At 53.9% G+C, this 57,671-nt stretch carries 50 protein-coding genes and 1 riboswitch (2 of these 51 cut by a window edge); of the genes, 26 read left to right on the top strand and 24 right to left on the bottom strand.

Features of this window, described 5'->3' with window-relative positions:
• From pilW to J5067_RS13730, 9 genes are all read left to right on the top strand, one after another.
• Positions 1-198, top strand: the final stretch of a protein-coding gene (gene pilW / locus J5067_RS13690; protein WP_264651340.1) for a type IV pilus biogenesis/stability protein PilW. Its footprint begins 594 nt before the window's first position; the window shows 198 of its 792 coding nt (coding positions 595-792); the start codon falls outside the window, past its left edge; its stop codon occupies positions 196-198.
• Positions 188-1,168 (top strand): cytoskeleton protein RodZ, encoded by a 981-nt coding sequence (gene rodZ / locus J5067_RS13695; protein ID WP_264651341.1) that lies wholly within the window; start codon positions 188-190, stop codon positions 1,166-1,168. Before pilW ends, rodZ begins: the two co-directional genes overlap by 11 nt.
• A gap of 40 nt (positions 1,169-1,208) precedes the next feature.
• Positions 1,209-2,330 carry a flavodoxin-dependent (E)-4-hydroxy-3-methylbut-2-enyl-diphosphate synthase gene (gene ispG, locus J5067_RS13700; protein WP_264643626.1) on the top strand — a complete coding sequence of 374 codons (1,122 nt, stop codon included), beginning with the start codon at positions 1,209-1,211 and terminating at the stop codon, positions 2,328-2,330.
• Positions 2,331-2,448: 118 nt separating this feature from the next.
• Positions 2,449-3,723 (top strand): histidine--tRNA ligase, encoded by a 1,275-nt coding sequence (gene hisS, locus J5067_RS13705; RefSeq protein ID WP_264643625.1) that lies wholly within the window; start codon positions 2,449-2,451, stop codon positions 3,721-3,723.
• A gap of 13 nt (positions 3,724-3,736) precedes the next feature.
• Entirely contained in the window at positions 3,737-4,357 is a 621-nt protein-coding gene (locus J5067_RS13710) for a YfgM family protein (protein WP_264651342.1), read from the top strand.
• 10 nt (positions 4,358-4,367) lie between these two features.
• The gene (gene bamB / locus J5067_RS13715) at positions 4,368-5,549 is read left to right on the top strand and encodes an outer membrane protein assembly factor BamB (protein WP_264651343.1); all 1,182 of its coding nucleotides are present in this window, start codon (positions 4,368-4,370) and stop codon (positions 5,547-5,549) included.
• Between the two features lie 144 nt (positions 5,550-5,693).
• Complete coding sequence (gene der, locus J5067_RS13720) at positions 5,694-7,178, top strand: ribosome biogenesis GTPase Der (protein WP_264651344.1); 1,485 nt, start codon at positions 5,694-5,696, stop codon at positions 7,176-7,178.
• A 90-nt stretch (positions 7,179-7,268) separates the two neighbouring features.
• Positions 7,269-8,228 carry an AEC family transporter gene (locus J5067_RS13725; RefSeq protein WP_264651345.1) on the top strand — a complete coding sequence of 320 codons (960 nt, stop codon included), beginning with the start codon at positions 7,269-7,271 and terminating at the stop codon, positions 8,226-8,228.
• Between the two features lie 19 nt (positions 8,229-8,247).
• On the top strand, positions 8,248-8,478 hold the full coding sequence (locus J5067_RS13730) for a zinc ribbon domain-containing protein (RefSeq protein ID WP_264643620.1): 231 nt from the start codon (positions 8,248-8,250) through the stop codon (positions 8,476-8,478).
• Here J5067_RS13730 and xseA read toward each other — a convergent pair whose 3' ends face one another.
• The gene (gene xseA, locus J5067_RS13735) at positions 8,479-9,855 is read right to left on the bottom strand and encodes an exodeoxyribonuclease VII large subunit (RefSeq protein ID WP_264651346.1); all 1,377 of its coding nucleotides are present in this window, start codon (positions 9,853-9,855) and stop codon (positions 8,479-8,481) included.
• A gap of 181 nt (positions 9,856-10,036) precedes the next feature.
• Between xseA and guaB the strand changes: the two genes are divergently transcribed.
• The 3 genes from guaB (at position 10,037) to J5067_RS13750 (ending at position 14,350) form a co-directional block, all read left to right on the top strand.
• Positions 10,037-11,500 (top strand): IMP dehydrogenase, encoded by a 1,464-nt coding sequence (gene guaB, locus J5067_RS13740; RefSeq protein ID WP_264643618.1) that lies wholly within the window; start codon positions 10,037-10,039, stop codon positions 11,498-11,500.
• A gap of 111 nt (positions 11,501-11,611) precedes the next feature.
• Entirely contained in the window at positions 11,612-13,189 is a 1,578-nt protein-coding gene (gene guaA / locus J5067_RS13745) for a glutamine-hydrolyzing GMP synthase (protein ID WP_264651347.1), read from the top strand.
• Positions 13,190-13,360: 171 nt separating this feature from the next.
• On the top strand, positions 13,361-14,350 hold the full coding sequence (locus J5067_RS13750) for a hypothetical protein (RefSeq protein ID WP_264627656.1): 990 nt from the start codon (positions 13,361-13,363) through the stop codon (positions 14,348-14,350).
• Between the two features lie 28 nt (positions 14,351-14,378).
• On the opposite strand, the gene J5067_RS13755 is transcribed toward J5067_RS13750, so the two are convergent.
• The 7 genes from J5067_RS13755 to J5067_RS13785 form a co-directional block, all read right to left on the bottom strand.
• Positions 14,379-15,521 (bottom strand): response regulator, encoded by a 1,143-nt coding sequence (locus J5067_RS13755; protein WP_264627660.1) that lies wholly within the window; start codon positions 15,519-15,521, stop codon positions 14,379-14,381.
• Positions 15,514-16,611: a response regulator gene (locus J5067_RS13760; RefSeq protein ID WP_264627657.1), complete on the bottom strand. Its 1,098-nt coding sequence runs from the start codon at positions 16,609-16,611 to the stop codon at positions 15,514-15,516. Before J5067_RS13760 ends, J5067_RS13755 begins: the two co-directional genes overlap by 8 nt.
• The gene (locus J5067_RS13765) at positions 16,602-17,678 is read right to left on the bottom strand and encodes a sensor histidine kinase (RefSeq protein WP_264651348.1); all 1,077 of its coding nucleotides are present in this window, start codon (positions 17,676-17,678) and stop codon (positions 16,602-16,604) included. Before J5067_RS13765 ends, J5067_RS13760 begins: the two co-directional genes overlap by 10 nt.
• A 43-nt stretch (positions 17,679-17,721) precedes the next feature.
• Positions 17,722-18,831 (bottom strand): FIST N-terminal domain-containing protein, encoded by a 1,110-nt coding sequence (locus J5067_RS13770; protein ID WP_264643612.1) that lies wholly within the window; start codon positions 18,829-18,831, stop codon positions 17,722-17,724.
• 527 nt (positions 18,832-19,358) lie between these two features.
• The gene (locus J5067_RS13775; protein ID WP_264643611.1) at positions 19,359-19,994 is read right to left on the bottom strand and encodes a glycoside hydrolase family 25 protein; all 636 of its coding nucleotides are present in this window, start codon (positions 19,992-19,994) and stop codon (positions 19,359-19,361) included.
• A gap of 196 nt (positions 19,995-20,190) precedes the next feature.
• On the bottom strand, positions 20,191-20,598 hold the full coding sequence (locus tag J5067_RS13780; RefSeq protein WP_264628323.1) for a DUF2000 domain-containing protein: 408 nt from the start codon (positions 20,596-20,598) through the stop codon (positions 20,191-20,193).
• Between the two features lie 36 nt (positions 20,599-20,634).
• The gene (locus J5067_RS13785; RefSeq protein WP_264651349.1) at positions 20,635-21,510 is read right to left on the bottom strand and encodes an AraC family transcriptional regulator; all 876 of its coding nucleotides are present in this window, start codon (positions 21,508-21,510) and stop codon (positions 20,635-20,637) included.
• Between the two features lie 99 nt (positions 21,511-21,609).
• On the opposite strand from J5067_RS13785, the gene J5067_RS13790 reads away from it, so the two are divergent.
• Positions 21,610-22,380: a YdcF family protein gene (locus tag J5067_RS13790; RefSeq protein WP_264651350.1), complete on the top strand. Its 771-nt coding sequence runs from the start codon at positions 21,610-21,612 to the stop codon at positions 22,378-22,380.
• A gap of 48 nt (positions 22,381-22,428) precedes the next feature.
• On the opposite strand, the gene J5067_RS13795 is transcribed toward J5067_RS13790, so the two are convergent.
• The 3 genes from J5067_RS13795 to J5067_RS13805 all read right to left on the bottom strand — a co-directional run bounded on the left by J5067_RS13795 (position 22,429) and on the right by J5067_RS13805 (position 24,753).
• Positions 22,429-23,739, bottom strand: coding sequence for a glycoside hydrolase family 28 protein (locus tag J5067_RS13795; protein ID WP_264651351.1), 1,311 nt, complete (start codon positions 23,737-23,739; stop codon positions 22,429-22,431).
• A gap of 198 nt (positions 23,740-23,937) precedes the next feature.
• Positions 23,938-24,327 carry an SHOCT domain-containing protein gene (locus tag J5067_RS13800; protein ID WP_264643607.1) on the bottom strand — a complete coding sequence of 130 codons (390 nt, stop codon included), beginning with the start codon at positions 24,325-24,327 and terminating at the stop codon, positions 23,938-23,940.
• Positions 24,328-24,498: 171 nt separating this feature from the next.
• On the bottom strand, positions 24,499-24,753 hold the full coding sequence (locus tag J5067_RS13805; protein ID WP_264629206.1) for a helix-turn-helix domain-containing protein: 255 nt from the start codon (positions 24,751-24,753) through the stop codon (positions 24,499-24,501).
• A 106-nt stretch (positions 24,754-24,859) separates the two neighbouring features.
• Between J5067_RS13805 and J5067_RS13810 the strand changes: the two genes are divergently transcribed.
• Entirely contained in the window at positions 24,860-25,078 is a 219-nt protein-coding gene (locus tag J5067_RS13810; RefSeq protein ID WP_264643606.1) for a helix-turn-helix transcriptional regulator, read from the top strand.
• A gap of 184 nt (positions 25,079-25,262) precedes the next feature.
• Positions 25,263-26,039, top strand: coding sequence for a DUF3750 domain-containing protein (locus tag J5067_RS13815; RefSeq protein ID WP_264651352.1), 777 nt, complete (start codon positions 25,263-25,265; stop codon positions 26,037-26,039).
• Positions 26,040-26,089: 50 nt separating this feature from the next.
• On the opposite strand, the gene J5067_RS13820 is transcribed toward J5067_RS13815, so the two are convergent.
• Positions 26,090-26,647, bottom strand: a complete 558-nt coding sequence (locus J5067_RS13820; RefSeq protein WP_264643604.1) for a helix-turn-helix domain-containing protein — start codon at positions 26,645-26,647, stop codon at positions 26,090-26,092.
• Positions 26,648-26,767: 120 nt separating this feature from the next.
• On the opposite strand from J5067_RS13820, the gene J5067_RS13825 reads away from it, so the two are divergent.
• Positions 26,768-27,682, top strand: a complete 915-nt coding sequence (locus J5067_RS13825) for a DMT family transporter (RefSeq protein WP_264651353.1) — start codon at positions 26,768-26,770, stop codon at positions 27,680-27,682.
• Positions 27,683-27,857: 175 nt separating this feature from the next.
• On the top strand, positions 27,858-28,256 hold the full coding sequence (locus tag J5067_RS13830; RefSeq protein ID WP_264643602.1) for a VOC family protein: 399 nt from the start codon (positions 27,858-27,860) through the stop codon (positions 28,254-28,256).
• 256 nt (positions 28,257-28,512) lie between these two features.
• On the opposite strand, the gene J5067_RS13835 is transcribed toward J5067_RS13830, so the two are convergent.
• Positions 28,513-28,911: an H-NS family nucleoid-associated regulatory protein gene (locus tag J5067_RS13835; RefSeq protein ID WP_264643601.1), complete on the bottom strand. Its 399-nt coding sequence runs from the start codon at positions 28,909-28,911 to the stop codon at positions 28,513-28,515.
• A 568-nt stretch (positions 28,912-29,479) separates the two neighbouring features.
• A riboswitch (TPP riboswitch) is annotated at positions 29,480-29,576 on the top strand.
• A gap of 37 nt (positions 29,577-29,613) precedes the next feature.
• Between J5067_RS13835 and thiM the strand changes: the two genes are divergently transcribed.
• A complete protein-coding gene (gene thiM / locus J5067_RS13840; RefSeq protein WP_264651354.1) occupies positions 29,614-30,417 on the top strand; it encodes a hydroxyethylthiazole kinase in 804 nt (267 codons plus the stop codon).
• Entirely contained in the window at positions 30,405-31,229 is an 825-nt protein-coding gene (thiD, locus tag J5067_RS13845; RefSeq protein WP_264651355.1) for a bifunctional hydroxymethylpyrimidine kinase/phosphomethylpyrimidine kinase, read from the top strand. Before thiM ends, thiD begins: the two co-directional genes overlap by 13 nt.
• A 57-nt stretch (positions 31,230-31,286) precedes the next feature.
• On the opposite strand, the gene J5067_RS13850 is transcribed toward thiD, so the two are convergent.
• The gene (locus J5067_RS13850; RefSeq protein ID WP_264651356.1) at positions 31,287-32,255 is read right to left on the bottom strand and encodes an acyltransferase family protein; all 969 of its coding nucleotides are present in this window, start codon (positions 32,253-32,255) and stop codon (positions 31,287-31,289) included.
• A 420-nt stretch (positions 32,256-32,675) separates the two neighbouring features.
• On the opposite strand from J5067_RS13850, the gene J5067_RS13855 reads away from it, so the two are divergent.
• The 5 genes from J5067_RS13855 to psiE all read left to right on the top strand — a co-directional run bounded on the left by J5067_RS13855 (position 32,676) and on the right by psiE (position 40,506).
• Complete coding sequence (locus J5067_RS13855) at positions 32,676-34,187, top strand: amino acid permease (RefSeq protein ID WP_264643598.1); 1,512 nt, start codon at positions 32,676-32,678, stop codon at positions 34,185-34,187.
• Between the two features lie 15 nt (positions 34,188-34,202).
• On the top strand, positions 34,203-35,477 hold the full coding sequence (gene arcA, locus J5067_RS13860; protein WP_264643597.1) for an arginine deiminase: 1,275 nt from the start codon (positions 34,203-34,205) through the stop codon (positions 35,475-35,477).
• A 174-nt stretch (positions 35,478-35,651) separates the two neighbouring features.
• Positions 35,652-36,737, top strand: coding sequence for an efflux RND transporter periplasmic adaptor subunit (locus J5067_RS13865; RefSeq protein ID WP_264643596.1), 1,086 nt, complete (start codon positions 35,652-35,654; stop codon positions 36,735-36,737).
• Complete coding sequence (locus tag J5067_RS13870) at positions 36,737-39,811, top strand: efflux RND transporter permease subunit (protein WP_264643595.1); 3,075 nt, start codon at positions 36,737-36,739, stop codon at positions 39,809-39,811. The genes J5067_RS13865 and J5067_RS13870 overlap by 1 nt, the downstream gene beginning before the upstream one ends.
• A gap of 287 nt (positions 39,812-40,098) precedes the next feature.
• Positions 40,099-40,506 carry a phosphate-starvation-inducible protein PsiE gene (gene psiE, locus J5067_RS13875; protein ID WP_264643785.1) on the top strand — a complete coding sequence of 136 codons (408 nt, stop codon included), beginning with the start codon at positions 40,099-40,101 and terminating at the stop codon, positions 40,504-40,506.
• 7 nt (positions 40,507-40,513) lie between these two features.
• Here the strand turns inward: psiE and yegS are convergent, their stop codons facing one another.
• From yegS to J5067_RS13895, 4 genes are all read right to left on the bottom strand, one after another.
• Positions 40,514-41,413: a lipid kinase YegS gene (yegS, locus tag J5067_RS13880; protein WP_264643594.1), complete on the bottom strand. Its 900-nt coding sequence runs from the start codon at positions 41,411-41,413 to the stop codon at positions 40,514-40,516.
• Between the two features lie 390 nt (positions 41,414-41,803).
• Positions 41,804-43,168, bottom strand: coding sequence for a tRNA 5-hydroxyuridine modification protein YegQ (gene yegQ / locus J5067_RS13885; RefSeq protein WP_264643593.1), 1,365 nt, complete (start codon positions 43,166-43,168; stop codon positions 41,804-41,806).
• 150 nt (positions 43,169-43,318) lie between these two features.
• Positions 43,319-44,260 (bottom strand): glutathione S-transferase family protein, encoded by a 942-nt coding sequence (locus J5067_RS13890; RefSeq protein WP_264651357.1) that lies wholly within the window; start codon positions 44,258-44,260, stop codon positions 43,319-43,321.
• Positions 44,261-44,413: 153 nt separating this feature from the next.
• Entirely contained in the window at positions 44,414-45,346 is a 933-nt protein-coding gene (locus tag J5067_RS13895; RefSeq protein WP_264643591.1) for a LysR family transcriptional regulator, read from the bottom strand.
• Positions 45,347-45,506: 160 nt separating this feature from the next.
• On the opposite strand from J5067_RS13895, the gene J5067_RS13900 reads away from it, so the two are divergent.
• Both J5067_RS13900 and J5067_RS13905 read left to right on the top strand, forming a co-directional pair.
• Entirely contained in the window at positions 45,507-46,139 is a 633-nt protein-coding gene (locus tag J5067_RS13900; protein ID WP_264643590.1) for an NADPH-dependent F420 reductase, read from the top strand.
• Between the two features lie 36 nt (positions 46,140-46,175).
• Positions 46,176-47,003, top strand: coding sequence for an isochorismatase family protein (locus J5067_RS13905; RefSeq protein ID WP_264628171.1), 828 nt, complete (start codon positions 46,176-46,178; stop codon positions 47,001-47,003).
• A gap of 42 nt (positions 47,004-47,045) precedes the next feature.
• Here the strand turns inward: J5067_RS13905 and baeR are convergent, their stop codons facing one another.
• The 6 genes in view from baeR to J5067_RS13935 are tightly spaced (at most 51 nt apart) and all read right to left on the bottom strand, a layout consistent with a single transcriptional unit that may run on beyond the window.
• Positions 47,046-47,774 (bottom strand): two-component system response regulator BaeR, encoded by a 729-nt coding sequence (gene baeR / locus J5067_RS13910; RefSeq protein ID WP_264651358.1) that lies wholly within the window; start codon positions 47,772-47,774, stop codon positions 47,046-47,048.
• Between the two features lie 7 nt (positions 47,775-47,781).
• Positions 47,782-49,152 carry a two-component system sensor histidine kinase BaeS gene (baeS, locus tag J5067_RS13915; RefSeq protein WP_264651359.1) on the bottom strand — a complete coding sequence of 457 codons (1,371 nt, stop codon included), beginning with the start codon at positions 49,150-49,152 and terminating at the stop codon, positions 47,782-47,784.
• 7 nt (positions 49,153-49,159) lie between these two features.
• Positions 49,160-50,587, bottom strand: coding sequence for a multidrug transporter subunit MdtD (mdtD, locus tag J5067_RS13920; protein WP_264651360.1), 1,428 nt, complete (start codon positions 50,585-50,587; stop codon positions 49,160-49,162).
• Between the two features lie 51 nt (positions 50,588-50,638).
• Positions 50,639-53,722, bottom strand: a complete 3,084-nt coding sequence (mdtC, locus tag J5067_RS13925) for a multidrug efflux RND transporter permease subunit MdtC (protein WP_264651361.1) — start codon at positions 53,720-53,722, stop codon at positions 50,639-50,641.
• Positions 53,719-56,838: an MdtB/MuxB family multidrug efflux RND transporter permease subunit gene (locus J5067_RS13930; protein WP_264651362.1), complete on the bottom strand. Its 3,120-nt coding sequence runs from the start codon at positions 56,836-56,838 to the stop codon at positions 53,719-53,721. The genes mdtC and J5067_RS13930 overlap by 4 nt, the downstream gene beginning before the upstream one ends.
• Positions 56,838-57,671, bottom strand: the 3' portion of a protein-coding gene (locus J5067_RS13935; protein ID WP_264643784.1) for an MdtA/MuxA family multidrug efflux RND transporter periplasmic adaptor subunit. 420 nt of this gene lie beyond the right edge of the window; the window shows 834 of its 1,254 coding nt (coding positions 421-1,254); its start codon lies off the right edge, out of view; it ends in the stop codon at positions 56,838-56,840. The genes J5067_RS13930 and J5067_RS13935 overlap by 1 nt, the downstream gene beginning before the upstream one ends.

A 57,671-nucleotide genomic window follows, 5' to 3' on the forward strand; every position in this document is an offset into this window, starting at 1 on the left:
CAACAATTTAACGAAGCCAGGCATCTTTTGGATATTTATCACCATAGCCTTCCAGCCAGCGCTGAGAGTCTATGGTTAGAGATTCGTTTCGCCGCGTTGGCGGGCCGTGATGATGAGCGTAACTATCATGGCGACAGGCTGGCGCGAAGTTTTCCACACTCTAAACAGTACCAGCAGTTCTTAGCGAATGAATACTGAAGCCACTCTAGAAAATACCACCCCTGCCACTCCTGGCGAGCGTCTGCGTCAGGCGCGTGAGCATATGGGATTGACACAGCAAACTGTCGCTGAACGTTTATGCCTCAAAGTGACCACCGTGCGAGAGATCGAAGAGGGCAGCACCTCTCCCGATTTAGCACCTACCTTTTTGCGCGGTTATATCCGCTCTTACGCCAAGCTGGTGCATTTGCCGGAAAGCGAACTGCTGCCAGCATTGGATAAACACGTGGTGCCGAGAATCGCCAACGTGGCTTCAATGCAAGGCTTTGCCTTGGGAAAAAGCCGCAAAAAACGCGACGGCTGGTTGATGACCTTTACCTGGCTGGTCGTGCTTATCGTGCTCGGGTTAACCGGCGCGTGGTGGTGGCAGAATTATCAGGTGCAGCAGCAAGAGATCAGCTCTATGGTCGATCACGCTGCGGCTAATTCACCGGATGAGGCTGAGGGGCAAACGGCCGTTCCGCTTGCCACTACCGGTTCACAAACCATCGATCTGACGCAGATGGCGCCAGCTGCGCCGGAAGGGGCAAACACCGCCGCGAATTCGGCGTCGGTGAATACGCCTGCTGCAAATACAGCAACGACCACGGGTGTACCAGCGCAGGCCGGTAATGGGCATCAGTCTGTTGCTCCGGTTACCACGCCCTCGTCTACGGCTACCGAGCCCGTTGCTGCACCGAACGCAACGCCTGCCAGTGACAATGGCAACACCATTGCCATGACCTTTAGCGGCGACTGCTGGCTGGAAGTGATAGATGCGGCTGGCAAAAAACTCTACAGCGGCGTACAGCGCAGCGGCAGTGTGTTAAACCTGAGCGGTCAGGCGCCTTATCGCTTGAAGATCGGCGCACCGGCGGCAGTACATATCCAGTATCAAGGTAAACCGGTGGATTTGACCCGGTTTGTAAGAAGCAACCAGATTGCTCGTCTGACGCTGGCGGCGGAGTAATTTCCGGTGCCGGTGATGCTGTAAATGTGGAGAAGAAGTAATGCATAACCCAGCACCCATCGTCCGTCGCAAATCAACGCGCATTTACGTCGGCAAGGTGCCTGTTGGTGACGGCGCACCGATTGCTGTGCAGTCGATGACTAACACCCGAACCACCGATGTGGACGCCACGGTAAAACAGATCAAGTCCCTTGAACGCGTTGGCGTGGATATTGTTCGCGTCTCCGTGCCCACCATGGACGCGGCGGAAGCGTTTAAACTGATCAAACAGCAGGTTAACGTTCCGCTGGTGGCCGATATCCATTTTGACTACCGTATTGCGCTGAAAGTGGCGGAGTACGGCGTGGACTGTCTGCGTATCAACCCCGGCAATATCGGCAACGAAGAGCGTATTCGCGCTGTGGTCGATTGTGCGCGCGATAAAAACATTCCGATTCGCATCGGGGTAAACGGCGGTTCTCTGGAGAAAGACATTCAGGAGAAATACGGTGAGCCTACACCGGAAGCGCTGTTGGAATCCGCGATGCGTCATGTGGACATCCTCGATCGCCTTAACTTCGATCAGTTCAAGGTGAGTGTGAAAGCGTCGGATGTGTTTCTGGCAGTGCAATCTTACCGCTTGCTGGCGGCGCGTATCGATCAGCCGCTGCATCTGGGGATTACGGAAGCAGGCGGCGCACGCAGCGGCGCGGTCAAATCGGCCATCGGTCTGGGGCTGTTGCTGTCGGAAGGCATTGGCGACACCCTGCGCATTTCACTGGCGGCCGATCCGATTGAAGAAGTCAAAGTCGGTTTTGATATCCTCAAATCGCTGCGTATTCGCGCGCGTGGTATCAATTTCATCGCCTGTCCGACCTGCTCTCGTCAGGAATTCGATGTTATCGGCACGGTCAACGCGCTGGAACAGCGTCTGGAAGATATCATCACGCCGATGGACGTTTCCATTATCGGTTGCGTGGTCAACGGGCCGGGCGAAGCGCTGGTCTCAACGCTGGGCGTGACCGGGGGTAGCAAGAAAAGCGGCTTTTATGAAGATGGCGTGCGCCAGAGAGAGCGCTTTGACAACGACGACATGATTGACCAACTGGAAGCGAAAATTCGCGCCAAAGCGGCGATGTTGGATGAAAATAAACGCATCACGGTCAACGTGGTGGACAAGTAATCTGCTCTCGCATCGTCAGTGGCCGTCAAACCCGGCGCTGGCTTTAACATTGAACAGAGCACCTTGAACCCCCTATAATCGGGTTCCATGGAACATTTACAACGCATAGAGAACTGACGTGGCAAAAAATATCCAAGCCATACGCGGCATGAATGATTATCTGCCTGCCGAAACGGCCCTATGGCAGCGTATTGAAGATAGCCTGAAAAAAGTACTCCGCAGTTACGGTTACAGTGAAATTCGGCTGCCCATCGTTGAACAGACGCCGTTGTTTAAACGGGCGATTGGCGAAGTGACCGACGTGGTCGAAAAAGAGATGTACACCTTTGACGACCGTAACGGCGATAGCCTCTCACTGCGCCCGGAAGGGACCGCAGGCTGCGTGCGTGCCGGTATTGAGCACGGCATCCTCTATAATCAGGAACAGCGGTTATGGTACATGGGGCCGATGTTTCGTCACGAGCGTCCACAAAAAGGGCGCTACCGTCAATTCCATCAGTTAGGTTGCGAAGTGTTTGGTCTGCAAGGGCCGGATATTGATGCCGAGCTGATTCTGCTCAGCGCGCGCTGGTGGCGTGAGCTCGGCATTGCCGAACACGTTGCATTGGAACTGAACTCCATCGGTTCGCTGGAGGCGCGGGCGCGCTACCGTGATGCGTTGATCGCGTTTCTGGAGCAACACAAAGATCAGTTGGATGAAGATTGCTTGCGTCGCATGTACACCAACCCGCTGCGCGTACTGGATTCCAAAAATGCACAGGTGCAGGCGCTTCTCAATGATGCGCCGGTGCTGACGGATTATCTGGATGATGAATCTCGCCAACACTTTGAACAATTGGGTGAACTTTTAACGCAAGCGGGTATCCCATTTACGGTGAATCCGCGTTTGGTGCGCGGCCTGGATTATTACAATCGCACCGTGTTCGAGTGGGTTACCACCAGTCTGGGTTCGCAGGGCACCGTGTGTGCGGGCGGCCGCTATGACGGCATGGTGGAGCAACTCGGCGGACATGCCACGCCTGCTGTCGGTTTTGCCATGGGGCTTGAGCGTTTAGTGCTGTTGGTGCAGTCGGTTAATCCGGATTTCGCCGCACTGCCCGGCGTGGATGCGTATCTGATTTCCTCTGGCGTCGGCACGCAGTCAGCGGCCATGCAACTGGCTGAAACGCTGCGTGATGCGCTGCCTGAGCTGAAATTGATGACCAACTACGGCGGCGGTAATTTCAAGAAACAGTTTGCTCGCGCGGATAAATGGGGTGCTCGTATCGCGCTGGTGCTGGGCGAGAACGAAGTGGCTTCCGGTCAGGTGGTGGTGAAAAATCTGAGCAGCGGCGAGCAGGATACATTGGCGCAGGCGGACGTTGCCGCGCGTCTGGCAACGTTACTGGATTGAGGAGAGAGACACCGTGGAAGTCTATACCACTGAGAATGAGCAAGTTGATGCGTTGCGCCGCTTTTTAATTGAAAACGGTAAAGCGCTGGTGGTGGGGATTGTGCTGGGTATCGGTGCCCTGGTCGGGTGGCGTTACTGGCAGAATCATCAGTCTGAAGGTGCCATGTCTTCTTCGTTGGCTTACCAGCAGGCCAGTGAGGCGTTGGCGAAAGGTGATGCACCGGGCGTTTCGGCGGCGGAAAAATTCGCGGTTGAGAATAAAAATAGCTACGGCGTGTTGTCTTCCTTGCAACTGGCACGCTATCACGCCGACAAAGGGGAGTTCGCTCAGGCGGAAACCCAATTGCGCACGGCGTTGACGCAAACCAAAGATGTCGATCTGCAAGCATTGACCGCGCTGCGTTTGGCGCGCGTTCAGGTGCAGCAGGGTAAGGCCGATGACGCATTGAAAACGCTGGATACCATCACACTGGCGGGATGGGCTGCCATGGTGGCAGACGTGCGCGGCGATGCGTTGGTGAGCAAAGGCGATAACGCGGCTGCGCGTGCGGCTTACGATAAAGGGGTGGCGGCGAATCCGCCACAGGCATTGCAGGCGTTGCTGCGTATGAAATTAAATAATCTGCCGGGCTAAGAGGAACGTCATGCAATTGCGTAAAACACTTGTGGTTGGGATGCTTTCTCTGGCTTTTTTGAGCGGATGTTCGCTGTTCAGCGGCGAAGAAGACGTGGTGACCATGTCGCCGCTGCCCAAGGTTGAGAATCAGTTTACGCCAACCAAAGTTTGGAGCAGTTCTGTGGGGAGCGGCCTGGAAGGGCACTACTCCAATTTGCGTCCAGCCTGGCAGGGCGATCGCGTTTTTGCCGCCGATCGCAAAGGTCTGGTGAAGGCGATGGATTTGGCAAACGGCAAAGAGCTGTGGCGCGCCGATCTGTCGACCAAACGTGGGCTGCTCTCGTCGCGTGAATCCGCGCTGCTTTCCGGCGGCGTGACGGTCTCTGGCGATCGTGTGTATGTCGGCAGCGAGCGTGCAGAGGTGTTTGCACTTAATGCGGCAGACGGTACCCTCGCATGGCAAGCCACGGCAGCGGGTGAAGTGTTATCACGCCCGGTGGTGAGTGATGGCGTAGTGCTGGTGCACACCAGCAACGGTATGCTGCAAGCGCTGAATGAAAGCGACGGTGCCATCAAGTGGACCGTAAACCTGGATATCCCGACGCTTTCTCTGCGCGGTGAATCCGCGCCTGTAACGGCGTTTGGTGCTGCCATTGTCGGCGGTGACAACGGTCGTGTGAACGCCGTGCTGATCAACCAAGGGCAACTGATTTGGCAGCAGCGTATTTCTCAACCGAGCGGCGCGACCGAAATCGATCGCCTGAACGATGTGGATACGACGCCGGTTGTGGCCGGTGAACTGGTGTATGCACTCGGCTATAACGGCAACATGACGGCGCTCGATCTGCGCTCCGGCCAGATCGTGTGGAAACGCGAGCTGGGCAGCGTGCAGGATTTTGTCATTGATGGCGATCGCATCTACGTCGTGGATCAAAACGATCGCGTGGTAGCACTCAGCACCAACGGCGGCGTGAATCTGTGGCGACAAAGCGATCTGCTGCACCGTAACCTGACCGGTCCTGCGTTGTATAATGGCTATCTGGTAGTGGGTGACTCCGAAGGTTATCTGCACTGGATCAATACTGCGGATGGCCGTTTCGTGGCGCAGCATAAAGTGGACAGCGCCGGTTTTCTGAGCGACCCGGTGGTGGCCAGCGATAAGCTGTTGATTCAGGCCAAGAACGGCGACGTATACGCGTTTACCCGCTAGAAAACAGAATGTATCTGGGCTGCACCGCGCAGGCGGTGTGAGCCTTGAAACGGCTCCTGAACGCATCAGGGGCCGTTTCGTCTTTTAAATGTCAGCGAGTCGATTTGCTGTAACATATTGAAATATAATTAATGAGGTTGTGAAATGATACCTGTCGTCGCGCTCGTTGGGCGCCCGAATGTGGGAAAATCTACCCTGTTTAACCGCCTGACGCGTACCCGTGACGCCCTGGTGGCGGATTTTCCTGGGCTGACGCGTGACCGTAAATACGGCCGTGCTGAAGTGGAAGGGCAGGAGTTCATTATCATTGATACCGGCGGTATCGACGGTTCGGAAGAAGGCGTGGAAACCCGGATGGCGGGGCAGTCGCTGCTCGCCATCGAAGAAGCGGATATCGTGCTGTTTATGGTGGATGCGCGCGCCGGGCTGATGCCTGCCGATCTGGGCATCGCACAGCATTTGCGCAGCCGCGAGAAATCCACTTTCCTGGTCGCCAACAAGATTGATGGTGTGGATGCGGATATCGCGATGGCGGATTTCTATTCGCTGGGGCTGGGTGAAGTCTATCCCATGGCGGCTTCCCACGGGCGCGGCGTCACCTCGTTGCTGGAAAACGTGTTGTTGCCTTACGCCAAGCAGGAAGATGAACCGGTTGAACTGACCGAAGAAGAGGCTAACGCCGCCTATTGGGCGGAGCAGCTCGGCGAAAATACCGATGAGCCAGAGGATGCCGAAGATAACTTCGATCCGGAAAGTATGCCCATCAAACTGGCTATTGTCGGTCGCCCCAATGTGGGCAAATCCACCCTGACCAACCGTATTCTGGGTGAAGATCGTGTGGTGGTGTATGACATGCCGGGCACCACCCGTGACAGCATTTACATTCCGATGGAGCGCGATGGCCGCGAGTACGTGCTGATCGATACCGCGGGCGTGCGTAAACGTGGCAAAGTCACGGAAACCGTCGAAAAATTCTCGGTGATCAAAACGCTGCAAGCGATTGAAGATGCCAACGTGGTACTGCTGGTTATCGATGCGCGCGACGGCATTTCCGATCAGGATCTCTCGCTGCTGGGCTTTATTCTTAATGCCGGGCGTTCGCTGGTTATCGCAGTGAACAAATGGGATGGGCTGTCGCAAGAGATCAAAGATCAGGTGAAAGACATGCTCGACTTGCGCCTCGGGTTTATCGATTTCGCGCGCGTGCATTTTATTTCTGCGCTGCATGGCAGCGGCGTCGGTAACTTGTTCGAGTCGGTGCATGAAGCCTATACCTGTGCGACCAAGCGTGTGAACACCTCGCTGTTGACGCGCATCATGCAGATGGCCGTTGACGATCACCAGCCGCCGCTGGTTCAGGGCCGTCGCGTGAAGCTGAAATACGCTCACGCCGGGGGCTACAACCCGCCGATTGTGGTGATCCACGGCAATCAGGTCAAAGACCTGCCGGATTCCTACAAACGCTACCTGATGAACTACTACCGCCGTTCGCTGAACGTGATGGGTACGCCGATTCGCATTCAGTTTAAAGAAGGGGAAAACCCCTTTGCCGAGAAGCGCAATACCCTCACGCCCAATCAGTTGCGTAAGCGTAAGCGCTTGATGCAGCACATCAAGAAAGGCAAGTAACCAGAATGGGGCGGAATCGATGATTCGCCCCATTTTTATTATGGCCTGTGAATCAGCAATGACCGTCAACCCTGTGTGAAAGCGTACGCTATGTCTTGGGAAACCTGGAGTTTTGCCTTTAATGTCACCATGCCCAACCTGTTAATCCTGTTGATTGGCATGGGGTTGCGCCGTTTGGGGCAGTTGGATGACACCTTTTGCGATTCGGCAATGAAGCTGGTGTTTAATCTGGCGCTGCCCTTCCTGCTGTTTTTCAGCGTGGCGACCAGCCAACAGTCTATCGCCACGCATCTCCCGATGATCCTGTATGGTGCCGTGGGCACGGTAACCACGTTTTTATTGCTTGAGTATGCGGCTGTTTATCTGGTGAAAGAGCCCCGTGAGCGCGGTATTTTCGTGCAGGGCGGATTTCGATCTAACACCGGCATCATGGGGCTGGCGTTTGCGGTGCGCGCTTATGGCGAGCAGGGGATTGCGGTAGGCTCGCTCTACCTGACCGTCACCGTTATCTTGTTCAATGTGCTATCGGTTATCACCTTAACGCGCAGTTTACGGCGAGGGCAGGATGGCGGCAGCGTCAGTAAAAAAGCGCTGTTGACCAGCATCGCGACCAATCCGCTGATTATTGGGCTATTACTGGGGGTAGGCTACTCTCAGTCTGGCTTGGCGCTGCCCGACGTGGTGCGGCAAACGGGTCAGCAGATCTCTGGACTGGCACTGCCATTGGCGTTGCTGTGTGCCGGGGCGAGTCTGGATCTCAAAACCATGTTGCGCACCAGTAACGTCGCGGCGCTCTCCACCGTTGCCAAACTGGTGGTAGTGCCAGGCTTGCTGACGCTCGGCGGCTGGCTGGTAGGCTTTCGCGGCGTGCAGTTGGGGGTAATCTTTCTTTTTGCCTCAACCCCGACGGCGGCGGGCAGCTATGCCATGACGCGGGCCATGGGGGGGAACGCTACGCTGGCGGCCAATATTATCGCCATGACCACGGTAGGCTCGTTTTTTGCCACGGCGTTCGGGGTTTATCTGTTACGCGCCTGGGGCATCGCTTAAGCCTGAAAGGGAAGAGCTCATGGAGATTCTGTGCCCGCATTGCCAACACACCCTGCACTGGCTGAAGGCAAGCCAGTTTCAGTGTTCGCAATGCCATCAACATTTTCAGCAACACGCACATTGCCCGGAATGTCAACAGCCTCTGCAAACCTTATCTGCCTGTGGTTCGGTGAGTTATTTCTGTCAGCGCGGCCACGGTTTGATTTCACGCCAACGCGTGCTGTTCCGTTACCTTCCGGTGCAGGAATAGCTAAGGCGATTTCCTGCGTGCGCGTTTCTTGGCATCCGGCGTGACCTGCGTAACCTGGCTTTCAACCCAGCCGTCCTGTAACCGGGTTTTTAGCGTGTCGCCGGGTGCGGCCTGAGCCGTAGCGCGTAGAACCTGCCCGGAGGGCGTGGTGGTCACGTTATAGCCGCGCGCCAGCGTTTTTAACGGGCTGACCCCTTCCAGATGGGAACAGACCTCACCTAACCGCTGTTTATTCTCACTCAGTTGCCGGGTGATTAGCCGCTGTAATTGATACTGCATCTGTTGCAGGTGTTGCTGCGCACGGTGAATGCGTGACAGCGGCTGCTGCTGCGTCAGTCGCTGCTGCAACCGTTCACTGCGCAGGGTCGCGCGACGAAGTTGCTGTTGCATACTTTCATCGAGCCTGCGACGCAAGGTGATCAATTGGTTAAGCTGGCGCGCCAACCGTAACTGCGGATGCTGTTGCTGCAAACGGTGGTAGAGCCGGGAAAAATCACGCTGGCGCTGGGCCAGTGAATAGTCCATCGCCATCTCCAGCCGCTGACGCTGTGTGTGTAGCTGGCGCAGCAGTTCGTTGCGATCGCGACTCACCAACTCTGCCGCCGCCGACGGGGTGGGGGCGCGTAAGTCCGCCACGAAGTCGGCAATGGTGACGTCGGTTTCATGGCCGACCGCGCTCACGATAGGAATACGACTGGCGAAGATGGCTCTCGCCACCCGTTCATCGTTAAAGCTCCAGAGGTCTTCCAGCGAACCGCCGCCGCGCCCGACGATCAATACATCACACTCCTGCCGCTGGTTGGCAAGCTGAATGGCGCGAACAATCTGCACTGGGGCCTCTTCGCCCTGCACCTGACTCGGATAAATCACCACCGGCAGTGCCGGATCGCGCCGCTGTAGCACATGCAGAATATCGTGCAGCGCCGCGCCGCTGGGTGAAGTAATCACACCGACGCTGCTGGCGGGGCGGGGGAGCGCCTGCTTGAATGACTGATCGAACAACCCTTCTGTTGCTAACCGCTGCTTAAGCTGTTCGAATTGCTGTTGCAACAGGCCATCGCCTGCGGGTTGCATGCTCTCTGCCAGCAGTTGGTAATCACCGCGCGGCTCGTACAGGGTAATCGTGGCGCGCAGCAGCACCTGCTGTCCGTTTTGCGGGCGAAACGTCACGCGACGATTGCTGGTGCGAAACATAGCGCAGCGCACCTGGGCGCGCTCATCTTTCAGGGTAAAGTACCAGTGGCCTGACGCGGGCTGGGAGAAATTGGATATCTCGCCGCACAGCCAAATTTGCCCCATTTCCATTTCCAACAGTTGCCGGACGGTTTGATTGAGGCGGCTGACGGTAAAAATAGCGGATGAAGGCGCTTGGGACATGGCGTTGGCTAACCCGATTTAGTGAGCGAGATCAAATTTTAAAACAGAGGGTTAATTAACCGATACTACCTTGCCTGAAAGGTTAATCAAGTTTTTTTATAAAAAAAGCTGGAGGCAACCGATTACGCTCTGTATAATGCCACGGCAATATTTTATCGCATCCCCACATGAGATATTGCCCATGCTACGTATTGCCAAAGAAGCACTGACGTTTGATGACGTCCTCCTGATCCCAGCTCACTCGACCGTTCTGCCGAACACTGCCGATCTCACCACTCAGCTCACAAAAACGATTCGCCTGAATATTCCTATGCTCTCTGCTGCCATGGATACCGTGACGGAATCCGGTTTGGCTATCGCACTGGCGCAGGAAGGCGGCATCGGTTTCATCCATAAAAACATGTCGATTGAACGCCAGGCGGAAGAAGTCAGCCGTGTGAAGCGTCATGAAAGCGGCGTGGTTGTCGATCCGCAAACCGTGACGCCAACCACCACGCTGCGTGAGGTCAAAGCGCTGACCGAGCGTAACGGTTTTGCCGGTTACCCGGTAGTGACCGACGATAACGAACTGGTCGGCATTATCACCGGTCGTGACGTGCGTTTTGTGACCGATTTGGAACGCCCGGTGAGCGCCGTGATGACGCCGAAAGACCGGCTGGTAACGGTGCGTGAAGGTGAAGCGCGTGACGTGGTGCTGCAAAAAATGCACGAGAAACGCGTTGAGAAAGCGCTGGTGGTGGATGACAGCTTCCATCTGCTCGGCATGATCACCGTGAAAGACTTCCAGAAAGCAGAGCGTAAACCTAACGCCTGTAAAGACGAACACGGTCGCCTGCGCGTCGGCGCGGCGGTTGGCGCGGGTGCGGGCAATGAAGAGCGCGTCGATGCGCTGGTTGCTGCCGGTGTTGACGTGCTGCTGATCGACTCCTCGCACGGCCACTCTGAGGGCGTGTTACAGCGCATTCGTGAGACCCGTGCCAAATACCCCGATCTGCAAATCATCGGCGGTAACGTTGCCACTGGTGCCGGCGCCAAAGCGCTGGCTGACGCGGGCGTGAGCGCAGTGAAAGTCGGTATTGGCCCTGGCTCTATTTGTACCACCCGTATCGTTACCGGCGTGGGTGTACCGCAGATCACCGCGATTTCCGACGCGGTAGAAGCGCTTGAAGGCACAGGCATTCCGGTTATCGCCGATGGTGGCATCCGTTTCTCCGGTGATATCGCCAAAGCCATCGCTGCCGGTGCCGCCTGTGTGATGGTAGGTTCGATGCTGGCAGGGACAGAAGAATCGCCGGGCGAGATCGAGCTGTATCAAGGCCGTTCCTTTAAATCTTACCGTGGGATGGGCTCGCTGGGTGCCATGTCCAAAGGCTCTTCTGACCGTTATTTCCAGAGCGATAATGCAGCGGATAAACTGGTGCCGGAAGGGATCGAAGGGCGCGTAGCTTACAAAGGCCGCCTGAAAGAGATCGTGCATCAGCAGATGGGTGGCCTGCGTTCCTGCATGGGCTTGACCGGTTGCGGCACCATTGACGCATTGCGCACTCAGGCCGAATTTGTCCGCATCAGCGGTGCAGGCATTCAGGAAAGCCACGTGCACGATGTGACCATCACCAAGGAATCTCCGAACTATCGGATGGGTTGATTTGGCCCGCAGGCCAATCTGCCGATGTGATGGCTGATTTGACAGAAACCCGGTAAACTTCGCCGGGTTCTCTTATTTTTTGCTTCTTACGTATTTTGGAATACGCCTCTCATGACAGAAAATATTCATCAACACCGCATACTCATTCTGGATTTTGGTTCGCAGTACACGCAACTGGTCGCGCGCCGCGTGCGTGAACTGGGCGTTTATTGCGAGCTCTGGGCATGGGACGTTACCGAAGCACAGATTCGCGAATTTAACCCGAACGGCATCATCCTCTCCGGTGGCCCGGAAAGCACCACCGAGCACAACAGTCCGCGCGCGCCGGAATATGTGTTCCAGGCCGGTGTACCGGTATTGGGCGTGTGCTACGGCATGCAAACCATGGCAATGCAGCTGGGTGGACGTGTGGAAAGCTCCAGCGAGCGCGAGTTTGGTTATGCCCAGGTTGAAATCAAAGTGGAAAGCGCGTTGCTGCGTGATATTCAGGATACGCTGAGTGAAAGCGGTGCGCCGTTGCTCGACGTATGGATGAGTCACGGCGATAAAGTGACAGCCATTCCGTCTGATTTCGTTACCGTTGCCAGCACCGATACCTGCCCGTTTGCCATTATGGCGAACGAAGAGAAACGTTTTTACGGTGTACAGTTCCACCCGGAAGTGACGCATACCCGTCAGGGACAGCGCATGTTGGAACGCTTTGTGCGCGACATCTGCCACTGTGATGCGCTCTGGACACCGGCAAAAATCATTGATGATGCGATAGTGCGCCTGCGCGAACAGATTGGTAACGATCGCGTGATCCTGGGCCTTTCCGGTGGTGTCGATTCCTCCGTTACGGCGATGCTGCTGCACCGTGCGATTGGCGATCGTTTGACCTGTGTGTTCGTGGATAACGGCCTGCTGCGTTTGAACGAAGCGGATCAGGTGCTGGAAATGTTCGGCGATCACTTCGGTCTGAATATCGTACACGTGGCTGCAGAAGAGCGTTTCCTGTCTGAATTGGCCGGTGAAAACGATCCGGAAGCTAAACGCAAAATCATTGGTCGCGTGTTTGTCGAAGTGTTCGATGAAGAAGCGAGCAAGCAGTCCGAGGTGAAATGGCTGGCGCAGGGCACCATTTACCCTGACGTGATTGAATCTGCGGCGTCCAAGACCGGCAAAGCGCACGTCATCAAGTCTCACCATAACGTGGGTGGCTTGCCGAAAGAGATGAAGCTGGGTCTGGTTGAACCGCTGAAAGAACTGTTTAAAGACGAAGTGCGTAAAATTGGTCTCGAACTGGGCTTGCCGTACAACATGCTGTACCGTCACCCGTTCCCCGGTCCGGGCCTTGGTGTGCGCGTGCTGGGCGAAGTGAAGAAAGAGTACTGCGATCTGCTGCGCCGTGCCGATGCGATCTTCATCGAAGAACTGCACAATGCCGATCTGTACCATAAGGTAAGTCAGGCGTTTACCGTGTTCCTGCCGGTGCGTTCGGTCGGCGTGATGGGCGACGGTCGTAAATACGACTGGGTTGTCTCTCTGCGTGCCGTCGAAACCATCGACTTTATGACTGCACACTGGGCACACCTGCCTTATGACTTCCTGGGTCGCGTTTCCAACCGCATCATCAACGAAGTCGATGGCATTTCCCGCGTAGTGTATGACGTGTCGGGCAAGCCGCCTGCTACGATTGAGTGGGAATGATTTCGCGTCTGGCAACAGCCGGCACGTAAAAGCAGTAAAACATCGCTAAGCCCTCATCATTGAGGGCTTTTTTATTTTGATCATGGTTTGTCATCGCGTAATTATTAATAATCACATTAATGCAGAAATAAATTTATGGTGTAACACCGTTATGATATAGCCGGAGAAAATATGGATGATGGACTCGCGCATTTAATTTCGGATTTTCAAAAAAACGTTATGGCTGCGGTTCAATTAATGTATCGGTCAGGCATTCCTTTGCCATCCAGTTGTGATCACTGGATTAAAATGGATATTCCTGTTCGTGGAACGCTCGATGGCGGTGGGGAATATTATAAACACGGTGCTGGGTGCGCAGTGAGCTTTGAGCAGGGACGCATTGATTTCGATTTTGGTGAACACGGGGAAATTGGGGGATTCAATTTATGGTGGCTTTCCCAATTTGCCAGCAATGAACTCGCAACGTATGGCTTTATTAGTGAAACTGAGCTTGCCGAGAGTCTCAAGAACGCACTCTCTATGGGGGAGTTAGTTTGTGTAAGGTATGACCTGTGTTATCTGGCAAACAAGCCTCGTATGTTTGCTATTGATATTGATTCACGCCTTCCCGGTGATGAGCTTCCAAGTCGTAACCAAGATCCTGTCTTCACACTTTACGCTCATACTTTCCAGGCAGCAGATCTTATGCTTGAAAATTATATGTCGCTCAGTAAAAAGTGGGATAAAAACAATTACCTTAGTCAACGAGAAAAGGTCAACCACCGGATCTATCTTTCGACGTGGCTTGGTTTTTTAAGAGCCACTTGCGAGGGATTTGGGGATCTTAAAATGCGCCTTTTGCTTGGAGAAAATCGGCCTGCAACGTTCAAAGAGCTCATCCCAATGTCGGATAAGCTAGGAAGGATGATGAAGAAACATGCCGATCCTCTCCGAGAGTTGAGAAATGATGTTTTCCACCGCCGTGAAGATGCCTCAGCAGTACGTCAGTTCTTTGAACTTGGCATGGATCGCCTTACTTGGGCTCATGAGTTACATGGCGCGCTTGCCGCGTTCTTTTCCCGATACCGTGTACTCTGCGAGGTACACTACCTGATGAATGGACGCAAAGGAGAGAGTGATTTAAGGCACCAACGCCTCCGTCGTAAAAAAAGGGCACTTTAAGCGCTCTTATCTACACTGCCTCAACGCATCACGAGTGCGTTTCAGTCTCACGGGTGACACAAACTTGAATAGGCTCTTCGATAGCGCCCAGACTGAGGAGCCGTTGCAATGCGGATATTGCGGTATCGGTGAGTTCATGCCCTTTGGTCAGCACCATCAAATCATTGTTGGTACGGATATCCTCATCAATTATCCAACCGGTTTTTAATTCACCAATCCGTACCGTGCGGATACCCGCCAGATTAGCGCGAAAATCTGTCAGACTTTTAATGATGTATTCAGGAATGGCGGGGTGTGCACCACGCAGAATTTCTCTCGGATGATCCAGACTTAACCCTCTGGCTGCATGGCGTTCTAACAGTAGCGTTGCGTGTAACAGTTGTGCGCCCCTGATGACTTCAACAGGCGCATCGACGGGAGCCGCTGTCATTTGGTAACGGATAATATCGGCGACCTTCTCAAGCCGCGGGATGTTTGTCACTAACCGAGCGGCAACATTAGGATGTTCCTCTAGCAGTTTTTTTTCTTCTTCAGAAAGGGGGCGTTGCGCTGCATCAGCTTGAACGATATCGATTGGAATGCCAACACAGCCGATCTGGCTCAATGCCGCTGCGATGGTGTATATCCATTCATCAGGCCACGCGAGTTTTTTCAGCGCATGTTGCACGCCGGATTGGGCAAAGGCTGAGCGCTGGAAGGCCCAGGGGGCCACCATAGCGAGTACTTCTGTCATCGTTTTTACAGATGCGCTGAGTGTGGTTTCTAATAATTCTTTTTCCAGACGAACAAGCTGATACTGCCCAACGGCATCGTTGAGTGCCAAAACCAGTTCTTCTTTCGAGCAAGGTTTACAAAGGTAACGAAAGATTGCGCCTTTGTTGATTGCCGCGATAGACGATTCAATATCAGCTTGACCCGTCAGGAGGATGCGTACACTGTCGGGGGCGATTTCTCGTGCTTTTTCGAGGAAGGTTGCGCCATCCATACCAGGCATTCGCATATCTGACACGATCACGGCAAACGATGCTCCCCAACGAACGGCATCCAGTCCTGCCTCACCACTGCGTGCGGTTGTAACGTCAAACTCACCAAAAAGATTTCGTTCCATCGCTGAGAGTACATTGGGTTCATCGTCAACACAGAGCACGCGGGGATGCGCTATTTCAGTCATGATTGCATTCCTGTATATGGGCGAGCATGTTTTGCCATAACGGTTGCTTGCTAAGCATGCCGGTTTGTTCAAGATAGTCCATGTCAAGGGGGGTGCTATTAGCGAGAGCAACAGCGACATGCACGGCACCGACTACACAGAATTCAGTGTCTGTGATGAGAGAGGGCTGCTCGTGGTACGCAACGGCTTCCACAATATCTAGGGGCAATCCCCATAATGACAGGAGATAGGCGCTTACGGCTGCGTTAACGGTGGTGTTACTGCGTGTTGTGGCTGTCAGACCATGGTGTTGTCTGATTTCAGGTATCAGTTGTGCGATATTGGCAAGCAGTGCGGCGACTTGTGCAGTACTTTGATGACCCGATATTTGGGCTGCTAACGTTGAGGCCAGCAGGGCGCTTTGTTGTAATTGCGCTATATGGGGATCTGTTTTGGCGTCTGAAAATACTTGCGATGCAAGGATGAGAATCTTAACGTGATCCAACCCCAAATGGCCGATGGCATTTGCGATATTCGTTATGTGGCTGCCTCTGGAGAAATAGGTCGAGTTGGCAAGTTGTAAAATTTTTGCGCTTAAAGCAGGGTCACTGCTTAGCAGTCGTGTAATGTGCCGTGTATCTCTGTCAGAATGCGCGAGAAGATGATCTATTTCGACAAACACGTTTGAGGCTGTTGGCAAGTGACTCGCATGACCTATGATATTGACGACTGCGGGATCCTGAAGCATATCGCGCAGTAACAACGTGTTTTTTACCATGCCTATCAGCATATTGCTGTCACAGGGTTTAGAGACAAAGCGGTGAGCGACGTCCAGCATACGTTCAGTGGCATCCGGGTCAGAATAGCCAGACAGGATGACTCGTATTGTACCAGGCCAGTGTGTACGTATTTGTGAGAGTAATTCAGCGCCATCCATAAAGGGCATGCGCATGTCGGATATCACGACGTCTGCCGGTTGTTCTTCCAGCATGGAGAGTGCCTGTTGCCCACTGTTGGCAAATCGACATTCCCATTCGATGTTTTGCATCATCAGCGCGCGTTCAATGCCGGAGAGCACTCTGCTTTCGTCGTCGACGAACATCACTTGCATGCAGGAGGGTCCTCAGGGAGAGCGTTAAGCGGCAGCAGTAAGATAAATGTTGTACCCACACCTTCTTCCGACTCGCACCGGATCTGTCCTTGATGTTTATCCACAATAATTGAATAAACAATAGCAAGGCCTTGGCCTGTCCCTTTACCTACGGGCTTAGTCGTAAAAAAGGGATCGAAGATGCGGTCACGAATACTAGCAGGAATACCAGTACCATCGTCTTGCACACGGATTTCCATGTATTCACCGCATCGAGCAGCAGAGATAGCGATATGGCCTTTTTCTTTAACGGTTTGCTGGATAGTGTCAGCAATCGCATGAGCGGCATTGACGACCAGATTTAAAATTGCCTGGCCAATGGCATCTCTCAGGCAGGGAAGAGGAGGTAAGTTATCCTCGAAATGAGTCTCAAGTTCAGCAACGTATTTCCACTCGTTGCGTGCGACGGTAACTGTTGTGTTGATAATATCGCGTACATCCACCTGCTCTTTTTCGTTGTGAGAAGGGTAAGAAAATTCTTTCATGGCGGCGACGATTTTTGCGATATGAGCAAGACCTTCAAGGGATTCGTCTAACGCCCCAGGGATTTGCCGACACAAGAAATCCACTTTCAACTGTTTACGCGCTGTGTCGAATGCGGCCACGGCGGGCTCTTCTGCACATTTTTCTCGTATGGCATCGAACAGTATTTGCGTCGTTTCCAGTAGGCTAATAAGCGACGACGCGGCGGTTTTCACGAAGCCCACATTATCGCAGACATATTGCGTAGGCGTGTTTATTTCGTGGGCGATGCCTGCGGCGAGTTGACCAATGGATTCCATCTTTTGTGCTTGAAGGAGTTGCGCTTGAGCCAACCGTAGCTCTTTGAGTGCTTTTTCCAACTCACCGCGTTCATTTTCTAATGCCAAGGTTTTATGAGAGACGACTTTTTCCAAGCGCACGTTTTGTTTGAGAATAGCGAAAGGTGTTGCATGCTCTTGTGCCTTCTCTCGAATGATACGGCGCTTTAATACATCGATCGTTTTATCTCTGGCCGCCAGCTTACGTTCGTACTCAGCGTTGGACATGCCTGATACCGTGGGCGTGGAATGGGTTCTTTCGCTCAACACACTATCCCCCAATGGCTATGCCGGTGAAGGTGTGATTCACATGCAATCCGTTATATTGCTCACCGTAAGTGGAAAACCCTACGACGCGGTTTTTCACCATGATGTTGGCAATCTGTTGGTCGAGTCCTTCTTGTTCAAATTGGAGGCGACGCAGGATGCAATCACAACCGATAATGACGGGGTCCGCTAGCGTCTCTTTAACCTTGTTGAAGGCCCGTTCTAGCGTTTGGACAGGATCCTCCGCTTTAGCGATAGAAACGATAAGCCCTTCTTCAATAGCGCAGTAACAGGTAAGAGAAAAATCGGCATTCCATTTTTGGATGGCTCGAACGTAGGGATCGTCGCCCAAGGAGAGCACAAGCGGGTTACTGGAAAAGATGGTTGGGGTTAATTCAGATACGGTTAACCCCAAGGCTTCCGCGTAAGCAAGTGCCGCTGGTTCACCGTTTATCTCAAAGATAAGTCGTTTCTCTGGATCGGCCTCAGTAATAACCAATTCGATCTCGCTGTGATTGAAATGCTGAACTTTAAACGTGACGACCGTCGATTTGGTCTCAATGACCGCAAATATAGCTGCGTTAGAGATAAAATGACCATCCCCATCATAGACATGCGCTTTTTCAAAACGTAAGTCATCGCCAGCAGAACCGCCAATAATCGGAATATTACCTATTTGTTGATAAAGGCTTGCGACCAGACGCTCTTCAATCATTGAGAGGCCATCGACCAGCAACAGACTAAAACGGTTAAGTGCGGGTCTATCTTTACTATCATGGTGAATAGCTTCAGCAATTTCAGCGGCTATTTCTGCATAGTTCTCCAAAGGGTGGATCGTAAATGTGTGAGCGCTAAAATTTTTGTTTAAGCCCAACCCCACTAAGCCTGTACGTTGAAACCCTTGTGCACCAATTTGCCCTGAAGTTGTACAACCTATACACGCGCAGGAAAAGGATTTTTTTAGTTCTCTGCCTAAAATGTTTAAATCGTAGTCAGGAGAACAGAAAAAAATGACCGTATTGATATCTTCATGACTAATCTTACTGGCAAAATCGGCAACAGCCTGGACGGGATCTGGTGATGTGCTATTTGCATATTTAAGTTGGAAATTCATGAGAGTACTCCCTCGCTTTTGAGTAGAAATTTTTGCATGAATTTCTGCAATATTCGGTTATCTCTTTGAAAATAGACCAGGACATCAAATAGTAAATAGTCAGTATTTTATTTTAATTGCAAATATCGCTTCTTTTTATTTTGCTAAGGCATTTAAAAAGTGAAGCACTGATGAAAGTGCCCTAGCTACGCTTTTACATCGGCTTGTAGGTGGTGCTATAAAGGAATGCTCGCTGTCCTTGCCTTGTCGTCACGACCGCACGCTATGCATGTATGTGCCTTGCCCAGTGTTTTACAGACTATTTATGCCGCTACAGCCCCCTTTATGACTTTATCTACTGTTTAGCGCTCTTTAGAACGGGACATAACCAGTGTGTCGAAAGATCTTTAAAGTGAATGGTTCGTTTTAGCGGGATGCTTACACTCCGGGTTGTGGCGCTAAGCCCGATGACATCCTCTACATCGACTTCAGCGGAGAATATCCTGCGATATTCTCCGCTGGTTTTAGCGCGTTTCGCGATTCAAGCCTTAGAGAAGCGGATTGATTTTACTGATCAAGACGTTGCCATTAATGCCATTTACCGTCCCTTGAGATGAGTATTCCCAGAAACTCCAGTTTCCTTTGCCCCAAGGGTAAAGCGTATCAGGATAGTCCGGTTGCGTTCTCCAGTGTTCCGGCCAAATTTTTATTTTCTGAAAGAAATCATCATGCAATTCCCATGCAACGCTGTTCTTCCAGGTGTCAATATTGGTTTTGATATATAAATTATTGGTACAGATAGGAAGGTCTGAATCAATAATACGCTGTATCAGATTAAAGAGGTTATTCGCCATTTCATTTTTGGTGGCAGTCTTGTTACTTCCGGCTTTATTATTGACTTCAAAGGCAAAAGCATCTTTGTTAGTAAATCCTGCCTCTTTCAGCGTGTTTACTATGGTTCTTGCCTGTGCTTCTGGCGTGCTGGATTTGGCTCGGAAAATATGCCAGGCCCCAGAAGGGATGCCTGCCACTCTGGATTTTCGGAAATTTTCAGAAAACGTTGGGTCAATATAGGTCTCACCTTCTCCCAGGCGAGAAAACGCCATGCTGACACCATCTTCTTTAACTTTATCCCATTCAATGGTTCCCTGGAATCTGGAGATGGCAATAACGTTATTGTTCATAATCATTCCTCTCTGTTTGTGCTTAGATAATAGTCCTTTGGGTGTCAAAACGATAAGGCGCTACCCTGTTCAGGTAATGACACCTCATTTTTGGACAACGCAGAGAGAGAATTTCATTAAACTGTATATAAACCACCAGAAAATAAAGCGGTGCCTCACTACTGAGGCATCCGCTATTTATCAGATATATCGCGGTTTATTGATGCAACGATAGTCCCTTTATTACCTTATCCACTGTTTTTTTCGGACCGCGCATTGCAAGGCCAACAAGATTAAGGTTATTAGTATCTTCAGCCATAAATACCGCTCGGTTAGCATCGTCATGGCCGGTCGAGAACATGGCGTGTACGTAAGGAATCAGTATCAGTTCACGCTCAAGCCCTTTACGATGCGCCGTTTGCAGTCCGCTGAGGTCGGCTTCAAAAATAAGCATCGGCTGCCCAGACATATTGCCATAATGGTGCCCCTGCGCGTCCACATAAGGTGATCCCATAATATCGGGGTGAGCCGAGGCGATTCCTGTCGCCAGAAAAGCCACTACGTTTAACCGCTGCCAAGTGGGTAAATCATTGCGCACAACAAACACGATTTTTGTATCAAACATCAGCCATCACTCTCCGATTATTGCTTTCATTGGCAATCATCGGAGATGGGAGCGACCTCCGTCTAGAACGTTTGTGCATTGGCGTTGGTAAGCGGCCGGAGAAAGCCGATACGCACGCTGAAACCAGCGGCCCATATGACTTTGATCCGAAAAGCCCACCAGAGAGGCAACCTTGGCGGGCTCATTTCCCATGGCAAGCAAGGTGCGCGCGGTGCGCAGGCGGAGTCGAACCAGATAAGCGTGAGGAGATTGACCGAACGCGCTTTTGAATTGGCGGCTTAAGCGAAACCGGTCGATCCCCGAATGACGAGCCAGTTCATCTAGCCCGATATCCAGATGCATGTTGTCGTGCAGATGATCTTTGAGTTGGTATATTTGGCGCAGAGAATCGTTGGAAACGGACGCTGGCCGGGTCACAACATGTCGAGCGAGTAGCGAAAGCAGATGATCCAGACTCTGGTCGCGAGCGAGTCGGCCTTCGTGGTGATGGATGGCGAAAAAGGCCTGTTGGATCGCAAAAATTAACCTCGGATCGTCCGTCAGGGTATTTTTAAACGCGGCTTCCAATGCGGACACGTCGGATAACCCGCGTTGTTGCATCATACCTGTCGCCCAGCGCTGAGGGAGATAAAGCATGGCGTAGGTGAACCCCTCAGCGTGTACGGCATGCCCATCGTGCACAGCCCCCGGTTCGATCAGGATGGCTCGCCCTGGATGACTGGTATGCATCGAACGGTGACAGGTAAACTGTTGTAGCCCTTGTTGTGTTACCCCGACTAACACTTCGTCGTGGTCGTGGGAATCATAGGCATGGCCGCGAAAATGGGCATGTAAGCTCTCTATGCCGGTTTCGTCATCACGACGAAGATTAACCCAATCTCTGCTGGCCGTTTCTTTAATGGGCGTTGTCATTGGGCAAGCTCCGTCATAGTCTATAGTACCTCTGTCTTAAATTATCATCTTGTTGCCGACGATGCCGCTTTCAGTGCATCCGATAAGGTAGAAAACACAATGCATATCTCTGATGAAGCCATTCGCGATTTGAATACGCTGGCGGATTGGCTCGCCCTTGACGATCTCCGCGCCCATGAACGTCTGAGCCCGGGTCTGCTGATTTTGGCAGGTCACGCCATCATGCCGAACATTATCGGCGCGCTTGATTTTGCTGCGCAAACCGGCGTTCCTGTGTTACTGAGCGGGGGGATCGGCCATTCCACCGCGCTGCTACAGCAGGCGGTAAAACAGGATCCGCTCACGGCTGCCATTGAGACCGAGGGGAAGGGGGAAGCGGATATTCTCGCCGAGATAGCGCATCAGGTTTTTGCCATCCCCTGGGAAAAAATAGAGATAGAAAACCGCTCGACCAACTGTGGTCAAAATGCGGATTTCAGCAGAGACCGGCTGTTGGCCCAGTCATCTTTCCCCACCACGATATTGCTGGTTCAGGACCCGCTCATGCAGCGCAGAACCTTCGAATCTTTTCAGCACAGCTGGCGACAGAAAAATTTAACCGGTCGATTTATCAACTGGCCGGTGTTTGTGCCGCGTTTAGTCAACGTGGGCGCTTCCCTGATGATTACCGGCGGACAACGTGCGGGCATATGGACGCTCGAACGCTATATCTCCATGATATTCGGTGAGGTCAAACGCCTGCGCGATGATGAAACCGGCTACGGGCCAGCAGGGGCTGGCTTTATCGGCCATGTTGATATTCCTGTTGAGGTCGAAAATGCCTGGCGGCGGCTTACTGAAAACGATGAACTGTTGGTGAGTGTCAGATAAATCTGCCGTCAGATTGTGCCGACGGCAGAGTTGCTCTGTCAGGTTTGGTTATTGGCGCATCGCCGGGAAAGGCAGCCATTTGCCTTCACAGGCATACGCCGTTTTCACCGCTGTTGCGTTGGCGATGGTCGATGGCGTTGGGGTCAAGCCGCCTTCGGCCACACGGACAATGGCGTTCTGTTGATGCCAGCCCTGAAGATTATCGATTTTTACACCGTCAAAGGTCACATCAAGGGGATGCTCGCTGTCATAGCCGTTGAGTACGACCTTGCCGCCGTTCCCGGACACATTTTTCAGCGAAATATGTTTATACCAGGGAATAAGGTTGCCCTTTTTGCCTTCATAAGCCGTATCCAGCGTAATCGGCCATTTATTATTGCGCAAACACACATTCTCAACGTGGACGTTTTCGACGATTCCACCGCGACTCGAATCACTTTTAATTCTGATGCCTGAGGTTGTGCCATCCAGCGTAAGATCTTTAATCAGAATATCGCTGATGCCGCTGTTGGTTTCACTGCCGATAGACATGCCGTGACCGGAATAGAAGTGGTTATCTACTATCGAGATAAAACGCGTTGGCCCGCTGTTGCCTGCTTTAATCGCAATATTGTCATCACCGGTGCGGATAACGCTTTTAGCTATTGTTACATCGGTTGCCGCACCCGGATCGATACCGTCGGTATTACGCGCATCCGCTGGCGTATCAATAACAATTCCCCACACTGTGATCCCTTGTACCTTATTCAGCACCAGATGAAAGTTAGGCGAGTTGGTTAAACGGATGTGATAAAAGGTCAGATTTTTAGCGTTATCCACCTGAATCAGACGAGGCACGTTCTGGTTACCCCCTTCCTTTTGCGCGCGTCGTGCCAACTGCCACCAGGTTTCAGTTTTGCTTTCCATGATCTGATTGCCACCGCCATCAATCGTGCCCTCGCCGACAATACCGCCGCCCTGTGCGTTATCAATATGAATAAAAGGCTGGCATTGCCCCTTCTGGTTGCTGAGCGTGCCGCACATTCCATTGCCTTTGTCGTAATCAGCGGGGTTGGCGGAGGCCGCGAGCACGGCACCTTTATCTACCCACAGCCACGTGTCGGAACGCATACTCAGTGGGCCGCTTAGAAAGGTATTGTGGCCGTTGGCGGCAATTAATTTCACGGCTTGACCCGCAGGGCAGCGTTCGATGGCCTGCTGAATCCGTTGCTGATTATTTCCCGGTTCGGGCGTCAGGGTGGAACAAATGTGCTGCGGATAAGCGGGTTCCTGTACCAGACGACGATCGGCTGCGTGCGCGATGCTTAATAAAAATGCCGGGCAAAGAGACAGTAACGTTGTGAGTGTTTTTGCGTTCATCGGTATAGCCTGCTAACCATCATCCACGATAGTTACGTTGTTTTCATCCAGACGATGATTAAAACAGAACCGCAAACGCCGCTCTCTCGTTGCCGCGTAAGAAAGTGTCACAAAGTTATACTTCATTTTATCGCCATCGCCGTCCCTTTTCCGCTGTTGCAGAAGAATAAATATCGGCGTGTAGCTAATCTCTATCAATCAAGCCAGGGCTTTCGCTTTGAGTTTTTGGTATTCCTCTTCAGTAATGATGCCATCATCTAACAACTTCTTAGCTTCTGATATGTGCTCGGCGGGCGATTTCCCCGCGACCTCACGAATATATTCGTTAGTTGCTGAGACTGATTTTTTCACCTGTGCGCGATGTCGCTCTGCCATGCCCTTGCCGCGCACGATAAGGTAGATGAGAGAGGTAAGTAGCGGAATAAAAAGTAAGAAAACAATCCACGCCGCTTTGTAAAGGCCGCTGGCTTCCTGATCGCGAAACAGGTCGGATACCACCTGGAAAAGAATAAAGAGATAAGCAATAAAAAAGAACAGTGAAAATGCCGTGACCAATATATCCCACAGCGTCAGTAAGTGCGTTGCCATTGTTGTGTTTCCTTAGGATTTAACGAATTAAATCAGGTGCCGGGATAAACATAATAAAGGTATAGCACAGATTTGTTTTTTCCACACAGCAGGGGGAAAACAGAACCGAGGGGACTATTGGGGAGAATTGATGAATAACAGGCGAGGAATAATCGCCACAGACATTGCGCGCTATTGATCTACAGATGATGGCGCTTGGGCGTCATCGTCAAAAGCAAACAGTGTAACCAGATCGATTTGAAACCCAACGGCGATGATATAGAGCACTTCCAGCGTAGGATTGCGCACGCCGCGTTCAACACCACTGAGATATGTGCGGTCTAACCCACATTTTTCAGCAAAAGCTTCTTGCGACAGATTAGCCTGCAACCTGAGTGATCTTACGCGCTGCCCCAAACGGGCTTTGATGGAATTGGGTATTTTCATGGAGTAAGCATTGTTTTTTGATGCTTATCAGTCCACGGACTATTAGTCACAACGGTAAAGTTTTGTGGTAACGTAGTGACTCATAGTCATCGAACCGGAGGCGTACATGGAAAAACAGGATTGGCACCCAGCAGATATCATTGCTGCCATAAAAAGGAAGGGGACATCGCTGGCGGCGTTGTCTCGGGCGTCTGGGTTGGCATCATCAACGCTGGCGAATGCGCTAACGCGGCGGTGGCCCAAGGGGGAGCGGCTTATCGCACAAGCGATAAACGTGAGCCCGGAAGAGATCTGGCCTTCACGCTACCTGAATAATCGCCGCTGAGAGGGACGGCTGAGTCGTCATCCGCCCTGTGCGGGTGACTGATATTGCCTGAGGTTCGGCACAGGTTTGGCATCATGGTCACTCTGAACGTTTTTACGGCGAAAGGTATTGCTGACCGCATTGATTTCTTTGATGATGCAACAATGAAGCGTTATTTGTTGCTGGCATTAACGGGATGGGGTTGATGAAGTTTACCAAGATCGTAGGTGTGACCATCGTCAGCATATTGTTGCTGTCATTCTGGCAAAGCTGGGCACACTCGACGCGCGGTGGTGAAGCGCTGAGCGGCCAGGGATGGTGGTCCGCTCGGCGTGACTCCGCCGGCGTCGCACCCGATCCCGTGCGTTGGCGCGATACCGCCATTGTTCAGGTGTATGCGGCGCCGACCTACGGCTGGCGTGGTCTGGTGGCGGTTCACCCTTGGATTATCCTGAAAGCCAAAGGTGAAACGCGCTACCGGCGCTATGAAGTGATCAGTTGGGGAAGCGACAATGTGGTACGCCTGAATTACACGCTACCTGACGGATTTTGGTACGGTGCAACGCCGAAACTGCTGGTTGAACATCGCGGTGAGGCGGCGCAAGCGATGATCCCGCAGATCGATGCCGCGATCAAAAGCTATCCCTGGCCGCAGACCTATCGTGCCTGGCCTGGACCGAACAGCAATACCTTTCTCGCGCATATTGGCCGTGAAGTGCCTGCATTACAGCTTGATATGCCGGCCAACGCCATTGGTAAAGACTATCGCTCAATCGTGAACCCGGTGGGGTTGGCTCCCTCGGGCAGCGGCGTTCAGATTTCGGTTCTGGGGGCGCTGGGCGTTACGCTGGCGCTGGAAGAAGGCCTGGAAGTGAACCTGCTGGGTATGAACCTGGGCATCGATGTGAATCCACCGGCGTTACGGCTGCCTTTTATCGGCCGGTTAGGTTTTGACAATGTCGATCAGCAGCAAGAACGCTGACGGTGAAAGGCGCGGTGCGTTAGCCAATGCGCCCTGCGAAGAGCGCCTCGCTATGGGTGCTCAATAATCATTACCGCGCAAGTATCCTTCTCCAATGCTTCGAAGGTGTGCGGCCCATCTGCGGCATAGCTGATGTAGTCACCAGCGTTAAGCGTAATCTCATGCCCCTCAGGTCCAAGCAGGGCGCGCCCACTGCTGATCATGACATGTTCCAGCGTACCGGTTTGATGAGGGATAGAACGGCGTACACTTCCCGGCTGCGCGGTCACGCGGTAGATATCGCGTTGCATCCCCCTCGGACAGACGGCGAGCAGTGTCACAAAATAGTGTGCCTGTTCAGCGGCTACGATGTCGCCCTCATGCGCACGGATCACTTGTACCCGGGGCTGGGGTGCTGCAATCAACTGCGTTACCTGCACATCAAGCGCCATCGCCAGCGCCCACAGCGTTTCCAGGCTGGGATTACCGCTGCCTGATTCCAATTGGGATAGCGTAGATTTTGCGATACCGGCACGTTTGGCCAATTCACTGACGGAAATACCTATCCGCTCGCGTTCACGTTTTACCGCCATGGCGAGAATACCGATCGGCGTTGACGAGGGTTGCATATCGTTCTCCATAAAAAACGATCGTTCTGTTTGACAGTCAATACTGAGATGGCCATTATACCACGCGTTCTTTTTGTCGAACAATCGTTCGTTATGTTATTTATTGTGTGAGGTATAGGTATGGCATTCGATCAACGTGCTGAGTGGGGGGCAGGATCGCTGAAGATGGCGATCGCCATGATCATTTCAGGAACAGTGGGGTGGTTTGTGTTAGCCACAGACTTACCCGCGTTAACGGTGGTCTTTTGGCGCTGCGCTTTCGGCGCGTTAGCCATGGCGCTGGTCTGTGCTGCGCAAGGCCTTTTACGTCGAGGCATGCTGTCGCGCAGGCAGTTTTACGTGGTTGTTTTAGGCGGCATTACGCTGACGCTTAACTGGGTTTGTCTGTTCATCGCGTACGCACAGACCTCTATTGCAGTCGCAACAATAACCTATCACGTACAGCCGTTTATTTTGGTTGCGCTAGGGGCGGTGTTGTTCAATGAAACACTGACACGTTATAAGCTCGGGTGGATGGTCATTGCCTTCTCCGGTGTGACGCTGATTATGTTGGGCGGTCAGCAACAGGATCAGGATTTCGTGCAATACGTCTATGGGATAGGGTTTGCATTGGCTGCCGCCTTTTTTTACGCCATTACAGCCGCGATTACCAAGGCATTGCGCGATGTATCTCCTTGCCTGATGGTGTTTATTCAGTTAGGGGTTGGCTGCGTGATGCTGCTGCCTTTTGTTTCGCTGCCTACAGCATCCTCTGTCAGCGACGTTTGGGGGTTGCTGGTAGTGATTGGCTTTGTGCACACTGGCCTGATGTCAGTGCTGCTTTATAGTGCGGTACAAAAAATTCCGACGATAGTGGTCGGCGGGCTCGCTTTTATCTACCCGGTGGTGGCCATTTTGGTCGATGCCTGGGTGTTGCATCGCCCATTGAATGGGGGGCAGCTGACGGGAACCCTGATCGTTCTGGCGGCGGTTGCCGGCATTAATGTCCGGTGTCGTTTTTTTCAAAAAGACAACAGCGCTACTCTCCGGCATTAACGCGTTATGCTGTCCTGCATTAATATTGACCAGGGTCAGCATCCGATAGGGCGGGTTCAGGCTACGATGCGGCAACATTGTCATAGGCTTTCGCTAAACGAGATCTGTTATCAGGATGAAAACAGGAAGCATCAATGGGCAAGCGGTTTCATGTTTATAACAGAAGGAACGTTCAATGTTAGATCATTTAAGTGTTCCGGTGACAGATATTGATCGCAGTCGGCAGTTTTATGAAAGTGCACTGGCACCGTTAGGTTATCGTCTGATCAAAGATTTTAATCATGCGATAAGTTTTGGCGTGTTGGAAGGATATGGAAAGTCCAGCGATCCGGGCGGCGAATTTTGGATCTATCAGGGAAAAGCATTACCTTGTCCGGCGACGCATTTTGCATTTAGTGCTGAGACGCGTGACGTTGTAGATGCTTTTTATCATGCGGCAATCGCGGCGGGCGGACAGGATAACGGAAAGCCGGGAATTCGAGATCTGTATCATGCCCATTATTATGCGGCATTTGTGCGCGATCCTGATGGATATAACATCGAAGCCGTCTTTCATCGCAGCATTGCACCTTAGGGATATCACTTCTTTTGCTGGCTGCAAACGATCAAAGAAAATCGGATCCTGATTGATACGCACGCTAATACACCTGCGGTATTAATTTTTCGCCATTTTTAATCGAGTCTTGGGGGATGAAAACTTTTTCTTAAGGACGAAGAAACACGGGTGGTGATAACGATCGCGGATTAGAAAAGATATGCATGGAGTACAACTCTACTCCATGCATAACAAGACAAGTGATGCGCGCTAATACGGCAAGGAAGAGAACAAATTAAATCTCGAAATCTTCCAGCGTTTTGCTTCCGCCATCGATGGCTTCACGGATCGCTTTAGGCGTACGGCCTTGGCCGGTCCAGGTTTGTTCGGTGCCATTCTCATCAATATATTTATATTTCGCCGGACGAGGATCGCGTTTGGTCTTGGCCGGTTTAGATTTCACGCTTTCCAGCAGTTCAGCCGGATCAATACCGTCTTCAAGAAGCTGAGCACGAATGGCATCCAGTTTTGCCAAACGTTCTGCCTGCTCTTTCTGAATTTTGCTGTCTTCTTCGCGGCGCTCTTCCACAATTGCAGTGAATTTGCTTAACAGCTCTTCCAGGGTTTCAAGATCGGTATCTCGGGCCTGAGCGCGAAGAGAACGAATATTACTTAGCACGTCAAAACTCATCATGGTGTTCCTTTAAAAAGAAGAGACATTATTAGCTTACAAGATATTTTTTGATTTTCCAATATACACCAGATACGTCGGCATGAAATATTTTTTTATAGTGCCTTATGTAAAAAAATGCGTAACAGACGGCGTGGGTAAAGCAGGAGCGTTAATCGTTAGCTGGTTAATAACGCAACGCCTCGCGGTTGCCGCTATTTATTAATTCATCACTCGACTATCGATACTTAAGCGGGGTTGTCTGTTAGCGGCATTGACATCCCTAATCCCTTACCCGTGTCAACTTATCGGGGCGCGCTCATTTTCTCCCTGCGCATAACGCTAATTATTTAAGGGTATAAGCGTAACAGGGAAGAATATAATGCCAGCGTGGCATACGCACAGGCGAAGGGATCTGGGGGGTACGAGTGAAAAACCGTACCGTTTAGCGTTCCTTTCACTCAGCGGCGAATGAATGCCCTGTCAGGCCGCCGCCCTTTGACGGTAGGCGAATACAAATCAATTTACACACTGTGGTTTGATGATTATCCTGAATATGTTTTGCTGTGGCAGTCACACAGTAAATTGATGTTGCGATGACTCGGGGTGCCCTTCTTTGTGAAGGCTGAGAAATACCCGTACCACCTGATCTGGATAATGCCAGCGTAGGGAAGTCTCGGTATTCCGATCGGCTACCGTCTTCTTACACGCCGGTTGGGAGTAATAATGAACGACCTGCCCACCGATTTTTCTGCTGCCCACGCGGCGGCAGTGTTGCACGATTTCTCAACGGCTTCGCCGTTAGTCCATTGCCTGACCAACGATGTGGTCCAGTCTTTTACCGCCAATGTCTTGCTGGCGCTCGGTGCATCTCCTGCGATGGTGGTGGATCCGGGCGAGGCGGCACAGTTTGCCGCGTTGGCCGATGCGCTTCTGATCAACGTGGGGACCTTAGAATCAACGCGTGCCGATGCGATGCTGGCCGCCGTGCATAGCGCTAACCAGGCGGGCAAGCCCTGGGTGCTGGATCCCGTCGCGGTTGGTGGGTTGCGCTTTCGTACCGACTTTGTGCGCGAATTGCTGCCTTGCAAACCGGCGGCGATTCGCGGCAATGCCTCGGAAATTATCGCGCTGTCTGGTGCCAATTCGCAGGGCCGAGGCGTTGATAGCCTGGACGCTTCCTTCACGGCCATCCCTGCCGCACGCGAACTGGCGGCGCGTTGGTCAACGGTGGTGGCGGTGACGGGAGAGGTGGACTACGTCACGGACGGTGTGCGCGTCTGGGCGGTAAAGGGCGGTCATCCGATGATGACGCGCGTGGTGGGTACCGGGTGCGCACTCTCCGCCGTCGTTGCGGCATTCTGTGCGCGCGGTGCGGATCGATTATCTCAGGTTGCGACAGCCTGTGCCGTAATGGCGCGGGCAGGGGAGCGTGCCGCCGCGCAGGCCAACGGGCCGGGCAGTTTTACGCCTGCGTTTTTGGATGCGCTTGCGCTATTGCGCCAGGAGGCACAGACATGCGCCTTATAAAAGAGCAGGTTCCCCGAATAAATGCGTTAACAATCGCAGGCACCGATCCTAGCGGTGGAGCAGGGATCCAGGCCGATCTGAAAACGTTTTCTGCCCTAAGCGCCTATGGCACCAGTGTGATCACTGCGCTGGTGGCGCAGAATACGCAGGGGGTTCAGTCGGTTTATCGTATTGAACCTGATTTTGTGGCGGCTCAACTGGATTCCGTGCTGAGCGATGTGCGTATCGACAGTGCGAAGATCGGCATGCTGGCGCAAAGTGATATTGTCGAAGCGGTCGCCGAGCGCCTGCAACGCTATGCCGTACCTTATATTGTGTTGGATACGGTGATGCTGGCGAAAAGCGGCGATCCGCTATTGGCGCCTGAAGCGGTCGCCGCGATTCGTGAGACGCTGCTGCCGCGCGTGTCACTGATAACCCCTAATCTGCCGGAGGCGGCGGCGCTGTTGGCGTGCAATGCGGCAACCACAGAAAGTGAGATGAAAGCACAAGGGCAAGGGCTGCTGGAGATGGGGTGCCGGGCGGTGCTGATCAAGGGGGGCCATTTGAGTGACGCGGAGAGCCCGGACTGGCTGTTTCAACGTGGGCATGCACCGCAACGTTTCTGCGCGCCACGGGTAAAGACTCGTCACACCCACGGCACAGGATGCACGCTGTCTGCGGCGCTGGCGGCACTGCGCCCCCGGCACCCCGATTGGGAAAATACGGTTCAAGCGGCGAAGCATTACCTCCAGCATGCATTACTGGCGGCAGATTCACTGGAAGTGGGTCAGGGGATTGGGCCGGTACATCATTTTCATCAATGGTGGTAGACCGTTAAGCGGTCGGCGGCGCTACGCCGCCGACAGTGCCGTTTGACGCCTGTGGTGTCAGAAAGAGATGATCTTGGCGGTAAACCTGTTGAGCAGCAGCAAACGGCACAACAGCACTGATGCAATAAACACCAAGACCAGCAGAACAAATTTCAGGTTGACGTAGTTAAAGTCATAGAGTGTGCTAATGAAATAGAACACACTGTAATGCACAATATAGACACCGATCATTGCCGGGCCAATAAACTCGACGACGTGAGTTATAATTTTGTTTTTTATAGTGATATTTTCAAACACAATGAATAATGCCAAACACATGGTCAGCAGATGCAGATGCTCAAGCATCAGCCACGGCGTGACAATATTTTGAGCGTGGGTTGAGAGAAAGCGTTCGTAAAAGAACATCGAGATACCTACCGGCACCACCATCATGCGAGCCAGCCAGATGATGCCGGGCTGGTGGGTAAACAACCTGCCCGCAGAGGTTCCCAGCATTCTTCCTACAAGATAGTAACCCCCCCATACCCAGACAAATGAATAGCTGTGTATAAAGAGTGGATCATCGCGCATATCTAATGGGCTGAATATATCGAAGAGAAAAATAATAGCGAACAAGCTCGCAAAAAATACCAATGTCATTTTTACATTACGCATCGCTTTAATAATAAGGGGGTAGATAATGTAAATTACGCCAATGGTTAACATTATTCCATTTTGTAGTATGTATCCCTGTTGAATATATTGGAATGTAATCAATGACAGGATAATATTCCAAAAGACGATGATGAACACCACGTTTTTTATTTTTATCCTGACCTCTTTTTTTGTCAGGTTGTCGATGTTGTCAAAATATCCAATAAGAATGAAAAACAATGGCTTAGCTATTGTGGAGAGAAAGTAGAGAATGCTCATGGCGTTAGCATTAATAAAACATTCGTTAACGCAAAGTTGACTGGCTGAGTAAAATGTGACGGCGGCAAAACAACTCAAACTTTTCAAGGCGTGTTGGCTGACATCTCTGATCATGGCACATTCACCTTTGGCCGTAAGTCCTATGGTTATATCCCTGTTTTTCATGAAGATAAGCGTAGTGTTAAAAGGGCTTCCCGCCTAGCGCATTGTACGTGCCGGATGCGCTGCCACTCCGTTTCTCTCCCTTTTTTCCTTATTTTACTTCATGATATTTAATGTTTTTAGCAGTGTGGCGTAATCAATATCCTAATTCTTTACGATTGATGGGTGTCGTCTGGATATTGCGACTTTTTATAATATTATTGAAGTGATAGCCACAATAAATAGGAGTGAGTGCCACTCACTACTCTCAAATCGGATATTTCCCTTTACGAAATCTTGTTGTTTGTATCCTTACAGAATAAGAGTAGGTCAGAAAATTAATACTCTTCATTAGCCCATCACATCAAAGGCCTTGTGTCAGGAAGGAATACCATGGCGAGCTCATCAGTAAATAAGCTGTCCTTATGGTCTCTCACGGCGTTGGTCGTGGGATCCATGATTGGCGCGGGAATTTTTTCATTACCGGCGACATTTGGACGCGCAACCGGGGGATTTGGTGCCATTATCGCATGGTGCATCGCGGGTGGCGGCATGTTAATGCTGGCATTTGTGTTTCAATCTCTGGCGCAACGTAAACCCGATCTTGATTCCGGGGTCTTTATCTATGCGAAGGAGGGATTTGGTGATTATCTGGGGTTTGCTTCTGCATTAGGATTCTGGGCAGGAACCTGCATCGGTAACGTCTCCTATTTCGTGCTGATCAAATCCACGCTGGGGGCTTTTTTCCCGGTCTTTGGCGATGGCAACACGATCTCTGCACTGGTGGTGTCGTCAATCATCCTGTGGGGGTTCCATTTCCTGGTACTCAATGGCGTCAAAAACGCCGCCACCATTAACACCATTGCCACGGTGGCGAAAATTGTCCCGATTATTGCCTTTGTCGGGGTGCTGATCTTCGCGTTTCAAAGCGACATTTTCATGCAAAATTTCTGGGGTTCGCCTGTGACAGCGGCCGTAACGCCCGATCTTGAGCACCTTAACGACTATGGTTATGCCGGTCATGCGGCGGCAGCGATTATGCCAGCGCAGGAACCTGAATCTCTGTTCAGCCAGATCCGCAGCACCATGCTGGTGACTGTCTTTGTGTTCCTGGGAATTGAAGGGGCCAGCGTTTATTCCCGCTATGCCAAAGAGCGCCGTCATGTGGGGATTGCCACCGTGATGGGCTTTATCGGTGTATTAGGGCTGTTGGTGCTGGTGACGTTGCTCTCTTACGGCGTGTTGCTGCGTCCTGAATTGGCAGGCCTGCGCCAACCATCCATGGCGGGCGTGCTGGAAGCCGTGGTGGGACCGTGGGGACGCGTCTTTATCAGCGTTGGTTTGATCGTTTCTGTCCTGGGGGCCTACCTGTCTTGGTCATTGCTGGCTGCCGAAGTGCTGTTCTCCGCCGCCAAGCACCAAAGCATGCCGAAAATCTTCATGACCGAGAACAAGCATGACGTGCCCTCTGCCGCCGTTTGGCTCACCAATATCACCATTCAGGTATTTTTGATCCTGATGCTGTTCAGCCAGTATGCCTTTCAACTGGCGATCGAGTTGACCAGCTCATTAACCCTTATCCCCTATTTATTGGTCGCCGCTTACGGGTTGAAACTGGCCTGGACGGGGGAAACGTATGAAACCGACAAACGCGATCACCGCAAAGATCTCACGTTTGCGCTGCTCGCCACACTGTATGCCCTGTTGATGTTGTACGCCGGAGGGGTGAAATACCTGCTGCTCTCGGCCGTGATTTATGGGCCGGGCACCGTGCTGTACATCATGGCCAAACGCGAACAGCGGGTTGCGCTGTTCAATAAAACCGAACTTGGGATTTTCGCTATCGTTATGGTCGCCGCCATTGTTGCAATCTACAGCATTGCGACAGGCATTATTACTATCTAAGTGAGGCTGCTTATTATGTCGACAAAAAAGAAGTCCGAAAAGAAATATGGCGTGCATTCGGAAGTCGGTAAATTGCATAAAGTTATGGTGTGCGCACCGGGCAAAGCACACAATCGGCTGACGCCGAGCAACTGCGATGAACTGTTATTTGATGACGTGTTGTGGGTTGAACGTGCCAAGCGCGACCATTTTGATTTTATGACCAAAATGCGTGAACACGGTGTCGATGTGGTGGAAATGCATAATCTGCTGGCGGAAACGGTGGCACTGCCGGAAGCGAGAAAGTGGATTCTGGATCAGCAGATTGTGCCGGATGAAGTCTCTCTGGGCATTTTGAAAGAAACCCGCAGCTTCCTGGACGGATTGGCACCGCGCGCCTTGGCTGAAGTGTTGATTGGCGGCTTGTCTACCACCGAACTGGCGAAAGAGGGCTATGCCGACCACGAAGAGCTCAATCTGATCCGCGACGCGGCAGGCATTACTGAATATTTGCTGCCGCCACTGCCGAATACGCTGTATACCCGCGACACCACCTGCTGGATTTACGGTGGCGTAACGTTAAACCCGCTCTACTGGCCCGCTCGCCATGAAGAAACCATTCTGACGACCGCCATCTACAAATTCCACCCGGATTTTGCCAATGCCAATATCAATATCTGGTACGGCGATCCCACCAAACACCACGGCACCGCCACGCTGGAAGGCGGCGATGTGATGCCGATTGGCAATAAAACCGTCCTGATTGGTATGAGTGAGCGCACGTCGCATCAAGCCATCACCCAACTGGCAGCCTCCCTGTTTGCCAATAAAGCCTCGGGCGTTGAGCGGGTGATGATTGCAGCGATGCCGAGATTGCGCGCTGCCATGCACCTGGACACGGTGTTTACCTTCTGCGATCGCGATGTGGTCACCCTTTACCCTGCCATTGTGAACCAGATTCGCACCTTCTCGTTGCGTCCGGATGATGGCCCAACCGGGATGAAACTGTATCGTGACAAGGGCACCTTCACCGAAGCCATCGCGGGCGCGTTGAACCTCAAAAAACTGCGCGTGGTGGAAACGGCCGGTAACGATTACGACACCGAACGCCAGCAGTGGGATAGCGGTAACAACATGGTCGCCCTGTCTCCCGGCGTGGTGCTCGCCTACGATCGAAATACCAAGACCAACACCCAACTGCGCAAGGAAGGGGTGGAAGTCATTGAGATCGTTGGCAGTGAACTGGGCCGTGGACGCGGCGGCGGTCACTGTATGACGTGCCCGATCATTCGTGAACCTGTGGATTATTGATGCTCCCATCAGGCGCTCTCACCGAGCGCCTGATGAACACGCACTGTCAGTGCACGAGATGTTTATGCTAACCAGGTGCCAGGCCTGATTCACCTTGCTGCGATGGCGTTTACCGCTGTAATGGTTATGGCGATGATGCAGCGGCGCGTGAATCTGATCCGAAGAGATTGCATCGTGAAAATAAAACTAATCGTTGTTACGTTTATCGCGTTTTTTATTTCTGCCTGTGACAGGGAGGCGACCGAAAAAAGTATTACGGTACGGCCAGTGAGTATTCTGGAAGTGAGCAACAGCGCGCAGCAAGGGGTGCGTATCTTTCCCGCCAGAATTATTGCTGGCGATAGAACCGAGTTGGCGTTTAAACGTCCCGGTCAGTTAGAACGGTTGCTGGTGCGTGAAGGAGAATCGGTCACACAAGGGCAGACGATCGCGGAGCTTAACAGCAACGATGCACGACTGCGGCTACAGGATCGCCAGGCCACCTTTAACCTGTCTCAAACCCAGTTCAACCGCTACGCGGCGTTGAGCGAGCGTCACATCGTGGCGCGTGCCGAACTGGACGTGCAGCGTGCTGCACGCGACTCGGCGCAGGCGGCGCTGAAACTGGCGAAAGAAGAGCTGGACGACACGGTAATCCGGGCTCCGTTTCCCGGTGTTATCGCCATGGTCAACGCCCGCAATTATCAAATTGTCGCGGCAGGACAATCTATTGCCACCTTGAACGCGTTGGAATTGCTGGATGTGGAATTCAGTATCCCCGAAAGCCTTTTTATTATTATCGATGCCAACAACGTCAAATATCAGCCAGTGGTTGAATTGAACAACCTGCCGGGACGTGAGTTTGTCGCCAGCTATAAAGAGCACACCGCACAAACGGTGTCGGGCGCGCTGACCTATCGTATGGTGCTGACCATGCCACGTCCGCAAGATATCCCGTTGTTGTCGGGCATGAGCGGCAGGGTGAAGATCAATCTGGGGAATCTCCCCGGCAGCACGGCTGCGATGGCGGTGGTGGTTCCGGTGGAGGCGGTATTCAATCCGGATACCAGCGCCGAGCATAAACCGCATGTGTGGGTGGTTAATGAACGTGATGGCAAGCTGTTTGTCACCTCACGCCAGGTTGAACTGGGTCAACTGACGGCGAACGGCATTCAGGTCGTTTCCGGGTTGTCTCAAGGCGAGCGGATTGTGGCAGCCGGCACCCGTGAATTAGCGCCAGACCAGGAAGTGCGAGCATGGGTTCGTGAGCGAGGTCTCTAATGAAACTGACAGAGAACTTTATCAACAACGGCACTCGCATCTGGCTGTCGATTTTATTGTTAGGTCTGGGGGGCGTCATTGCCTTTCTGAATATTGGCCGATTGGAAGATCCTGCGTTTACCATCAAAACGGCGGTGGTGGTTACCCGTTATGACGGCGCTTCCGCGCAGCAGGTCGAAGAAGAGGTGACCTTACCGCTGGAGAATGCCATTCAGCAACTGCCCTATATCGATAACATCACCTCGATCTCCAGCGTGGGGCTGTCGCAAATCACTATCAATATCAAAGCCCAGTACGGGCCGGATGATTTACCGCAAATCTGGGACGTACTGCGGCGTCGTATTGGCGATGCGGCACGCCAACTGCCGCCTGGTGCCAGTCCACCTTTCGTCAACGATGATTTTGGCGATGTGTATGGCTACTTCTTTTCCCTGTATGGCGATGGCTATTCCAATCAGGAGTTGCGTAACTTTGCTGAGGTATTGCGCCGCGAACTGGTAGTGGTGCCGGGTGTCGGGAAAGTGGCGATCGTCGGGGTGTTGCCGGAAGAGGTGCAGATAGAGATCTCCCGTGCTCAGATGACCGCGGCCAATATTGTGCCGCAGCGCTTGTATGATTTGCTCAGTCGGCAAAATGTGGTGTCCAATGCCGGTGAACTCTTGGTCGGTAGCGAATCGATCCGCTTGCACCCCACCGGTGAGTTTGACAGCGTGCAAGAGCTGGGCAACCTGCTGATCAGCGAACCGGGCAGCCCGCGTAGCGTCTACCTGCGTGATATTGCCACTATCAGCCAGGGCGTGACGCACTCACCGAACAATATTTACCGCGCCAACACGCAGGCGGCGCTCTCCGTCGGTGTCTCCTTCGCCCCCAGCGTAAACGTGATTGTGGTGGGTAAGGCTATCAAGGCACGGCTGGCTCAACTGGAAGCCGAGCGACCGGCAGGTATGGCGTTGAATGTGTTTTACGACCAGTCCCATGAAGTCGAGGGGGCGGTGAATGGTTTTATCATGAACTTCCTGATGGCGCTGGCGATTGTCATTGGTACGCTGCTGATTTTTATGGGGGTACGCAGCGGCCTGGTGATTGCGGCTTCACTGGCGCTGAACGTGTTGGGCACGCTGCTGATCATGAAGTTGCTGAATATCGAATTGCAGCGCGTCTCGCTTGGGGCGTTGGTGATCGCACTCAGTATGCTGGTCGATAACGCCATCGTGATCGTTGAAGGGGTGTTGGTCGGTCGGCAACGCGGTGCCACGGCGATGGATGCGATCAACCGCGTGGTGAAGCAGACCATGTTCCCGTTGCTGGGCGCAACCATCATTGCCGTGCTGGCGTTTGCGCCTATTGGTTTGTCTAACGACTCCACCGGTGAGTATTGTAAATCGCTGTTTCAGGTACTGCTTATCTCGCTGATGCTGAGTTGGTTTACCGCGCTGACATTAACCCCCGCTTTCACCAAGTGGGCGTTTGAAAAGCAGAAGGTGGCAGCGCAGAACCCGGATGAGCCGGTGAAAAATCCCTACGATGGTTGGCTATTTCGCGTCTATCGTTCCCTGTTGAGTAAATTGCTCAACCAGCGCGCCCTGACCTTAACGCTGCTGGCCGGCTTGCTCGTCGCCGCTGTGGTGGGTTTTGGCAGCGTGCGGCAAAGCTTTTTCCCACCGTCGAATACGCCTATCTTCTTTGTCGATCTCTGGCTGCCCTACAGCACCGATATCGCCTATACCGAGAAGATTGCGGCGGAAATCGAAAAGCACATCAGTGAGCAGCCCGGTGTTGACAACACCATGGTGACGGTGGGACAGGGGGCGTTGCGGTTTATGCTGACCTACAACGCCCAGCGGCAATACGCCAACTATGCGCAGATACTGGTGCGTACCGATGCGCTAAATCAGATCCCTACATTAATTCGAGACATTGAAGCCTATGTGCGTGATAACTATCCGGCGGTGAAAGGGCAGGCGAAGCGCATCATGTTTGGCCCGTCCAATAACAGCTCCATTGAGGCGCGATTTATTGGCAACGATCCGGAGATTCTGCGTTCGTTGGCTGCCGCGGCAGAGCAGGTGGCGAGTGCCGATCCGGATTCGGATGGCGTGATGCATGACTGGCAGGAGAGCAGCAAAGTGATTCGCCCGCAGTTCTCGGATTATCTTGGGCGTGAGTTGGGGGTCGACAAGCGTGAGATCGACAACGCGTTGCGGATGAGCTTTGGCGGCATCAATGTGGGGTTGTACCGTGACGGGACACGGCTGATGCCTATCGTATTGCGCACCCCGGATGCGGAGCGGTTGAATGCCGACCGGCTCAATGACGTGATGATCTGGAGTCAGGCGCGACAGGCATTTATTCCGATCGATAACGTGGTTAACCGCTTCACGACCGAGTGGGAAGATCCGCTGATTATGCGTCGCGATCGCACGCGTACGCTGACGGTACAGGCCGATCCCGCCTCACAAAGTGGTGAAACCTCCGCCGAGTTGTTGGGGCGCATTAAGCCTGATATTGATGCCATCGCGCTGCCGCATGGCTATCGTCTCGAATGGGGCGGTGACTATCAAAGCACCAAAGAGGCGCAGGCAGGGCTGCTCACCAGCCTACCCATTGCCTTTATCGTGATGTTTATCATCACCGTATTGATGTTCAGCTCGGTGAAACATGCTATCGCCATTTGGCTTACCGTACCGCTGGCGTTGATCGGCGTCACGGTCGGGTTTCTGCTGACGGGTATTCCGTTTGGGTTCATGGCGTTGATTGGTCTGCTTAGCCTGAGCGGGATGTTGATTCGTAACGGTATTGTGTTGGTGGAGGAGATCGGTCTGCAACGCGAGCAAAAACCGCTGCGTGACGCCATCATCGATGCATCGACCTCCCGTTTGCGTCCTATCCTGCTTACGGCGTTTACCACGGTACTGGGGTTGGCCCCGTTACTGAGCGATGCCTTCTTCCAAAGCATGGCGGTGGTTATCATGTTTGGTCTGGGTTTTGCCACCGTGTTGACGTTATTGGTATTGCCGGTGATCTACAGTTGTATGAACCGCGACGAGAAAACCGTGCCAGTGGCCTCCTGAGGATTCTGGCGACTCCGCTTGTCTTCATAGCCAGGTAGCGTGCTGCCTGGCTATGTCATTTCTCCCCATGGTGTCAGTGACGTAATGAAATAATGCCAAAACGTTATGAGTGAAAGTGGCGGAGAGTGTGGTAAAAACAGAACGATGACATGATAACGACTGACGGCATAAGCCTCAGCGACATAATAACGACATTTGCCTGCCGTACCCTTGCAGGACCATGCCACTGTGCTGCATGGTGCGTTGATGATGATGTAAGGTAATTCTCTATGGATAAAGGACTGCATATGCCGGGTTCTGCGCGCGGGCTTAAAGTGGCCCAAATGCTTCAGACGATACTCAATGTTGGGTTATTATTGCTGGCGACCATTCTGGTGATTTTCCTGATGAAAGAGACATTTCATCTGGCGAAAGTGTTGCTGATCAGCAGTGAACAAGACTCTTCTTTTCAGCTCATCGAAGGGATTGTTATCTACTTTCTCTATTTTGAGTTTATCGCGCTCATCGTGAAGTATTTTCAATCGGGCTACCATTTCCCGCTGCGCTATTTTGTCTATATCGGCATTACCGCGATTATTCGCCTGATCATCGTAGACCACAAAGATCCGCTGGATACTCTCGCTTATGCTGCCGCTATTCTGGTGCTGGTGGTGACGCTTTATCTGGCTAACAGCAAACGGCTTATGCGGGAGTGACAGCGCGTTATGCCAGCAGCGGACACTGTGGTGGCAGCCGACAGGTCAAGGCGGCGGGCAGGATCTCAATGCGGAACCGGTTGGCGCTTAACGGCTCGCCGTCCAGGTTAAAGGTGATGTCGTCAGGCGCAACGATCTCCAGCCAGGGCAAGGTTGCAGCGATCACGTTTGGATTTTCGCTGCCAGTGAACAGTGCCTGAAGCATATTGGGTAGCAACTCTTTGGCCGAAAGCACGCGCAGTTGCAACTGCCCATCGTTAATCAGCGCCTCCGGGCACAGCGGTTGGCCACCACCCGCCTGCCGTCCGTTACCGATGGCGATCACCAGCGTATCACCTGACCATTGAAAGTCCGGGCCGCGAATGTCGCAGCGCTCTGCGGTCAGCATATCCATACGCAGCAGGGCGTGCAGCACATAGGAAGCACCGCCCAGTGCGGATTTCATCTTCGAGGGCGTTTCTGTGGTGATGCGTGTGGCGAAGCCGCCGGTCGCCATATTGATGAAATAATGGCTGTCATTGACGCAGGCAACATCGACAGGCGTCGGGTGCCCTTTCAGCGCCAATGCGAGTGCATGTTCGATATCAAGCGGGATCTGGCAACTGGTGGCAAAATCATTCGCGGTGCCAAGCGGGATGATCCCGAGTGCTGGGCGCTGGGCTGGCCCACATTGCACCAATGCGCTGGCGACCTCATTGATGGTGCCATCGCCACCGGCAGCAATCACATTATCCACCTTAAGCTGTACGGCCTCCTCGACGTAGCGTTTGGCATCACCGTGTTCCCAGGTCACGCGCACATGCAGCGTAAACCCGGCTTCTCTGTGCTGTTGCACTGCGTTGCGCAAGGTATCGTTATCGGTGTTTTTACCATTGAGAATCAGCAGGGATACGGGGTGTTGGCTCATGGCGTGCTCCTTTTTTGCGCTGAAAAGAGGCAATTGCAAGTATAAACAGCGTAGCCAGAAATGGCCGTGAACGGTATCAGAACAAGGGATAAAGCAGGAAAAAAGCCAAAGAAAAAGCCAGCCCAAGGGAGATTGGGCTGGCCAAGGAGGTGGTTCCTAGTAGTATCACTACGCTTATTTTTCGTTCTAGATTTTCTCAGCGAGGCAATACTAACCAGATAGTAGGGGTATTGATGTGATCTGTTTCTAAAATTTGCGAAAAGTCGCAGGTTGATCTTGCTCCTCGGTCATTCCCGCGCAGGCGGGAATCTCTTACAGGCTAAACGCGTTTCTTCTGCAAGAGGTCCCCGGCTTTCGCCGAGGACGACACATAAGGGGGGTTACGCCGCCTTACGCTGCATTGGGGTTACGGGTGGTCACGTCACTCGGCAGGTTACGCAGCAATAACGCAAACTCCAGCGCCACGTCATCCGGCACCGGCAGGTACACAATATGTCCGTTGCCCGGTGCGACATCGATGGCTTCGCCTTTGGCGTTTTGCAGCGCATCGAGCGTGAATTGAATGTTGCCGTTCGGCGTCATCATCTCCACGCTGTCCCCGAGGGAGAACTTGTTTTTCACTGCCACTTCAGCCAATCCATTACGCCGCTCACCGGTAAATTCACCGACAAACTGCTGACGATCCGATACCGAATAGCCGTATTCGTAGTTCTGGTAATCTTCATGAACGTGGCGACGCAGGAAACCTTCGGTGTAGCCACGGTGTGCCAGGCCTTCCAGCGTTTGCAGCAACGTCGGATCGAAGGGTTTGCCTGCGGCAGCATCGTCGATCGCCTGACGGTAAACCTGTGCCGTGCGTGCGCAGTAATAGAAGGATTTGGTACGGCCTTCGATCTTGAGCGAGTGCACGTGCATCTGGGTTAAGCGTTCCACGTGCTGAATGGCGCGCAGATCGCGCGAGTTCATGATGTAGGTGCCGTGCTCATCTTCGAAGGCACTCATGTATTCACCGGGGCGCAGGTTCTCTTCCAGCATAAACACTTTGTCGGTCGGCTCACCAATACCCAGCGTGGGTTCTACATTCTGGACCGGAATCGGTTCGTGCAGGTGAACAATATTGCCGGTATCGTCTTCCTTGCCTTCCTGTACCTTGTATTCCCAACGGCAGGCGTTAGTGCAGGTGCCCTGATTGGGGTCACGCTTGTTGATATAACCGGAAAGCAGGCAGCGGCCAGAGTAGGCCATGCACAACGCACCGTGCACGAAAATTTCCAGCTCCATCTCCGGCACCTGCTGGCGGATTTCGGCAATCTCTTCCAGTGACAGTTCGCGGGACAGGATCACGCGGCTCAGCCCCATCTGCTGCCAGAATTTCACCGTTGCCCAGTTCACCGCGTTGGCTTGCACCGAAAGGTGAATCTGCATGTGCGGAAAGTTTTCTCTTACCAGCATGATCAGGCCGGGATCGGACATGATCAACGCATCCGGCCCCATATCAATCACGGGTTGAAGATCGCGCAGGAAGGTTTTCAGCTTGGCGTTGTGCGGGGCGATGTTCACCACCACGTAGAATTTTTTCCCCAGTTCGTGGGCTTCATTGATAGCGAGCGCCAGCGTCTGGTGGTTGAATTCGTTATTGCGCACCCGCAGGCTGTAACGGGGTTGACCGGCATAGATCGCATCAGCGCCATACGCGAAGGCGTAGCGCATATTTTTCAGCGTACCGGCCGGAGAAAGCAGTTCCGGTTTAAACATGGTGTCTCTCTGGTCTGATCACAAGTCAGGCTGTTCCCCGGGGGAACAGTAAAGGAGGGGGATTCTAGCGCTAATGTCGGTAAAAATCAGCTAACGACGCAGAAAAAGTGTGGCTATTGCCCACGCGCACGCTGGCGTGGGCAACGAGGATTACTTCCCGAGGCTGGCGCGGTTGTGCGCACGTTGTAAATCAACCTGTGGACCGAGCGGCACAATGCCGGTCGGGTTCAGCCAGCGGATACCGTAATAACCCGCTTTAATGTGGTCGATGTTGACCGTCTGTTTGATGCCCTGCCACTGATAAAGCTCACGCAGGTAGTTCGACAGATGAGGGTAATCCTCAATGCGGCGGATATTGCATTTGAACGCACCGTGATAGGCAACATCAAAACGCACCAAAGTCACAAACAGTCGCCAGTCGGCTTCGGTAATGGTATCACCGGCAATATAGCGATTCGTCGCCAGATGCGTCTCAACGCGGTCCAGCGTATCGAACAGTGTCGTCACGGCGTTTTCGTAGTGCTCTTGGGTTTTGGCAAAGCCGGTTTTGTACACGCCGTTGTTGATGTTGTGGTAAATCAACTCGTTCCATTGATCAATGGTGGGGCGCAGGGCGAGGGGATAATAATCCTCGTGGTTACCGGTCAAGGCATCAAACTGGCTGTTGAACAGACGAATGATATCGGCCGATTCGTTATTAACGATGCGCCCTTCGATACGATCCCACAGTACTGGCACTGAAACTTTACCGGTGTAATGGGCATCGCTGGCGGTATACAACTGATGCAGGTAACGTACGGGGGCAACGTGCTCGCCCGCCTCTTGCGGGGTGGTAAACTCCCAGCCGTTATCTGCAATCACCGGTTGCGCAATGGACAGGGAAACAATATTTTCCAACCCCTTAAGCTTGCGAAACATCAAGGTGCGCGACGCCCACGGGCAGAGATAAGAAACAAAAAGTTGATAGCGGCCCGCTTCTGGGATCAGTGTTGTTTGGCGAAACAGCGTTTCCTGGCGCTGAAAAGCCCCATTTTTGATCTCTTCTGCGGCGACATCGCCATTGACCCACTGGCCGTTGACTAAACCTGACATGATATAGCGTTCCCCATCTTGCCTGTTGTCGGTGAGACAAACCTAAAAAATAATCATAGTTATTGTTGTGACGTTATCCATGTTAACAGCCGGAGCAATACGAAACAGGGCAGATTTTTCATCAAGTCGAACAGTTTTTTTGACGAGCTGGCTTTAACGCTGATTTCCCGACGTGCCCGTGCAGCCGTACCAGGGGGGAGTGCTGAGCTGTTCGGCCAGAAAATCGATAAAGCGTCTTACCTTCAGCGGCAGCAATTTGCGCGTTGGGTAGACGGCGTAAATATTCAGCTCCAGCGTGGTGTAATCGGGCAATACTTCGACCAGCGTACCTGCGCGTAAATCTTCACCCACCAGAAAATCCGGTTGCAGAATAATGCCCTGATGCGCCAGCGCTGCATAACGGCAGGTATCCCCGTTGTTGGCATGAATATGCGGTTGAGTTTTCACCGTGATAGCTTCACTGCCGTCATTGGGAGAGAAGTGCCACTCATTGCCCGGTGCCCAATAGCTGTACGAGATAACGCGATGATCGCGCAGCGCCTGCGGATGTTGCGGTGTACCCTGTTGCGCCAGATAGGCCGGTGAGGCACACAGCACCATGCGTGTTTTGGCGAGCGGACGACACACCAGCATCGAGTTAGGCAATTGTGCGATGCGAATCACCACGTCGTAGCCTTCTTCCACCAGATCCACCACGCGGTCGGACAGAATGATATCGAGTTTTACCTGCGGGTTCTCTTCCACAAATTTACCCCACAGCGGCGCAAGGTATTTCACGCCGAAGGTTTGCGGCGCACCGACGCGTAATCGCCCATGAACCTCCGCCGAGCAGGCGGTAATTTCCGATTCGGCCTCTTTTACCGATGCCAGCAACTCTTTGCAGCGCAAATAGTAGTTCTGGCCTTCCTCCGTCAACGATAATCGGCGCGTTGTGCGCTGCAACAGACGCACACCGAGGTACTCCTCCAACTCGGCAACGTGACGTGACACCACCGGCTTAGACAACGCCACGGTATCCATAGCCCCGACAAAACTGCCTGCCTCAACGACCGCCACAAAGGTATTCATCGCCTGAAACTTGTCCATTCTGCACTCCGCATGATTGTTTCTATATCAGAGACAATTCATCTCTAAACACCGTATATATCTCTGATTATAAGACTTGTAAACTCCCAAACCATGAAGCGAAACCTGTGTTTCATTCACTAACTATATACATATCAGCTAATTAACCAGGAGTTTCATCATGATCATCACCGTTGTAGGCACTGGCAATATGGGGTCCAGTTTTGTTAAGCGTTTTACGCTGGCAGGGCATCAGGTTCGCGTGACAGGGCGTGACCTTAACAAAGCACAGGCATTAGCCGCGCAGTTTAGCGGTGCACAGGCGCTGCCTGCCACGGTTGCCGCGCAAGGTGCGCAGGTGATTGTGCTGGCGACCGCCTACGATGATGCGGTTAGCGCACTCTCTTCACTGGGCGATATCAGCGGCAAAGTGGTGATTGATATTACCAACCCGCTGTCGGCTGATTACATGAGCCTGACGCTCGGCCACAGCACGTCAGCCGCGGAAGAGATCGCCAAAGCGTTCCCGACGGCGCATATCGTCAAAGCGTTTAACACCACGTTTGCCCAGGTGGTAGCAGAAGGCCCAGCCTTTGTCGCAGGGCAGGTTGCGCCCGTGTTTTATGCCGGGGATGACGCGGAAGCCAAAGCCACTGTGCAGACCTTGATTGCCAGTACCGGCTTCAAACCGGTGGATGCCGGCACGCTGCGCAACGCCCGTTATCTCGAACCGTTAGCCGGTTTGAATATCTATTTTGGCTACGGCGCGGGGTTAGGCACCGATGTCGTTCCGGCCTGGCTGAGCCGCGCATAAGCAACAACTACTACATTGACGAAACAGGAGAATGGAATGAAAAAGGTACTTAGCGTCGCGATCGCATCGCTGTTGATGGCTGGGGTTTGCGCTCCGTCGTTTGCTCAGGATCGTCCGGCCGACATCATCAGCCCGATAGCCGATCAGATTTTGCCGAACAAGGTTAGCACCGCCGACGCGCGTAAAGCCGGGCGCGTGGCCTACGACAAGCCAACCCCCGAAAACACCATTATGCTGTTTATCGATCAGCAGGTGGGTTTGATGGCCAGTACGCGTGATTTCAATCAGGCATCCGGCTATAAAGCCAACGTGGTCGCGTTGGCCGAAATGGCGAAAGCGTTAAAGATTCCGGTGTTGATCACCTCGTCCAATGCGCAATGGCAAAACGGCGACACCCTGCCGGAACTGAAAGAGATCTTTAAAGATGAACCCATTTACCGTCGCACCGGGATCATCAATGCCTATGAAGATCCGTCATTCCGTAAAGCACTGGAAGATCTGGTGAAGAAGACCGGTCGTACCCACATCATCATTTCTGGGGTAACGCTGGGTACCTGCGTTGCCTTCCCGACGCTCGCCATGTTGAATGACGGCTATCAGGTTTATCCGGTGGTGGATGCCTCCGGTGCCTGGAGTAAGTATGAAGCGGATGCGGCGATGCAACGCATGACGGCAGCGGGCGCGCAGTTGGAAACGGTCTACGCGTTAGGGGCAGAGCTTCAAGCCGACTGGAAGAAACCTTCAGCCGATGCCATGTTGAAGCCCTTTATCGACGGATTGCCGGAATACGGCTGGATCGTGCAGAATTACTGGAACAACGCCAACAAACACACCGTGCCGGATCCGTTTGGTGTGGTGAAGTAAGCGGTCATTAACGGGTTCCCGCTGGTCGGGAGCCTCAGTGCGCTAGACCACTTCACAGGAGCCGGCTTCCCAGCGGTATCCCATGCCATAAACGGTGCGGATAAACGATGTCTGTTCGTCCAGTTGCTCCAGCTTGCGTCGCAGATTTTTGATATGGCTATCAATGGTGCGATCGGTGACGACGCGGTAGTCGTCGTAGAGCTTATCCAGCAGCGCTTCGCGCGAGAAAACCTTACCGGGCTCTGCCGAAAGGGTTTTCAGCAGGCGAAACTCTGCCGGTGTCAGATCGAGCGGTTGCCCGAGGTAGCTGGCCTGAAAACGGCGGTTATCGATCTGCAAGGCGGCTTCCAGCCCCGCTTCGGGCGGCGGCGCAGACTGCCAGCGGCAACGGCGCAGCAGGGTTTTCACCCGCACCACCACTTCCCGTGGGCTGTAGGGTTTGCAGATATAATCATCCGCACCAATTTCCAATCCCAGCAGCCGGTCAATCTCTTCGCTGCGCGCGGTAACCATAATAATCGGCACATTGGAAAACTGGCGGATGACGCGGCACAGCGTCAGGCCATCGGTGCCTGGCAGCATCAAATCCAGCAGAATCAACGACGGTGAGTGCTCACGCACCCAGGGCAACACCTCATCGCCGTGAGTAATCCAGTGTGTGTGGTACTCTGCGGCCTGAAGGTAGTCCACCAAAAGCTGGCCGAGCTTGGGCTCATCTTCAACAATCAGCACCTGCTCTGGCAGCGTCTCGTTCGATAAGGTTTCGGTCATCGGCGTTTCAGGATTCCGGTGGATGAAGCGGGAATTCGGCGGTCATCTGCAAACCACCGAGTAAGGAAGCGCTAGCATACAATCGTCCCCCGTGGGCCTCAACGATATTCTTGCAGATAGCCAATCCCAGCCCTGAACCGCCGCTGGCGCGATTGCGTGATCGTTCTGCGCGGTAGAAGCGATCGAAAATCCGCGCCAGTTGCTCGGCGTCGACGCCCGGTGCGCTGTCTTCCCATATCAGGGTGCACACGCCATTTTCAGTATGGGCTCGGATCTGTAACTGTCCACCGTTGTCGGTGTAGCGCAGGCTGTTCTCCAACAGGTTGTTAAACAGCTGGCTGAGTCGGTCCGGATCGCCAAAGGCGCTGGCGCGCTCAGGCAGTTGTGTGATGACCTTGATGTGTTTTTTCTGAAAGCGCTCGTTGAAGGACGCAACGCTGATATGCAGCAGTTGGATCAAATCCACGGAAACCCGGCGGTAAGCGAGCGCGCCGACATCGGAGAGTGACAGCTGGTGCAGGTCATCCACCAGCTTGGTCAGCGTGGAGACTTCGTTTTGCAACGAGAGCAGGGAGCCGGTATTGGCCTTGCGCACGCCATCCTGTATGGCTTCCAGTTCGCCGCGCAGTACCGCCAACGGCGTGCGCAGCTCATGGGAAATATCGGCCATAAAGGCGCGGCGCGACTGCTCGTTTTTTTCCAGTGCGGTGGCGAGTTGGTTAAAATCCTGCGCCAGTCGGCCTAACTCATCGCGGGTATTGACCGGCACGCGAGCGGTAAACTCCCCGGCTGCCAGACGGTGAATGCCCTGCATCAGCCGTTTTACCGGTGCTAGCAGGCCGCGCGCCATCAGCCAGGTCACAATGATGGCGAGCAGCGTTGACAGCCCGACAATAAACCAACTGGTGCGCTGTTGCTGCCGGTCGAAATTGATATCCGCATCGCGCGTCAGGCGTTCACTGGGGGATGCCACCACCCAACCGACCACCACGCCCTGATGGCGAATGGCTTGCCAGGTGCTTTCGGCGGCAATCGGCGCGGGAGAACCAAACAGTCGGTTACGCTGGGCATCCAGCACCCAGAGCCGGACTCGCCAGCCGCGCATGCTGTTGCCGTCATCTTCATTTTGGTCCATGGTGTGCAGCAGTTTGAACACCAGGCGTTCATTGTTACGCAGGAATGTCCAATCGCCGTACTGCGCGTATTGTTCCTGCAATGCATCACGCAACTGCTCGACGCGCTGCGCATTGCCTTGCTTGATGTAATCAACAAAGCCGCGTTCGAAGCTCATCCGCACGCCCCAATGCATGGTGATCAGCACCAGCATGCAGGTGGCAAAAATGGCGAGAAACAGTTTAGCGGTAATGCCGAATCTCATCGTATCCTCACCTTTTTCCCGGCAGCACGTTCTGCCTGATTTGGTCCGGCGGCACGCGCAGGAACAGCAGGGCGGGCAGCGCCAATATGACGGCCATGCTCAGATAGGTATAGCGGAATACCTCGGCGGTTGCCGGGCTGGCGATGTCCAGCGTCCCTTGCTGGGCAAAAATACCGAGCAGAATGCCCGCCAGACTCACGCCGAGGCTCATGGAAAGCTGCATGGTCATCGACAGCAGGCTGTTGCCTCCGCTGGCGATGTTGTCCGGCAGGTCTTTCAGCGTCAGGGTGTTCATGGTGGAAAAACGCACCGAATTGGCAACGCCGACCAGTATCAACACCAGTGGCAATAGCCACAGCCAGTTCAGCAGTGCGACGGTGGCAAACAGCAGGGTGCTGAGCGAGAGTGCCAGGGTAGAAACTACCAGTGCGGTGCGGTAGCCCAAGCGGTTAACGATGCTGACCACGATACGCTTGGTGCCCATGCTGCCGATAATCATCGGGATCATCATCAATCCGGCGTGAAACGGCGAGAATCCCATGCCCAACTGTAAAAACAGCGGTGTGGTAAAGGGCAGCATGCCGCTGCCGATACGCGCCAGAAAACCAGCGCTGATGCCAATGGAAAAGGTGGGCGTGTTGAACAGATTCAGATTGAACAGGGCGTTTTCATTGTGACGCGCATGCAGCCAGTAGCTCAGCAGTGCAATAATCCCGACAGCAATCAAACCGACGATGGCAATCGGCGGCAACGCCAGGCTTTTGTGTCCGTCCAGGGCTAAGGTCAATGTTGCCATGCCGATGGCGAGCCAGAGAAAACCGCGAAGATCGAAGCGCGAGGTTTCTGTGGTGTAGTTCGGCATGATCAACCAGGTGGCGATAGCACCGATAATTCCCACCGGCAGGTTAATCAGGAAAATCCAGTGCCAACTGGCGTACTGCACCAGCAGCCCGCCCAGCGTCGGGCCGAGCAACGGCCCAATCTGGCCGGGAATGGTGACAAAGGTCATGGCGGCCATAAACTGGTCACGCGGCACAATCTTCATCACCGTCAGACGACCGACCGGCACCATCATGGCACCACCTACGCCCTGGATCACGCGCGACATCAGGAGCGCATTCAAGGTTTCAGAGCGCGCGCACAGCAGCGAGCCCAGCGTGAAAATGATGATGGCAGCAAAAAAGACCCGTTTCACCCCCAGTTTGTCTGCCAGCCAACCGCTGGCTGGCAGCATCACCGCTACGGTAAGCACATAAGCCACCACGACGGAGTGCATGCGCAACGGGTTTTCATTCAGGCTGAGCGCCATTGTCGGCAGTGCGGTGTTGACAATGGTGGTATCGAGCGTTTGCATAAAGAAGCCAAAGGCGACAATCCAAAGCTGCCAGCGCACGGAGGCCGGTTGGGCCGTTGACGGGGTGGACGAAAAACGCATGAAATAACGGGCCTCACGAAATCAGGGTTGTTCTTGTTCACTCGCTGCACGTCAAGACGACGTGACGTTGGCGAGGTTACGCCGCCGTGCCAGCCAGCCGCGCAGACGATCAAAATAAAGGTACACCACCGGTGTGGTATAGAGCGTGAGCAACTGGCTCATCACTAACCCCCCGACGATGGTGATGCCGAGCGGTTGACGCAGTTCAGCACCGTCACCGCTGGTCAACACCAGCGGCAGCGCACCAAAAATTGCGGCCAGCGTGGTCATCAGAATGGGACGGAAGCGCAACAAGCAGGCCTGAAAGATCGCCTCTTGCGCACTTAACTGCCCGCCGCGCTGCGCTTCCAGCGCGAAATCCACCATCATGATGGCATTTTTTTTCACGATACCGATCAGCAGCAAGATACCGATCAGGGCAATCAGGCTAAAGGGGGCACCAAACCCTTTCAGCGCCAGCAGCGCACCAACCCCGGCAGACGGCAGCGTCGACAGGATGGTCAGCGGATGCACATAGCTCTCGTACAGGATCCCCAACACGATGTAGACGGTGACGATCGCCGCAATGATCAGCAGTACCTGCGCACTTTGTGATTGCTGATAGGCCTGTGCCGTACCGGCAAATTGTCCACGCACCGAGGAGGGCACCCCCAATGCGGTCATACTGCGTTCAATGGCTGCCGTTGCGTCAGAGAGTGATACCCCCTCCGGCAGATTAAACGACACGGTTGACGCCGCTGACAGCCCCTGATGATTGACGGACAGCGGGGCGTTAATCGGCCGCCAACTGGCGAACGCTGAAAGGGGAATTGGCTCGCCGGCGCTGTTGAGCACAAACATCTGATCCAGCGCGCTAACATCCTGAGTGTATTTGGATTCTACCTCCATCACCACCTTGTACTGGTTGAGCGGTTGATAGATGGTGGAAATTTGCCGCTGCCCGAACGCATTGTTTAACAAGGCATTGACGCTGGAGACGCCGATACCGAGGCGCGCGAGGGTATCCCGGTCGTAGGTCAGCGCCATTTCCGAGCCTTTATCCTGCTGATCGGAATTGACGTCAGCCAGTTCGGGCAGTTGGCTGAGCGCGAGGCGAATCTTCGGCTCCCAGGCGCGCAGTTCGTTCAGATCGTCGGACAGCAAGGTAAACTGGTAGCCTGCATTGGACTCTCGTCCGCCGATACGGATATCCTGCACCGGCATCAGAAACAGGTTGGCCCCCGGTTCCTGCGCCAGATTGCCGCGCAGGCGGGCAATCACCTGTTGGGCGCTCATCTTGCGTTCTGCCAGCGGTTTGAGCGTAATAAACATCGAACCTGCGTTGGTGCGCGAGCCGCCGGTAAAGCCCGTCACGTTATCCACCGCCGGATCGGCGCTGACGATCACCATAAAATCATGCAGCTTATTGCGCATTGCCTGAAATGAAATGCTCTGATCGGCCTGAATAAAGCCCATCACGCGGCCGGTATCCTGTTCCGGGAAAAAGGTTTTGGGAATCGAGATATAGAGCCACACGTTGAGTCCGATGGTGCCAATCAGAATGACCAGCACCCAGCGTGCATGTTGCAACACCCAGCGTAGCGAACGGCCATACTGCTGCTGCAATGCGACTAACAGCCGACCAAAACCGCGCTTGCGCGGCTGGCTGTGTTTTTCATGGCTGCGCAGCAGGCGCGCGCACATCATCGGCGTCAGGGTGACAGAAATGATCAGCGAAATGGCTATCGCCGCAGACAGCGTAACGGTAAATTCGCGAAAGTAGCGCCCCGGCAATCCGCCCATCAGCAATAGCGGCAGGAACACCGCCACCAGCGACAGGCTCATCGCCAGTACGGTAAAGCCGACCTCGCGCACCCCTTTCAGCGCGGCCTGCATCGGTTTCATCCCTGCTTCAATATGGCGCGAAATGTTCTCCAGTACCACGATGGCGTCGTCCACCACAAAACCGGTGGCAATCGTCAGTGCCATCAGCGAGAGGTTATTCAGGCTGAACCCGCACAGATACATGGCCGCAAAGGTGCCAATCAATGACACCGGCACGGCAATCGCCGGGATCAGCGTGGCGCGACCGGAGCGCAGGAACAAGAACACTACCAGTATCACCAGCGCCACGGCAATCACCAGCGACTGTTCCACCTCGGCCAGTGAGGCGCGAATGGTGGGCGAGCGGTCTTGTGCGATATTCAGTTGAATGGCGGCGGGCAGGCTGGCACGCAGGTCCGGCAGCGCGGCGCGCACGTTATCCACGGTGGCGATGATATTGGCATCGGGGGCGCGTTGCACCACCACCAGCACGGCGCTTTTGCCATTTGCCATCCCGGCGTTGCGCGTGTCTTGCACGCCGTCTTTGACCTGCGCCACGTCGCTCAATCGTACCGGCGCACCCTTGTTGTAATGAACCACGATCGGTGCGTAATCCGCCGCCGTTTTCAATGCATCGTTGGTTTGCACCTGCCAGCGCGCTTGCCCGTTATCGATGTTGCCCAAAGGCTGTTTTACGTTGGCTTTGGCAATCGCCTGGCGTACCGCATCCAATCCGATACCCTGATTAAACAACGCCTGAGGGTTCAACTCAACGCGCACGGCGGGCTGCGAAGCACCGCTGACCGTCACATCGCCCACGCCGTCCATTTGGGAGATGCGCTGCGACAGTTGATTGGTGGCGAAGTCGTATAGCTGGCCCGAATTATAGGTGTCGGAGGTCAACGTCAGCACCAGAATCGGTGCGTCGGCCGGGTTGACCTTGCGATAGGTCGGGCGGCTTGACATGCCAGAGGGCAGCAGGTTCTGCGCGGCGTTGATCGCCGACTGTACGTCGCGCGCCGCACCGTTGATATCACGCGAGAAATCGAACACCAGTATGATACGGGTTCTGCCCAGCGAACTGGTCGAGGTCATCTCGGTCACCCCGGCGATGCGCCCGAGCGAGCGTTCCAACGGCATGGCGACGGAGGTCGCCATGGTTTCCGGCGAAGCCCCGGAGAGCGAGGCGGAAACCACAATCGCCGGGAAATCCACCTGCGGCAGCGGGGCGACCGGCAGCAGGCGGAAGCCGAGCACGCCGCACAGCGCAATCGCCAGCGTCAGTAGCGCGGTGGCGACCGGGCGGTGGATAAACAGCGCGAAGAACTTCACTGTAGGTCTTCCTCGGGCTGCTCGGCGCGACGCAAACGGTGTGCCAGTCGGTCAAACAGCAGGTAAATCACCGGCGTGGTGAACAGCGTCAGAATCTGGCTCATGATCAATCCCCCCACCATGCAGATGCCGAGCGGTTGGCGCAGTTCGGCACCGACGCCGTTGCTGAGCATCAGCGGCACGGCGCTCAGCAGCGCCGCCAGGGTGGTCATCAGGATCGGGCGAAAACGCAGCAGGCACGCCTGATAGATGGCATCGTAAGGGGTCATGCCTTGCTCGCGTTCTGCCGCCAGCGCGAAATCGATCATCATGATGGCGTTCTTCTTCACGATGCCGATCAGCAAAATGATGCCGATAATCGCAATTACATCCAGTTCGTTGCCCGCCGCCATCAGTGCCAGCAGCGCACCGACGCCGGCGGTCGGCAGCGTGGAAAGAATGGTAATCGGGTGAATAAAGCTTTCGTACAGCACGCCGAGCACAATGTACATCGCCACAATCGCCGCCACGATCAGCCACACGGTGCTGCTCAGCGCCGCCTGAAACGCCAGCGCGCTGCCTTGAAAGTGGGTGACGATATCCGTCGGCATCTGCAACTGTTGCTCAGCCGCCGTAATCGCCTGCACCGCTTCCCCAAGGGAATAACCGGGGGTAACGTTGAATGAAATGGTGGTGGCCGGGAACTGATCGATACGGTTCAGGGCCAGCGGACCACGCCGCTCTTCCAGCGTGGCAACGGCATTCAGCGGCACGCTGTTGCCATCGCTGTTTTTAATGTGCACTTCATTCAGCGCGCCGACCCCGGTGGTGTGCGCCGTCTGTTGCGCCAGCACCACGCGGTATTGATTCGACTGGGTGTAGACCGTTGAGACCAGACGCTGCCCAAAGGCGTTATACAGCGCGTTGTCGATGGCGGACATGGTCAGCCCAAGGCGGCTGGCCGCATCGCGGTTGACGTTGACATAAGCCACCGCCGCATCATCCTGCCAGTCGCTGCTCACATCCTGGAGCTGCGGCAGCTGTTGCAGTTCACGCATCAGCGGCGGCACCCAGTGGCTCAAATTCTCCAGCGACATCGCCTGCAACGTGAACTGGTACTGGGTACGGCTGACCTGGGTATCGATGGTGAGATCCTGCACCGGTTGCAGATAGAGCGTGATGCCGGTGAGCTGCGCGGTTTTTTCCTGCAAGCGGGTGATGATGTTCGTCAGGCGATCGCGCCGTTCACTGAGCGGTTTCAGGTTGATCTGTAAACGCGCGCTGTTCAGCGCCGCGTTGGTGCCATCTACGCCGACAAATGAAGAGACGCTCAGCACCGCCGGATCTTGCATGATCAGCGATACCGCCTGCTGCTGGCGCTGCGCCATATCGGCATAGGAGACGCTTTGCGGTGCCTGCAACGTGCCCTGAATCATGCTGTTATCCTGAACCGGGAAAAAGCCCTTGGGGATCCACAGATAAAGCAGCACGGTAAGCACCAGCGTGCCGATTGCCACGCTGAGCGTAATCCACGGGTGGTTCAGCACCCGGCGTAAGCCTTTGCCATACAGCGCGACCAGCCGTGAGAAAAAGCGTTCGCTGGCGCGCGTAAAGGCGTTTTGCCGATTCAGGCTCTGATGGGTGAGCAACCGGGCGCACATCATCGGGGTCAGCGTGAGCGAAACGATGCCGGAGATCAGAATCGCGACCGCCAGCGTAATGGCAAACTCGCGGAACAGGCGGCCAATGATATCGCCCATAAACAGCAACGGGATCAGTACCGCAATCAGCGAGAAGGTGAGTGAGATAATGGTGAAGCCAATTTCCCCCGCGCCTTTAAGCGCGGCGTGCAGCGGTTTCTCCCCTTTCTCGATGTAGCGCGAAATATTCTCAATTACCACGATGGCGTCATCCACCACAAAGCCGGTGGCGATGGTCAGTGCCATCAGCGTCAGGTTATTGATCGAGAAACCAAGGAAATACATGGCGGCGAAGGTGCCGACCAGCGACAGGGGCACCACAATGCTTGGGATCAGCGTGGCGATGGCGTTGCGCAAAAACAGGTAGATCACCATGATCACCAGCGCAATCGCCAGCATCAGTTCAAACTGCACATCTTTCACTGACGCGCGAATGCTGGCGGTGCGATCGGTCAGCGTGGTGACGGTCACCGATTTCGGCAAACTGGCGGTTAACGTCGGCAACAGATTACGCAGGCCGTCGGTGGTGGTGATCACGTTGGCACCCGGCTGGCGCTGGATGTTGATGATGATCGCCTGTTCACGGTTAGCCCAGGCACCCAGCGCGGTGTTTTCCGGGGCTTGTTCTACGCTGGCGACATCGCGCAGCCGTACCGGTGCGCCATTGCGCCAGGCAACAATCAACTGGCGATAATCCTCCGCTGACTTCATCTGGTCGTTGGCTGACAAGGTCACGGCGCGCGTCGGGCCGTCCAGGCTGCCTTTGGCGGAATTGACGTTGGCGCTGGTGATGGCGCTGCGCAGGGTTTCGCTATCCAGCCCGTAAGAGGCCAGCGCGTTGGCGTTGAAATTGACCCGCACCGATGGGCGCTGCCCGCCCGCCAGCGAAACACGACCGACACCAAAGACCTGCGCCATTTTTTGCGCGATACGGGTTTCCACCATATCCTGCACTTGCGTCATCGGCATGGCGGTGGACGTCACCGCCAGCGTCATGATCGGCGGATCGGCTGGATTGACCTTGCTGTAAATCGGCGGGTAGGGCAGATCGCTGGGCAACAAATTGTTGGCGGCGTTGATCGCGGCCTGCACGTCCTGCTCCGCGACATCTAACGGCAGCGTCAGCTGGAATTGCAGGGTGATCACCGATGCGCCGCCGGAACTTTGCGTCGACATCTGTTTCAGCCCGGACATTTGCCCGAACTGGCGTTCAAGGGGCGCGGTAATCGCCGACGCAATCACATCCGGGCTGGCACCGGGGTAGAGTGTCACCACCTGAATGGTCGGGTAATCCACCTCAGGTAGCGCAGAGACCGGTAATGCCCGATAGCCAATAATCCCCGCCAGCAGGATCGCCAACATCAACAGCGTGGTGGCGATAGGGCGCAGAATAAACAGGCGGGATGGGCCTCCGCCTGCCGGAATCTCCCCTTGCATCAGGGTTTCTCCCCGCGTGTGGCGTGTTTGGACGGCGGTGTGGTGGTGGTGTTAGCGGCGCTAATCACTTCCACCTGAGCCCCTTCGGTTAAGCGGTCGATACCGTCGGTGACCACGCGATCGCCCTCATTCAGGCCCGCCGTCACCACCATCTCCTGGCCGTATTGAATGCCGACGGTCACGCTGTGTTTACTGACCTGATTTTTGTCATTCAGCACCCAGACAAAACGTCCTTCGCTGCCCATCTGAATGGCAGACAGTGGCACCAGCAGCGCATTTTGCAAGGTGGTGACTTGCATGCGCACATTGACAAACTGGTTGGGAAACAGGGCATCATCGCTGTTTTCAAAGCGGGCTTTCAGTTTGATGGTGCCGGTGGTGGCGTCAATCTGGTTATCCATACTGAGCAGGCTGCCTTGTGACAGCTTGTGCTGATTGGCACGATCCCAGGCCTCAACCGGTACGGCTTGGCCCGATTTTTGTGCGCTCAGCACCGTGGCGATATCCCCTTCCGGTAACGTGAAGATGACATCAATCGGATGCGTTTGGGTCAACACCACAATACCGGTGCTGTCGCCGCTGGTGATGTAGTTGCCCACATCCACCTGTTTAAGCCCCACGCGGCCATTGATCGGCGAAGTGATACGGCTATAGGTGAGCTGCAATTCGGCGCTGGCGACCGAACCTTCATCGGCCTTGACCGTGCCTTCAGACTGATGCACCTGTGCCGCCTGTGCATCCAGTTCCTGTCGGGAAATCAGGTTGGTTTTAATCAGTTGCTGGTAACGCGCCAGATCCTGACGCGCGTTGGCCAGCGCGGCCTGATCTTTCGC

Source organism: Candidatus Symbiopectobacterium sp. NZEC151 (assembly GCF_025962655.1).
Lineage (GTDB): Bacteria > Pseudomonadota > Gammaproteobacteria > Enterobacterales > Enterobacteriaceae > Symbiopectobacterium.

What these genes read in the sequence shown, in the direction of transcription:
- thiD (WP_264651355.1), top strand. Translation starts at nt 30,405, where the DNA reads ATGCGCCTTATAAAAGAGCAGGTTCCCCGAATAAATGCGTTAACAATC.
- J5067_RS13750 (WP_264627656.1), top strand. Translation starts at nt 13,361, where the DNA reads ATGGATGATGGACTCGCGCATTTAATTTCGGATTTTCAAAAAAACGTT.
- J5067_RS13785 (WP_264651349.1), bottom strand. Translation starts at nt 21,510, where the DNA reads ATGACAACGCCCATTAAAGAAACGGCCAGCAGAGATTGGGTTAATCTT.
- J5067_RS13830 (WP_264643602.1), top strand. Translation starts at nt 27,858, where the DNA reads ATGTTAGATCATTTAAGTGTTCCGGTGACAGATATTGATCGCAGTCGG.
- bamB (WP_264651343.1), top strand. Translation starts at nt 4,368, where the DNA reads ATGCAATTGCGTAAAACACTTGTGGTTGGGATGCTTTCTCTGGCTTTT.
- mdtD (WP_264651360.1), bottom strand. Translation starts at nt 50,587, where the DNA reads ATGCGTTTTTCGTCCACCCCGTCAACGGCCCAACCGGCCTCCGTGCGC.
- J5067_RS13760 (WP_264627657.1), bottom strand. Translation starts at nt 16,611, where the DNA reads ATGCAAGTGATGTTCGTCGACGACGAAAGCAGAGTGCTCTCCGGCATT.
- J5067_RS13825 (WP_264651353.1), top strand. Translation starts at nt 26,768, where the DNA reads ATGGCATTCGATCAACGTGCTGAGTGGGGGGCAGGATCGCTGAAGATG.
- J5067_RS13930 (WP_264651362.1), bottom strand. Translation starts at nt 56,838, where the DNA reads ATGCAAGGGGAGATTCCGGCAGGCGGAGGCCCATCCCGCCTGTTTATT.
- J5067_RS13820 (WP_264643604.1), bottom strand. Translation starts at nt 26,647, where the DNA reads ATGCAACCCTCGTCAACGCCGATCGGTATTCTCGCCATGGCGGTAAAA.
- guaB (WP_264643618.1), top strand. Translation starts at nt 10,037, where the DNA reads ATGCTACGTATTGCCAAAGAAGCACTGACGTTTGATGACGTCCTCCTG.
- J5067_RS13755 (WP_264627660.1), bottom strand. Translation starts at nt 15,521, where the DNA reads ATGACTGAAATAGCGCATCCCCGCGTGCTCTGTGTTGACGATGAACCC.
- J5067_RS13905 (WP_264628171.1), top strand. Translation starts at nt 46,176, where the DNA reads ATGAAAAAGGTACTTAGCGTCGCGATCGCATCGCTGTTGATGGCTGGG.
- J5067_RS13765 (WP_264651348.1), bottom strand. Translation starts at nt 17,678, where the DNA reads ATGTCCAACGCTGAGTACGAACGTAAGCTGGCGGCCAGAGATAAAACG.
- J5067_RS13790 (WP_264651350.1), top strand. Translation starts at nt 21,610, where the DNA reads ATGCATATCTCTGATGAAGCCATTCGCGATTTGAATACGCTGGCGGAT.
- J5067_RS13870 (WP_264643595.1), top strand. Translation starts at nt 36,737, where the DNA reads ATGAAACTGACAGAGAACTTTATCAACAACGGCACTCGCATCTGGCTG.
- J5067_RS13815 (WP_264651352.1), top strand. Translation starts at nt 25,263, where the DNA reads ATGAAGTTTACCAAGATCGTAGGTGTGACCATCGTCAGCATATTGTTG.
- J5067_RS13850 (WP_264651356.1), bottom strand. Translation starts at nt 32,255, where the DNA reads ATGATCAGAGATGTCAGCCAACACGCCTTGAAAAGTTTGAGTTGTTTT.
- J5067_RS13795 (WP_264651351.1), bottom strand. Translation starts at nt 23,739, where the DNA reads ATGAACGCAAAAACACTCACAACGTTACTGTCTCTTTGCCCGGCATTT.
- J5067_RS13800 (WP_264643607.1), bottom strand. Translation starts at nt 24,327, where the DNA reads ATGGCAACGCACTTACTGACGCTGTGGGATATATTGGTCACGGCATTT.
- arcA (WP_264643597.1), top strand. Translation starts at nt 34,203, where the DNA reads ATGTCGACAAAAAAGAAGTCCGAAAAGAAATATGGCGTGCATTCGGAA.
- baeR (WP_264651358.1), bottom strand. Translation starts at nt 47,774, where the DNA reads ATGACCGAAACCTTATCGAACGAGACGCTGCCAGAGCAGGTGCTGATT.
- J5067_RS13855 (WP_264643598.1), top strand. Translation starts at nt 32,676, where the DNA reads ATGGCGAGCTCATCAGTAAATAAGCTGTCCTTATGGTCTCTCACGGCG.
- thiM (WP_264651354.1), top strand. Translation starts at nt 29,614, where the DNA reads ATGAACGACCTGCCCACCGATTTTTCTGCTGCCCACGCGGCGGCAGTG.
- J5067_RS13730 (WP_264643620.1), top strand. Translation starts at nt 8,248, where the DNA reads ATGGAGATTCTGTGCCCGCATTGCCAACACACCCTGCACTGGCTGAAG.
- J5067_RS13780 (WP_264628323.1), bottom strand. Translation starts at nt 20,598, where the DNA reads ATGTTTGATACAAAAATCGTGTTTGTTGTGCGCAATGATTTACCCACT.
- baeS (WP_264651359.1), bottom strand. Translation starts at nt 49,152, where the DNA reads ATGAGATTCGGCATTACCGCTAAACTGTTTCTCGCCATTTTTGCCACC.
- yegS (WP_264643594.1), bottom strand. Translation starts at nt 41,413, where the DNA reads ATGAGCCAACACCCCGTATCCCTGCTGATTCTCAATGGTAAAAACACC.
- J5067_RS13900 (WP_264643590.1), top strand. Translation starts at nt 45,507, where the DNA reads ATGATCATCACCGTTGTAGGCACTGGCAATATGGGGTCCAGTTTTGTT.
- ispG (WP_264643626.1), top strand. Translation starts at nt 1,209, where the DNA reads ATGCATAACCCAGCACCCATCGTCCGTCGCAAATCAACGCGCATTTAC.
- J5067_RS13725 (WP_264651345.1), top strand. Translation starts at nt 7,269, where the DNA reads ATGTCTTGGGAAACCTGGAGTTTTGCCTTTAATGTCACCATGCCCAAC.
- xseA (WP_264651346.1), bottom strand. Translation starts at nt 9,855, where the DNA reads ATGTCCCAAGCGCCTTCATCCGCTATTTTTACCGTCAGCCGCCTCAAT.
- J5067_RS13835 (WP_264643601.1), bottom strand. Translation starts at nt 28,911, where the DNA reads ATGATGAGTTTTGACGTGCTAAGTAATATTCGTTCTCTTCGCGCTCAG.
- J5067_RS13775 (WP_264643611.1), bottom strand. Translation starts at nt 19,994, where the DNA reads ATGAACAATAACGTTATTGCCATCTCCAGATTCCAGGGAACCATTGAA.
- J5067_RS13890 (WP_264651357.1), bottom strand. Translation starts at nt 44,260, where the DNA reads ATGTCAGGTTTAGTCAACGGCCAGTGGGTCAATGGCGATGTCGCCGCA.
- J5067_RS13895 (WP_264643591.1), bottom strand. Translation starts at nt 45,346, where the DNA reads ATGGACAAGTTTCAGGCGATGAATACCTTTGTGGCGGTCGTTGAGGCA.
- der (WP_264651344.1), top strand. Translation starts at nt 5,694, where the DNA reads ATGATACCTGTCGTCGCGCTCGTTGGGCGCCCGAATGTGGGAAAATCT.
- yegQ (WP_264643593.1), bottom strand. Translation starts at nt 43,168, where the DNA reads ATGTTTAAACCGGAACTGCTTTCTCCGGCCGGTACGCTGAAAAATATG.
- J5067_RS13810 (WP_264643606.1), top strand. Translation starts at nt 24,860, where the DNA reads ATGGAAAAACAGGATTGGCACCCAGCAGATATCATTGCTGCCATAAAA.
- rodZ (WP_264651341.1), top strand. Translation starts at nt 188, where the DNA reads ATGAATACTGAAGCCACTCTAGAAAATACCACCCCTGCCACTCCTGGC.
- guaA (WP_264651347.1), top strand. Translation starts at nt 11,612, where the DNA reads ATGACAGAAAATATTCATCAACACCGCATACTCATTCTGGATTTTGGT.
- J5067_RS13805 (WP_264629206.1), bottom strand. Translation starts at nt 24,753, where the DNA reads ATGAAAATACCCAATTCCATCAAAGCCCGTTTGGGGCAGCGCGTAAGA.
- psiE (WP_264643785.1), top strand. Translation starts at nt 40,099, where the DNA reads ATGCCGGGTTCTGCGCGCGGGCTTAAAGTGGCCCAAATGCTTCAGACG.
- J5067_RS13770 (WP_264643612.1), bottom strand. Translation starts at nt 18,831, where the DNA reads ATGAATTTCCAACTTAAATATGCAAATAGCACATCACCAGATCCCGTC.